Annotated in this window: 51 protein-coding genes and 4 pseudogenes (1 of these 55 running past the window's edge); 21 read left to right on the top strand and 34 right to left on the bottom strand. The window is 62.8% G+C overall.

The window, feature by feature from the left end:
- The 5 genes in view from ACS5NL_RS16460 to ACS5NL_RS16440 are tightly spaced (at most 33 nt apart) and all read left to right on the top strand, a layout consistent with a single transcriptional unit that may run on beyond the window.
- Positions 1-316: the 3' end of a long-chain fatty acid--CoA ligase gene (locus tag ACS5NL_RS16460; RefSeq protein ID WP_015014601.1), read on the top strand. The gene continues 1,352 nt to the left of window position 1, outside the view; the window shows 316 of its 1,668 coding nt (coding positions 1,353-1,668); its start codon lies off the left edge, out of view; it ends in the stop codon at positions 314-316.
- Positions 317-344: 28 nt separating this feature from the next.
- On the top strand, positions 345-1,526 hold the full coding sequence (locus ACS5NL_RS16455) for a thiolase family protein (RefSeq protein ID WP_015014602.1): 1,182 nt from the start codon (positions 345-347) through the stop codon (positions 1,524-1,526).
- 11 nt (positions 1,527-1,537) lie between these two features.
- Positions 1,538-2,323, top strand: coding sequence for an enoyl-CoA hydratase/isomerase family protein (locus tag ACS5NL_RS16450; protein ID WP_015014603.1), 786 nt, complete (start codon positions 1,538-1,540; stop codon positions 2,321-2,323).
- Positions 2,324-2,353: 30 nt separating this feature from the next.
- On the top strand, positions 2,354-3,136 hold the full coding sequence (locus ACS5NL_RS16445) for an SDR family NAD(P)-dependent oxidoreductase (protein ID WP_015014604.1): 783 nt from the start codon (positions 2,354-2,356) through the stop codon (positions 3,134-3,136).
- A 33-nt stretch (positions 3,137-3,169) separates the two neighbouring features.
- Entirely contained in the window at positions 3,170-3,958 is a 789-nt protein-coding gene (locus ACS5NL_RS16440; RefSeq protein WP_015014605.1) for an enoyl-CoA hydratase/isomerase family protein, read from the top strand.
- A gap of 47 nt (positions 3,959-4,005) precedes the next feature.
- On the opposite strand, the gene ACS5NL_RS16435 is transcribed toward ACS5NL_RS16440, so the two are convergent.
- The 9 genes from ACS5NL_RS16435 to ACS5NL_RS16395 form a co-directional block, all read right to left on the bottom strand.
- Entirely contained in the window at positions 4,006-5,988 is a 1,983-nt protein-coding gene (locus ACS5NL_RS16435; protein ID WP_108625259.1) for a relaxase/mobilization nuclease domain-containing protein, read from the bottom strand.
- A gap of 460 nt (positions 5,989-6,448) precedes the next feature.
- Positions 6,449-7,048 (bottom strand): S26 family signal peptidase, encoded by a 600-nt coding sequence (locus ACS5NL_RS16430; protein WP_015014607.1) that lies wholly within the window; start codon positions 7,046-7,048, stop codon positions 6,449-6,451.
- The gene (locus ACS5NL_RS16425; RefSeq protein WP_015014608.1) at positions 7,045-7,578 is read right to left on the bottom strand and encodes a DUF2840 domain-containing protein; all 534 of its coding nucleotides are present in this window, start codon (positions 7,576-7,578) and stop codon (positions 7,045-7,047) included. The genes ACS5NL_RS16430 and ACS5NL_RS16425 overlap by 4 nt, the downstream gene beginning before the upstream one ends.
- Positions 7,575-7,838, bottom strand: coding sequence for a hypothetical protein (locus ACS5NL_RS16420; RefSeq protein ID WP_003056186.1), 264 nt, complete (start codon positions 7,836-7,838; stop codon positions 7,575-7,577). Before ACS5NL_RS16420 ends, ACS5NL_RS16425 begins: the two co-directional genes overlap by 4 nt.
- Positions 7,835-8,473, bottom strand: coding sequence for a ParA family partition ATPase (parA, locus tag ACS5NL_RS16415; protein ID WP_015014610.1), 639 nt, complete (start codon positions 8,471-8,473; stop codon positions 7,835-7,837). The genes ACS5NL_RS16420 and parA overlap by 4 nt, the downstream gene beginning before the upstream one ends.
- 253 nt (positions 8,474-8,726) lie before the next feature.
- A complete protein-coding gene (locus ACS5NL_RS16410; RefSeq protein WP_015014611.1) occupies positions 8,727-9,578 on the bottom strand; it encodes a replication initiator protein A in 852 nt (283 codons plus the stop codon).
- 26 nt (positions 9,579-9,604) lie between these two features.
- Positions 9,605-9,895 (bottom strand): helix-turn-helix transcriptional regulator, encoded by a 291-nt coding sequence (locus ACS5NL_RS16405; protein ID WP_015014612.1) that lies wholly within the window; start codon positions 9,893-9,895, stop codon positions 9,605-9,607.
- A gap of 83 nt (positions 9,896-9,978) precedes the next feature.
- A complete protein-coding gene (locus tag ACS5NL_RS16400) occupies positions 9,979-10,728 on the bottom strand; it encodes a DUF2285 domain-containing protein (protein WP_015014613.1) in 750 nt (249 codons plus the stop codon).
- A 341-nt stretch (positions 10,729-11,069) separates the two neighbouring features.
- Positions 11,070-11,417 (bottom strand): DUF2958 domain-containing protein, encoded by a 348-nt coding sequence (locus tag ACS5NL_RS16395; RefSeq protein WP_015014614.1) that lies wholly within the window; start codon positions 11,415-11,417, stop codon positions 11,070-11,072.
- Positions 11,418-11,640: 223 nt separating this feature from the next.
- Here ACS5NL_RS16395 and ACS5NL_RS16390 point away from each other — a divergent pair, with 223 nt between their 5' ends.
- A complete protein-coding gene (locus tag ACS5NL_RS16390; protein WP_015014615.1) occupies positions 11,641-11,934 on the top strand; it encodes a helix-turn-helix domain-containing protein in 294 nt (97 codons plus the stop codon).
- 365 nt (positions 11,935-12,299) lie between these two features.
- On the opposite strand, the gene ACS5NL_RS16385 is transcribed toward ACS5NL_RS16390, so the two are convergent.
- The 5 genes from ACS5NL_RS16385 to ACS5NL_RS16365 form a co-directional block, all read right to left on the bottom strand.
- Positions 12,300-12,614 (bottom strand): DUF736 domain-containing protein, encoded by a 315-nt coding sequence (locus ACS5NL_RS16385; protein ID WP_015014616.1) that lies wholly within the window; start codon positions 12,612-12,614, stop codon positions 12,300-12,302.
- Between the two features lie 917 nt (positions 12,615-13,531).
- On the bottom strand, positions 13,532-14,887 hold the full coding sequence (locus tag ACS5NL_RS16380; RefSeq protein WP_015014617.1) for a hypothetical protein: 1,356 nt from the start codon (positions 14,885-14,887) through the stop codon (positions 13,532-13,534).
- 340 nt (positions 14,888-15,227) lie between these two features.
- On the bottom strand, positions 15,228-15,440 hold the full coding sequence (locus tag ACS5NL_RS16375; RefSeq protein WP_043566623.1) for a hypothetical protein: 213 nt from the start codon (positions 15,438-15,440) through the stop codon (positions 15,228-15,230).
- A gap of 56 nt (positions 15,441-15,496) precedes the next feature.
- Positions 15,497-17,560 carry a ParB/RepB/Spo0J family partition protein gene (locus ACS5NL_RS16370; protein WP_015014619.1) on the bottom strand — a complete coding sequence of 688 codons (2,064 nt, stop codon included), beginning with the start codon at positions 17,558-17,560 and terminating at the stop codon, positions 15,497-15,499.
- A gap of 65 nt (positions 17,561-17,625) precedes the next feature.
- The gene (locus ACS5NL_RS16365; RefSeq protein ID WP_015014620.1) at positions 17,626-18,450 is read right to left on the bottom strand and encodes a DUF932 domain-containing protein; all 825 of its coding nucleotides are present in this window, start codon (positions 18,448-18,450) and stop codon (positions 17,626-17,628) included.
- A gap of 563 nt (positions 18,451-19,013) precedes the next feature.
- Between ACS5NL_RS16365 and ACS5NL_RS16360 the strand changes: the two genes are divergently transcribed.
- On the top strand, positions 19,014-19,235 hold the full coding sequence (locus ACS5NL_RS16360; protein ID WP_015014621.1) for a hypothetical protein: 222 nt from the start codon (positions 19,014-19,016) through the stop codon (positions 19,233-19,235).
- 52 nt (positions 19,236-19,287) lie between these two features.
- On the opposite strand, the gene ACS5NL_RS16355 is transcribed toward ACS5NL_RS16360, so the two are convergent.
- Positions 19,288-19,638 (bottom strand): DUF2958 domain-containing protein, encoded by a 351-nt coding sequence (locus ACS5NL_RS16355; RefSeq protein ID WP_015014622.1) that lies wholly within the window; start codon positions 19,636-19,638, stop codon positions 19,288-19,290.
- Between the two features lie 500 nt (positions 19,639-20,138).
- On the opposite strand from ACS5NL_RS16355, the gene ACS5NL_RS16350 reads away from it, so the two are divergent.
- Both ACS5NL_RS16350 and ACS5NL_RS16345 read left to right on the top strand, forming a co-directional pair.
- Positions 20,139-21,644 carry a PDDEXK family nuclease gene (locus ACS5NL_RS16350; RefSeq protein WP_142145387.1) on the top strand — a complete coding sequence of 502 codons (1,506 nt, stop codon included), beginning with the start codon at positions 20,139-20,141 and terminating at the stop codon, positions 21,642-21,644.
- A 301-nt stretch (positions 21,645-21,945) separates the two neighbouring features.
- Positions 21,946-22,299 (top strand): helix-turn-helix transcriptional regulator, encoded by a 354-nt coding sequence (locus tag ACS5NL_RS16345; protein WP_015014624.1) that lies wholly within the window; start codon positions 21,946-21,948, stop codon positions 22,297-22,299.
- A gap of 37 nt (positions 22,300-22,336) precedes the next feature.
- Here the strand turns inward: ACS5NL_RS16345 and ACS5NL_RS16340 are convergent, their stop codons facing one another.
- The 5 genes from ACS5NL_RS16340 to ACS5NL_RS16320 all read right to left on the bottom strand — a co-directional run bounded on the left by ACS5NL_RS16340 (position 22,337) and on the right by ACS5NL_RS16320 (position 26,598).
- Positions 22,337-22,984: a hypothetical protein gene (locus tag ACS5NL_RS16340; protein WP_015014625.1), complete on the bottom strand. Its 648-nt coding sequence runs from the start codon at positions 22,982-22,984 to the stop codon at positions 22,337-22,339.
- A 96-nt stretch (positions 22,985-23,080) separates the two neighbouring features.
- The gene (locus ACS5NL_RS16335) at positions 23,081-23,932 is read right to left on the bottom strand and encodes an abortive infection family protein (RefSeq protein ID WP_015014626.1); all 852 of its coding nucleotides are present in this window, start codon (positions 23,930-23,932) and stop codon (positions 23,081-23,083) included.
- A 48-nt stretch (positions 23,933-23,980) separates the two neighbouring features.
- Positions 23,981-25,042, bottom strand: coding sequence for an HNH endonuclease (locus tag ACS5NL_RS16330; RefSeq protein WP_015014627.1), 1,062 nt, complete (start codon positions 25,040-25,042; stop codon positions 23,981-23,983).
- A complete protein-coding gene (locus tag ACS5NL_RS16325) occupies positions 25,042-25,434 on the bottom strand; it encodes an HIT family protein (RefSeq protein ID WP_015014628.1) in 393 nt (130 codons plus the stop codon). The genes ACS5NL_RS16330 and ACS5NL_RS16325 overlap by 1 nt, the downstream gene beginning before the upstream one ends.
- A 6-nt stretch (positions 25,435-25,440) precedes the next feature.
- Positions 25,441-26,598, bottom strand: a complete 1,158-nt coding sequence (locus tag ACS5NL_RS16320; protein WP_015014629.1) for a protein NO VEIN domain-containing protein — start codon at positions 26,596-26,598, stop codon at positions 25,441-25,443.
- 131 nt (positions 26,599-26,729) lie between these two features.
- Here ACS5NL_RS16320 and ACS5NL_RS16315 point away from each other — a divergent pair, with 131 nt between their 5' ends.
- From ACS5NL_RS16315 to ACS5NL_RS16305, 3 genes are read left to right on the top strand one after another with little or no spacing between them, the layout of a single operon-like run.
- The gene (locus ACS5NL_RS16315) at positions 26,730-31,928 is read left to right on the top strand and encodes a RecQ family ATP-dependent DNA helicase (RefSeq protein WP_216845952.1); all 5,199 of its coding nucleotides are present in this window, start codon (positions 26,730-26,732) and stop codon (positions 31,926-31,928) included.
- Between the two features lie 51 nt (positions 31,929-31,979).
- A complete protein-coding gene (locus ACS5NL_RS16310) occupies positions 31,980-33,629 on the top strand; it encodes a hypothetical protein (RefSeq protein ID WP_015014631.1) in 1,650 nt (549 codons plus the stop codon).
- Positions 33,622-36,213 carry a phospholipase D-like domain-containing protein gene (locus tag ACS5NL_RS16305; protein ID WP_015014632.1) on the top strand — a complete coding sequence of 864 codons (2,592 nt, stop codon included), beginning with the start codon at positions 33,622-33,624 and terminating at the stop codon, positions 36,211-36,213. The genes ACS5NL_RS16310 and ACS5NL_RS16305 overlap by 8 nt, the downstream gene beginning before the upstream one ends.
- 172 nt (positions 36,214-36,385) lie before the next feature.
- Here ACS5NL_RS16305 and ACS5NL_RS16300 read toward each other — a convergent pair whose 3' ends face one another.
- The 3 genes from ACS5NL_RS16300 to ACS5NL_RS16290 all read right to left on the bottom strand — a co-directional run bounded on the left by ACS5NL_RS16300 (position 36,386) and on the right by ACS5NL_RS16290 (position 39,551).
- Positions 36,386-37,333 carry a nucleotidyl transferase AbiEii/AbiGii toxin family protein gene (locus ACS5NL_RS16300; RefSeq protein ID WP_015014633.1) on the bottom strand — a complete coding sequence of 316 codons (948 nt, stop codon included), beginning with the start codon at positions 37,331-37,333 and terminating at the stop codon, positions 36,386-36,388.
- On the bottom strand, positions 37,317-38,138 hold the full coding sequence (locus ACS5NL_RS16295) for a type IV toxin-antitoxin system AbiEi family antitoxin domain-containing protein (RefSeq protein ID WP_015014634.1): 822 nt from the start codon (positions 38,136-38,138) through the stop codon (positions 37,317-37,319). The genes ACS5NL_RS16300 and ACS5NL_RS16295 overlap by 17 nt, the downstream gene beginning before the upstream one ends.
- Positions 38,139-38,294: 156 nt before the next feature.
- A complete protein-coding gene (locus tag ACS5NL_RS16290) occupies positions 38,295-39,551 on the bottom strand; it encodes a tyrosine-type recombinase/integrase (RefSeq protein ID WP_015014635.1) in 1,257 nt (418 codons plus the stop codon).
- A gap of 765 nt (positions 39,552-40,316) precedes the next feature.
- On the opposite strand from ACS5NL_RS16290, the gene ACS5NL_RS16285 reads away from it, so the two are divergent.
- From ACS5NL_RS16285 to ACS5NL_RS16275, 3 genes are all read left to right on the top strand, one after another.
- On the top strand, positions 40,317-40,481 hold the full coding sequence (locus ACS5NL_RS16285) for an AlpA family phage regulatory protein (RefSeq protein WP_439355112.1): 165 nt from the start codon (positions 40,317-40,319) through the stop codon (positions 40,479-40,481).
- A gap of 23 nt (positions 40,482-40,504) precedes the next feature.
- Positions 40,505-40,879: a hypothetical protein gene (locus tag ACS5NL_RS16280; RefSeq protein WP_439354977.1), complete on the top strand. Its 375-nt coding sequence runs from the start codon at positions 40,505-40,507 to the stop codon at positions 40,877-40,879.
- A 421-nt stretch (positions 40,880-41,300) separates the two neighbouring features.
- Positions 41,301-42,308 (top strand): HTH-type transcriptional regulator ArgP, encoded by a 1,008-nt coding sequence (locus ACS5NL_RS16275; RefSeq protein WP_439354976.1) that lies wholly within the window; start codon positions 41,301-41,303, stop codon positions 42,306-42,308.
- Here the strand turns inward: ACS5NL_RS16275 and ACS5NL_RS16270 are convergent.
- Both ACS5NL_RS16270 and ACS5NL_RS16265 read right to left on the bottom strand, forming a co-directional pair.
- Complete coding sequence (locus tag ACS5NL_RS16270; protein WP_439354975.1) at positions 42,240-43,496, bottom strand: hypothetical protein; 1,257 nt, start codon at positions 43,494-43,496, stop codon at positions 42,240-42,242. The two genes, ACS5NL_RS16275 and ACS5NL_RS16270, sit on opposite strands and share 69 nt — an antisense overlap.
- On the bottom strand, positions 43,496-44,440 hold the full coding sequence (locus ACS5NL_RS16265) for a fatty acid desaturase family protein (RefSeq protein ID WP_439354974.1): 945 nt from the start codon (positions 44,438-44,440) through the stop codon (positions 43,496-43,498). The genes ACS5NL_RS16270 and ACS5NL_RS16265 overlap by 1 nt, the downstream gene beginning before the upstream one ends.
- Positions 44,441-44,706: 266 nt before the next feature.
- On the opposite strand from ACS5NL_RS16265, the gene ACS5NL_RS16260 reads away from it, so the two are divergent.
- From ACS5NL_RS16260 to ACS5NL_RS16250, 3 genes are all read left to right on the top strand, one after another.
- A complete protein-coding gene (locus ACS5NL_RS16260; RefSeq protein WP_439354973.1) occupies positions 44,707-45,120 on the top strand; it encodes an ACT domain-containing protein in 414 nt (137 codons plus the stop codon).
- Between the two features lie 200 nt (positions 45,121-45,320).
- On the top strand, positions 45,321-45,758 hold the full coding sequence (locus ACS5NL_RS16255; RefSeq protein ID WP_439354972.1) for a hypothetical protein: 438 nt from the start codon (positions 45,321-45,323) through the stop codon (positions 45,756-45,758).
- Between the two features lie 34 nt (positions 45,759-45,792).
- Positions 45,793-46,515, top strand: coding sequence for a helix-turn-helix transcriptional regulator (locus ACS5NL_RS16250; RefSeq protein ID WP_439354971.1), 723 nt, complete (start codon positions 45,793-45,795; stop codon positions 46,513-46,515).
- Between the two features lie 110 nt (positions 46,516-46,625).
- Here ACS5NL_RS16250 and ACS5NL_RS16245 read toward each other — a convergent pair whose 3' ends face one another.
- The 7 genes and pseudogenes from ACS5NL_RS16245 to ACS5NL_RS16215 form a co-directional block, all read right to left on the bottom strand.
- Positions 46,626-47,927 carry a L,D-transpeptidase family protein gene (locus tag ACS5NL_RS16245; protein WP_439354970.1) on the bottom strand — a complete coding sequence of 434 codons (1,302 nt, stop codon included), beginning with the start codon at positions 47,925-47,927 and terminating at the stop codon, positions 46,626-46,628.
- The gene (locus ACS5NL_RS16240) at positions 47,924-49,252 is read right to left on the bottom strand and encodes a peptidoglycan DD-metalloendopeptidase family protein (RefSeq protein WP_439354968.1); all 1,329 of its coding nucleotides are present in this window, start codon (positions 49,250-49,252) and stop codon (positions 47,924-47,926) included. Before ACS5NL_RS16240 ends, ACS5NL_RS16245 begins: the two co-directional genes overlap by 4 nt.
- A 39-nt stretch (positions 49,253-49,291) precedes the next feature.
- Positions 49,292-49,930: an SCO family protein gene (locus tag ACS5NL_RS16235; RefSeq protein WP_439354967.1), complete on the bottom strand. Its 639-nt coding sequence runs from the start codon at positions 49,928-49,930 to the stop codon at positions 49,292-49,294.
- A gap of 1 nt (position 49,931) precedes the next feature.
- Complete coding sequence (locus ACS5NL_RS16230) at positions 49,932-50,624, bottom strand: DsbA family protein (protein ID WP_439354966.1); 693 nt, start codon at positions 50,622-50,624, stop codon at positions 49,932-49,934.
- Positions 50,621-51,037 carry a disulfide bond formation protein B gene (locus ACS5NL_RS16225; RefSeq protein ID WP_439354964.1) on the bottom strand — a complete coding sequence of 139 codons (417 nt, stop codon included), beginning with the start codon at positions 51,035-51,037 and terminating at the stop codon, positions 50,621-50,623. Before ACS5NL_RS16225 ends, ACS5NL_RS16230 begins: the two co-directional genes overlap by 4 nt.
- Positions 51,034-51,186 (bottom strand): annotated as a pseudogene (locus ACS5NL_RS16220) (signal peptidase II); the annotation flags it as partial. The gene ACS5NL_RS16225 and the pseudogene ACS5NL_RS16220, both read right to left, overlap by 4 nt.
- Positions 51,187-51,328: 142 nt before the next feature.
- Positions 51,329-52,087: pseudogene (locus tag ACS5NL_RS16215) on the bottom strand (Tn3 family transposase); the annotation flags it as partial.
- Between ACS5NL_RS16215 and ACS5NL_RS16210 the strand changes: the two are divergent.
- A pseudogene (locus tag ACS5NL_RS16210) lies at positions 52,088-52,348 on the top strand (SAM-dependent methyltransferase); the annotation flags it as partial. It abuts the pseudogene before it with no gap.
- Between the two features lie 4 nt (positions 52,349-52,352).
- On the opposite strand, the gene ACS5NL_RS16205 reads toward ACS5NL_RS16210, so the two are convergent.
- Complete coding sequence (locus ACS5NL_RS16205) at positions 52,353-52,943, bottom strand: hypothetical protein (RefSeq protein WP_008648775.1); 591 nt, start codon at positions 52,941-52,943, stop codon at positions 52,353-52,355.
- Positions 52,940-54,169: a sterol desaturase family protein gene (locus ACS5NL_RS16200; RefSeq protein WP_439354963.1), complete on the bottom strand. Its 1,230-nt coding sequence runs from the start codon at positions 54,167-54,169 to the stop codon at positions 52,940-52,942. Before ACS5NL_RS16200 ends, ACS5NL_RS16205 begins: the two co-directional genes overlap by 4 nt.
- A 72-nt stretch (positions 54,170-54,241) precedes the next feature.
- On the opposite strand from ACS5NL_RS16200, the gene ACS5NL_RS16195 reads away from it, so the two are divergent.
- On the top strand, positions 54,242-55,486 hold the full coding sequence (locus tag ACS5NL_RS16195; protein WP_008648772.1) for a BaiN/RdsA family NAD(P)/FAD-dependent oxidoreductase: 1,245 nt from the start codon (positions 54,242-54,244) through the stop codon (positions 55,484-55,486).
- 238 nt (positions 55,487-55,724) lie between these two features.
- Positions 55,725-55,805: pseudogene (rpsU, locus tag ACS5NL_RS16190) on the top strand (30S ribosomal protein S21); the annotation flags it as partial.
- Positions 55,806-56,000 lie beyond the last annotated feature (195 nt).

Here is a 56,000-nt window from a genome sequence, read left to right as displayed (position 1 = left end):
CGTGATCAAGAGCGGCGGCGAATGGATTTCTTCCATCGACATGGAAAACCTGCTCATGGGTCACCCCGCCGTGCGCGACGCCGCAGTTGTCGGCGTTCCGCATCCGAAGTGGCAGGAGAGGCCGCTGGCCCTGGTGGTGCTGAAGCCTGGCCAGCAGGCGACCCAGGAACAACTGCAGGAACACCTGACCAGCGCCTTCGCCAAGTGGCAGTTGCCGGATCAGGTCCTGTTCGTCGAGGCCATCCCCAAGACCAGCGTCGGCAAGCTCGACAAGAAGCGTATACGCGCCGAGCACGCGGATCGCTACGCCGAGTGACGCCGGCTTTTTTATCCAGGAGAACAACATGAAAGACCATGAACCCGTCATCGTCGGTGCGCTGCGCACCCCCGTGGGCAAGCGCGGCGGGCGCCTGCAGAAATGGCATCCCGTCGATTTGTTGGGCGAGACGCTGCGCCAACTGGTCGAGCACTCCGGCATCAACCCGGCCGATCTGGACGATGTGATCGTCGGCTGCGTGCTGCAGTGGGACCAGCAGCACGGCAACCTGGGCCGGCATGCCGTGCTGGCGGCGGGGCTGCCCGAATCCGTTCCGGCGGTGACGGTCGACCGGCAATGCGGCTCCGGCCAGCAGGCGGTGAGCTTTGCTGTGCACGGTATTCAAGCGGGTGCCTACCAGTTGGTCATCGGCGCCGGGGTGGAGTCGATGTCGCAGGCGCCCATGCCGCCGTCATTCAAGCCTGGTGCGCCGCTTGGCGCGCAATACAGCCCGAGCGAACTGGCGCGCTACCAGGACAACCCGCTGATACCGCAGGGCGCTTCCTCGGAGTTGATGAACAAGCGCTTTGGCCTCACGCGCGAGGCCCTGGATGCCTTCGCCGTGCGTAGCCATCGGCGGGCCACCGAGGCCTCGCAGGCTGGCCGCGTCAAGGATCAACTGGTGCGGCTGACCGAGGATCCGGCCGATCCGGACAGCCCGGTCGTCGCCGCCGACGAGGGCGTGCGCGCGGACCCCAACCCCGAGAAGATGGCCACGCTGAAAGCCGTGTTTGCCGCCGACGGCGCCACCACGGCCGCCAACTCATCGCAGATCAGCGACGGCGCCGCCGCGCTGCTGATCGCCAGCCGTGCCTACGCCAAGCAACACGGCCTGAAGCCGCGTGCGCGCTTCGTCAGCACCGCCGTGGCCGCCGCCGACCCGGTGATCCAGTTCACCGCTGTGCTCGACGCCACCCGCAAGGCACTGAAGGAATCGGGTCTGACCCTCGACGATATCGATCTGTTCGAAGTCAACGAGGCCTTCGGAGGCGTGCCGCTGATGTTTCAGCAGGAGTTCGGCATCCTGGACGACCGCCTCAACGTCAACGGCGGCTCGATAGCCATCGGCCATCCGCTGGGCTCTACCGGCGCGCGCATGCTCACTGACCTGCTGTGCGAGCTGGAGCGCCGGGGCGGCCGCTATGGCCTGCAGACGATTTGCGAGGCCTCGGGCACGGCCAACGCCACCATCATCGAGCGGCTTGGATGAGCGGGGCCACCATGAGCGAAGCCAGCGAAGTGCTCGTCAGCCGCGATGGCGCCATCGCCACCTTGACCATCAACCGCCCGCGCGCGAAGAACAGCTTGAACCGCGCGGTATTCGATGGCCTGCGTGCGCAGCTTGTGCAACTGCGCGACGACGATACCGTGCGCGCGGTCATCATCACCGGCGCCGAGGGCGTGTTCTGCGCCGGGGCCGACATCACGGCCTTCGATGCGCTGCGCGCCGAGCCGCTGCTGGGCGATCGTGCGGCGGCAGGCGGCCACTTTTGGTCGGAACTGGAGCGCTTCCCCAAGCCCGTCATCGCAGCGGTGGAAAAGCTCGCGCTGGGCGGCGGCACAGAATTAGCGCTGGCCTGCGACATCGCGATCGCTGGCGAGTCCGCCAATTTCGGTGTGCCGGAAGTCAAGCTGGGCGCCATTCCGGGTGCCGGGGGCACGCAGCGCCTGATCCACGCTATCGGCAAGTCCAAGGCCATGGCCCTGCTGCTGACCGGCGATTTCATCGACGCCCGCATGGCTTGCGATGCAGGCATGGTCGCCGAAGTGACGGCTGATGGCCAGGCCCTGCCGACGGCGTTGGCGATGGCCAACCGGATTGCAGCCAATTCGCCGCTGGCCGTGGCGCTGGCGAAAGATGCGGCACTGGCCAGCTTTGAAACTCCGCTCGCGCAAGGCCTGGAGCATGAGAAGCGCAATTTCCTCGTCGCTTTGCGTTCGGCCGACAACCTGGAAGGGCAAGCGGCATTCCTAGGCAAGCGCACACCCAACTTTACCGGCCAATAGCGCCTGTTTCTCACCCATCGAGGAAAAACCATGCAACTGAACTCCGACATCTCTGCCGTCATCACCGGGGGCGCTTCCGGCCTGGGAGCCGCCACGGCCCGGCGTTTGGCCAGCCATGGCGTCAAAGTCGCCATCTTCGACATGAACGAAACCGTCGGCCAGGCGTTGGCTAGCGAACTCGGCGGCGTTTACTGCAATGTGGACGTGATGTCCGAGGAGCAGGTGGACGCCGCCTTCGCCAAGGCCCGCGCGGCCATTGGGCAGGAACGCATTCTGGTCAACTGCGCCGGCACTGCCGATGCCGTCAAGACTGTCAGCCGCGACAAGAAAACCGGCGAAATCCGCCCATGCGCGGCAGATCGTTTCAATCGCATCATTCAGATCAACCTGGTGGGCACCTTCCGCTGCATCGCCAAGTCAGCTGCGGGCATGTTGACGCTCGCGCCGCTGGCCGATGGCGACCGCGGCGCCATCGTCAACACCGCTTCGGCCGCCGCGCAGGACGGCCAGGTCGGCCAGGCCAGCTATGCGGCCAGCAAGGCAGCCATCGTGGGCATGACCCTGCCAATCGCGCGCGACATGATGGACGAAGGGATCCGGATCAACACCATCATGCCGGGGATCTTCGGTACACCGTTGCTGCTGGGCCTGCCGGACAACGTCAAACAGGCGCTGGCGGCCAGCGTGCCCTTTCCCAAGCGTTTAGGCGACCCCGATGAATTCGCGCAGGCCGTCGAGTTTCTCGTTACTTGCGGCTACATGAATGCCGAGTCCATTCGTGTGGATGGTGCCATTCGCATGGCGCCGCGCTGACGCTGAAATTTTGATCAATCAGGGAACGTCAGCATGCCTGGAAATCCGGTAATTCTCGAAAAGAATGGTGCCGTCGCGACCATAACACTCAACTCGCCAAAAAAAATGAATGCGTTGAGCACGTCGGTCGTAAACGTGCTCGCTGGTGTCATTGCAGATGTCGAACGCGATGGCTCGATTCGAGCTTTACTGCTGCGCGGTGAGGGCCGGATGTTCAGTTGCGGAGGTGACATCGAAGAAATGGTGGCCGCGGGCGATGCGTTGTCTACTTTGGTCGATGACGAACTGAGAGTGGCCGAAAGCATGATTCCTCAATTCGCCAGCCTGCCGTTCCCGGTAGTCTGCGCTGTACAAGGCGCGGTAGCCGGAGGCGGTCTCGGGCTTGCCTTGGTCTCTGACTACCTGATTGCCGCAAGTGGGACGAAGTTTGTGGCGGCCCATACCGGCCTCGGATACGCGGGGGATTTCGGCATCAGCTGGCTACTTCCACGCGCAGTGGGTGGACGACGCGCACGAGACATGATCTTGACCAATCGCGTAGTCAGTTCGGACGAGGCCTTGGCCTGGGGATTGGTCGAGAAAGTGGTTCCTGGCGAGAGCCTGCTGGACGAAGCGCGGCGTATGGCGGTGCAATTTTCGGTCGGACCAACGCAAGGTTATGCGGGCGCCAAGCGCCTGCAACTCGCTGCCTTCGAGAGTGATCTGGCGACCTCATTGAGGCTGGAGGCGGCCGAAATGAATCGAGCCTCGAAAACCACAGATTCGCTGGAAGCGGTCCGCGCGTTCGTCGCAAAGCAAGTCCCGCAGTTTGCCGGACGCTGAACGGCTGTAGACGCATCCGGTCGGTGGGTGCTTAATTGCTGCTGGCGTCAGGTAACGGATAAACCCTGCTGCCGTCGGATTTGCCAGGATACGGTGCCACCATGTACCTGCGCAGAAATCAGCATGCCGAGTCGTTGTTCGATGACAGGCGTCCATGGCACCAAGCTGAACCCCATACCATCATCGAGCATGGCAAAGCGGCCACTGGCGAGCATGAGGCTGCGTCGGTAGATGCCGGTCACGCGCTGGCCATCGGCCGCCAGACGGTGTTTCAGCCCGGTTTCGGTGGCAATATCCTTGGCAGCCCGAATCACATCCCGATCGCGTAGTGTCGCCAATAGATTGCGCGCGAGGATTACGCGCTGCCCGCGCCGCTCTGCCAGCCCCTGTTCGGCCAGGAATTCGGCGCGCTGCTGCATCGCCTGGTTGACCTCGCTGCCAAAGCCCAGGTTGCCCAGGCCCGAGCCGCCGCCGATCAACTGCTGGTCGAGCCAGGTGGCTCCGATCACGCGGGCCTGCCGCTCGATGGGCAGGTGCGATTTCAGCTCCACCGCCACGCCGCCCAGGCGCTGCGCATCGTAGCGACGGCCCTGCTCGGGCAGGTCGCCCGGCACCTTCCATAGCCCCTCGGCCACCCGTTCCACGATACCGGCACGGCGCAAGGCTTCCAGCCGGCGGACGTGGGACGCGACCACTTCCTGCGGATCGCGGCCGGGCAGGGCCTGACCCTGCGCGATGGCAAGGTGGTGGTCGGTGCGGTACAGGCCATCGCTCGCCAACGCGGCGATGTTCTTGTCGGCCGCGCGCACGTCAGCCGATCTCCTTGCCTCCACCACAGCGCCGGTCGGATAGTTCGCCAGCTCGTCGCGGGCGTTGAGCGCAACGTAGTGGGCCATGCCGTCCACGCCGTCGATGACCAGATAGCCCCGGTCGTGCAGTTCGTCGGCCAGCCCCTTCGCGGCCACGCGGCCGAGGATGGTTCGGCCATCGTCCCCAGGCTCGAACACCGCCAGTTCGCGCGGCTCGCCGCGCATGGCCCGCTGCATGGTGCGGATGATGTCGCCGCGCTCGCCCAGGGCGCGCAGGGTCTTTTCCGCATCGTTGTGGACGGTCCACGTGCCGGGCTGGGCCTCGTCGGCCAGGCCCAGGCGCTGCAAACGCTGCAACCTGCCGATCAGCAGCAGACGCTGGCGTTGCAGTCGGGGTTCGTTGAGCCGTTCGACATGCACCATGCCATCGTCGCCGGCCTCGCGCTTCAAGGTGCGATCCAGGCTCGTCCACCGCTCCTGATCCACCTCGCGCCGCAAGGTCTGCTGGATCTCCAGCTCGGTGCGCGGGCCCAGCCATTCGGTCGCCAGTTCGGCGGCGCGATGGCGGAACCCATCGGCGATGTAGTCGCCCGCGATGATGAGGTCTTTGCCGGTGTCGTCGCGCCCGCGCACGACGATGTGCGTGTGCGGGTTGTCGGTGTTCCAGTGATTGACGGCCACCCAATCGAGGCCCGTGCCAAGGTCGGCCTCCATGCGACCCATGAGGTGCCGGGTATAGGTGCGCAGGTCTTCCAGCTCCGCGCCATCTTCGGGCGAAAGGATGAAGCGGAAGTGATGCCGGTCGTCGGCGCAGCGTTCCTTGAACGCATCGAGGTCGGCGGCATCGGTCTGCGGCCCGTAGGCTTGGCCCGACTCGCCATCGCGGCCCACACCATCGCGCTCGATATAGCGCAGGTGCTTGGCAAGCGACTGCGGGCTGGCTCGGTGCTGATTGAGCAGCAGCGTCTTGATGGTCACACGCCGCGACATGGACGTGAGCTTCGCCCCCGCGAAGCGCGCCGCCGTGTGGCCGCGTCCCAAGCGTGAGCCGGGCCGCTGGCCGGAGCCGGCACTCTTGCTACTGCCGCCAGGACGGCGCACCGCCGACTTGCCGCTGCTGGCCTTGCCCGCCTGCTTGAGTACCTTGGAGACGAAGCTCTGGCCCCGGTTCTTCGGGGCGCTGGGACGGATGCGGAAATCGTCGTCGCGGCGGTCGGTCATGGCTGTGCTCCTTGCAAGTTCTGGCGTGTCCGGGCGTGCGAAGCACGCGGACATGCCCGCATCGGCGCGGGCTTCGCGCCTCACGCGGCACGGCGGCGAAGCCGCTGCGTGTCGCGCCACCCCCATGTGCAGACTGGCTTTGCGGGCCGACAGGTGCCGCACCCTTTTGTCTTGCCTTCCGCATTTGCCTCCCCTAGCACTCCAGGTTTTCGCTCCCGGCAACTGCGGCCCGGTGGCAAGGCTGCACCAGCAGCCAGCGCACCGGCGAACGCGGCGATGGCCGCAGGCCAGCCGTGTTCGAGGCAAGACGCCTGCACGTGGGACGGCTGCGCCGGAGGCAGCGCGAAGTGCCGCGCGGATGCGCTCGCACTGCACGCGCGACGACATGGCAATAGCAGTCGGAATGACACGCCGGATAGCACGACAGGACGCACGGCGACGTGCAGCGAATCGGCGGCCATCATGGGCGCGACTCCAGCCAGACCGGGCGCGCGACGCCGATCACGGCGGATGCACTGACCGGTCCGAAATACCGGCTGTCGAATGACGCCGGATTGGTGACGCTGAGCAGGAACAGCTCGCCAGGCCGAAGGTGGCGGCACTGCTCCCAGGATGGCAGTGGTCGGCCCCAGCGATCGGCAGGCAGCACGGCGGCCGAAGGCACGCCGTTGATGCGGACGCTGCCGTCGGCGATGCACACCTCTTGCGGCGCCACCGCGCCCACGCGCTTGAGCAGCGGGATGCGCGTCGGCAGGTAGCCGCGCTGCGCAGCGAGCGCGGCAGCTTCGGCGGGTAGCGGAACCAGCACGATGCTGCCCACTTCCAGCCGACGTGGCGGCGAGCTGGTGCGATGGTCGAGCGGATCGACGCGATACCAGCCGACCGCCACGCTGTCGGACGGGTTGTAGGTCAGGCGCGGCAGCGGATGCACGAAGGACGCCCAGGCCAGGGCAGCGAGGCCGCAGGCGGATAGACCCGCCAGAACGATGCGAGCGCACAGGCGCGAACGAGGACGCGGCTGGATGCCGGTTGCACCGGCAACGGCGAATGGGAGCGTCATGGCAGCGCCCTCCCGGCCAGCCAGGTGGCGTGCCGCTCGGCGGTGTACTCGGGCAGCGGCAGACGCGCCGCGAGCCGATTGCCCAGCGTGCGCCAGTAGGCGGGCGAGGCGGAAGCGGGCGCGATGCCCAGCGCTTCGATTCCGTCGATGCGCTCCAGCGCGGCGCGCACCGATTGCTCACCCTCGGCGTGCAGCAACAGGCGCGCGCCCGGCTGCACACCGGGGATGCGCTGTGCGCCATCCATAGGCATGCACGCCTGCATCACCATGAGCTGCCAGCGAATCGTGCCGTAGTCGTTGGCCTGCCAGCGGATGCGGCAGAGAACCGCATTCGGCGTGAACACCGCGCAGCGGCGCCAGCGGTCGAACCGGATGATGCGGGCAGGATCACCGAAGCGCAGGTAGAGGTCGAAGCGTTGGTCGATGTATGCGAGCGCAACGCGCGTCAGCGGCACGCCGTCGGCCACGCCGACAGGCGGGATGGACGGCACCGCCGATGCAATCGAAGCCGTCGAGGCGGGTGTGTTCATGAGGACTTCTCCGGGAATTCCCGTTCCAGCAGCGCGCGCAACAGATCGGCCACCGTCACGCCTTGCGTGAAGGCCGATACCTTGATGCGCGCCCGCATGGCGGGCGTGATGTCGAGGGTCAGGCGGGCCGTGTAGAGGTCGCCTTTCTGGAGGTCATCGGCACTGCCCTGGCGAATCCACGCCTCGGCGTGCGGATTCGCGGGCGGGCGGGCGCCGATGCCGATGCGCTTGCCCGTGCGCTTGCTGGCAGGAGTGCTCATGACGGCCACCGCAGCAGTTCATCGACCAGCGCGGTGATTTCGCGCGCGGCGGAGCTGTCGGGCGCCGTCTCGCGTGCGAGCCGGCCAGCGGCCACGCTGTCGGCGAACACGATGCGCTGATGCACTTCCGCGTGCAGCGCAGGAAGCGGCTGCTCGGTCAGCGCGCTGCGTGCTTCGCGCCCGATCACGGTGGTGCTGACGCGCCGATTGATGACGAAGGCCGAGCGCAGCGCAGGCCGGAACACCTGTGCCTCGCGGATCAGCGCCACCATCTCGGCAGAAGCCCAGAGGTCGTAGGGGCTGGGCTGCACCGGAATCAGCACGCGCTCTGCCGCCAGCAGCGCGGAGCGCGCCAAGGCGGCGATGCGCGGCGGCCCGTCGATGACGACGTGATCGGCTCGCCTGGCGAGGTCTGGCGCCTCCTGGTGCAAGGTTTCGCGTGCCAGGCCCACGGCGCCGAACAGCCTTGGCAAGCCTTGCTGGCTTCTGCGCTGCGTCCAGTCCAGCGCGGAGCCTTGCGGGTCGGCATCCAGCAGGATGACCGACTGCCCGCGCATCGCCAGCTCGCCGGCGATGTGGGTGGCAAGCGTGGTCTTGCCCACGCCGCCTTTCTGGTTGAGCAGCGCGACGATCATGGCCTGGCCCTCCGCGTTGGAAAGTCCGGCTGTTGCTGCTGGTTTTCGTGCCGCGTGGTGGTTGTCCACCGAGGCGCGGCGCTTCTACTAAAAGTTAGAGAATTTAAGTTAGGGAAGTTAAGGGACGCCGAAACCCGCGCCAGCATTGGCTTTGCGGCCGATAGACACGCCTGATAGCACGACAGTCCCACGCCTGATAGCACGATACCTGGCACGCCTGATAGCACGAGCCCGTCCACAGGCTTTGTCCCGGTTATCCCCGTGCCGTTTGCGGCACGGGCCGGAAGGTCAGCAGCTCGGCGCCATCCAGTCGCTCGATGCCCAGCACGTAGCCCGGCAGCGACTGCCGCGCGACCAGCGCACGCAGGTCGCAGGCGAAGTCGTAAGGCTTCGCGGTGCTGCCCGACTTGCGGTGCAGGTGCCTGAAGTCGAACTGCCAGCCGCCCGGCTGGCGCCCACCGTGCTTGCGCACCAGCCGGTACAGCCATCGCTCGATCCCGCCCGTCAGCCGGAAATACGCCGGGTCGATGGTCAGCACCAGGGCGGCGTCCATGACGCCGGCAAAGAACCAGTCCGGCAGGATCAATTCGAGTCCCAAGGGCGTGCCCTTGGCATCGGCCAGCTCCTTCCACTCGTTGATCCACGAGAAGCGATGCAGCCGTCTTCCCGTGGTCTCGCGGATCGACGTGGCCACCGTCGTGGACTGAAGACGATCCAGCGCGGCCTTGAGGCGCTGGTAGTCGCGCAGCGACGTACCGCGCCCGATGAAGCGCAGAATCTCGTAGGGCGTGGCCTGCATCAGCCGCGATGGGCGCAAGCCCGCGTCGCGCGCCTCCACGATCTGCGAGGCCGCCCAGATCAGCACGTCCGCGTCCCAAATCGTCGCGATGCCATGCTCCTGCGTGCCCTCCACGCGGATCGTGATGCCGCTGGCGCGGAAGTCGATAGGCGCCACGCGCCGCGACTTCGCCAGCGAGAAGAACGGAAAGGCCATCAAGTCCTGGCTGTCGCGCGGCGCCATGTCGCCCGGCAGGGCGCGGAACAGGTCGAGCTGTTCGCGCTCCGGCACGGGCGGCTGCCGGAACGGCAGCGCAGAGCTGGACATGGCGAAGGCCACCCGCGCGCCAGCGGTCAGCGCGCACGGCCGTCCGCCGAGTGCTGCTCGGCGTATTCGGGATCGGACGTGGTTTCGTAGCTGCGCTCGGCGGCCCAAGCATCGAGGTCAGCCACGGCGTACATAACGCGGCGGCCGAACTTGCGGAACTTGGGGCCGCCACCTAGCACGCGCTGCTTCTCCAGCGTGCGCGGCGACAGCCGCAGATAGTCGGCGGCTTCGTCGTTGGTCAGATAACGCTGTGGCTGCGCGGCAGCGGCCGGGTTGGTTGCGAGTGCGGCAGCAGGCCGCAAGGGAGCAGGACGCATGGTGAGAACCTCCATCGGTTGCAGGGCTCCGGCCACACAGCGCAACCGGATGGAGGCAGTCTCAGAAAACGAAGCGCTCCTGCTCAGGGTCGTTTTGCGTCCCCTTCAAAACGACCCTTCTCAAGCGGTGGGAGGTGTGCTAAGGCGCGATAGCCGCCGCGCATCAGTGCATCGCCGCGCCGTACCAGGCGGCGCACTTTGGAGCGCAGGCCGCCGTCGCTGTACCAACCGGCCACGGCATCGGTACCGAACAAGCCCTCCGCCACCTCGCGCAAGGACGCGCCCGCCAGGGTCGCGTCGAGCGCCTGCAAGGTGTGCAGCTCCCGCAGCGCTGCAGGGGGCGGCCTGGGCCGTGCCATCGGCGCAGGCGTGTCAAGCACATGCGTGGCCCCACGGCCACGATAGGTATGGGCCACGGCCATCCCGTCCTCCACGCCAGGCGCCAGCGAGAAGCGCAGGCAATGGCCGGGGCTGCGCGCGGTCAGCGCCAGCCCCTTGCCGTCGTGGAGCAGTTGCTTGTGGCCGGGGATGCGCCAGAAGGCGAAGGTAGCGGCATCCTGCGGCGGATCGGCGTCGGGGTAGAGCTGCACCACGGCCTCATGGCCGGGGAGCCAGGCTGGATGCGCCTCACGCGCATCCAGGGCCGGGTCTTCCAGCAGACGCAAGCCCCAGTGGTGCGCAGCATCTGGGCGGCTTGCATGGCGCAGCCAGTCGAGCCGGTAGTCGGGATGGCGGCGCAGGTACTCCCAGGCCAGCGCGAGCGTGTCCAAGCACAGGACGTAGAGGTAGGCGGCGGTCGGATACCAGTGCGCGAGGTGGTGCGGCTCGGCCATGACGAAAACTCCCGTAGAGCAGGACTGCCGTCACAGGGTTCACATGCAAACGTCACCGCATCGAACTAGCATCCAATCGTGAATAAGCTGGTAGATTAGTAACTTGCGTGTCAAGACGAAAAGCATCCGATGGATTGCGTGGATCGTCTGAATGCGACGGTGGCGCGCGAGGAAATGCGGCCTCCTGCGATATCCACCGTGCCTCATGGCGCGGCCGGCGTCATGACCGTTTGCGTCAGGGCAGCACTGGTTTGGTGCAACAGTGCGGACTAAGACCTAACAGGTCTGGAGCAAGACCGAAATAGTCTCAATGCGCCCGGCTTGGCCGTGGCGCGAGCGGCTCAATCGAGGACGGAACCGTTCTCCTGGGCCAGCCGCAGGTATTCCGACAACGGGCGCACCGCCCGGAAATACCGGTCCCGCATCACGGGCTGCTGGCGCGGCCCGACGATGGAAGCGAGGTCGGACAGCTTGATCTCACCCAGCTCGGGCATCCCCAACCCCAGGTCGATCAGGCCATAGGCCGTGTCGCCATCGGCGGGGTCGAGCGACACCAGCAGCCAGGTGGCGTGCGCGTCCGGGGTGAACAACCGCACCACGGGCAGCGGGTCGATGACTTGGCCAGCGGCCCGGACCCGGCCGTATTCCAGCAGTTGCTTGTGCTCGTCCTCGGTGATGAGCCTGTTCATGGGCACCCCCTCATTCGCACAAAACCGCCGAAGCGCGAAACCGCAAAACCGTATCGGCGGGTTTAAGGAAAGCCACGGAAGCGGCTTTGCGCTTCCGTCCAAAACCGCAGCTACGGATTTCCGTAAAAGCACAGAAGCGGCAGGCCAGCATGAATGAACACTATAGATTGTAGCCCTATAGGGCGCAATCGACTGTCATCTTGGATTTTGGGGAGATCCAGGGTTGGCAGCAAAACATACATTGTCGGAGGCACTAAAGACCATCAGGAAAGCGCGTGGATTGAGCCAGGAAGCGTTCTCTGACGTGTCCAGCCGCACCTACATGAGCACGCTGGAGCGCGACCTGAAGAGCCCCACGTTGAGCAAGCTGGCCGAGCTGTGCGAAGTCATGGAAGTGCATCCGCTCACGCTGCTGACGCTGGCTTATGCGGGCGACAACCTGCAGCAGGCCGATCAGCTTCTGGCGCAGGTGCGCCAGGAGTTGGAGACTGTGGCGAAAAAGAGTGACAGGCCATAGCGCGCTGGCGCTGGCATGGCCGATCCGGCTCAGCCGGTTCGGGGTGTCGAGGGGCGCCAAGCTCTGCGCGGCGGGGATAGCCCGCAGGGCTTTCCCCCGGAGGCAAGCGAAGCGCGCAGCGCCGCAGGCGCGAAGGCGGGAGGGATTGAAGCCGAATGGCCGTGACGCCGCAGGTGGCACGGGGCGCAGCCCGCAAAGCCCCGTGGTGCGCAGCACCGACCCGCCCGCATCTACATCTGAAAACTCAAATCGCGAACCTGCCGCCAGGCGATTTATGGCGGGCCAGACATCTCCTGGCCTTGCCCCTGAGCAGCACTACATAAACAGCACTGCGCCCCGCCGCAAAGGGCGGGGCGCGGCGGCCGTCAGGCCGCCTGGGGCTTGCTGCGCGACCAGATCAGGTCGTGCGTGCCGTCCTCGCCTTCGATCAGGCGGGCATAGACCGTGGCCGGGAACGAAGGATCGTCGAGGGTCACCGATACGTAGCTCCGGCCGGCCTCGCTGGTCTTCTTCCATGCCGCGCCGATGTCGTGGCTGGCGGCCTGGACGCGGAAGTCCGGGGCTTTCTCGTTGTCCCCCTTGTCGTTGGGCACCAGCTTGAGCTTGACGTTGAGCATCAGGGTGCGAAGCGTGCCGGTGAAGCCGTCTTTGTCTGCGGTGAAGCTGCCGATGTTGGCCATGATGAAACTCCTTTTGGTTGAACAAGGTTCGCGCCCATCGCGTCCTTGTTGTGATCCGGTCGGCGGGGGACGGGCGGGCTGCACCGCTTGCGGTCGAAACGCAGTGGAGAGCCGGGAGGCGAAAAGAATTTGGCCCGCGAGGAATGCGCGCAGCGCAGGGGAAATTGTTTTCGCCGGACGGTTGCAGCCATGAAGCCCGAGGCGCAGCCGCGCCACCGCCAGGATTCACAACAACACAAGGACGCCTTGGGCCGAACCGCTCCAAAAGGAGATGGGGCCGACTCGGCATCCCCGCACGAAGGCTGCACCGGCTCGCTCCCAAACGCGGGCCAGGTCAAGACCCCAACGACAGGCGCGAAAGCCCCTGCCGAACTTTGCGGTGCCAGTCTTGAGGCGTGGCGTGGAAGCTCCATAGCGATGCCGGGCGGGATGTCCATGAACCGTCCTTCGTGACGTGATGGGCAAGAACCGCCAGCGTTGAGGACGGCGCGCATTCGCACAACCTGCCGCAGCAAGCCTCGGCGTACCCGTCACGCCCTGCCGGTTGCGGCGGGGGCGCTGGCCCGGCCGATCCGGCAACGCCGGTTCGGCGGTATTCGAGGGGCGCCAAGCTGCGCGCGGCGGGGATAGCCCGTAAGGCTTTCCCCTGGAGGCAAGCGGAGCGCGCAGCGCCGCAGGCGCGAAGATGTGAGTGGATTGAAGCCGGATGGCCGTGACGGCGAAGTCGGCACGGGGCGCAGCCCGAAAGCCCGGCGGTGCATCGCACCGACACGCTCAATCATCTTGGGCGCCGTATCAAAAGCCACAGGGAGCACGACGCCAGAGAACGGCCCATGCTGCCCCTCACAGCAGGTCAAACCTGTTGCTCGATGAGTTGACCTACGAGGGGCAACTCTCGGTCGCGATTCGCCTCGGTTCTATTCTTTGACTGAAATCAGAGTAACGGAGCCGAATGGTTGCCACTCGGGGACGCGCGACACAAGTTGTCCGTCGCCCCGCAGCCAGTGGTGCGCAGCCCCCGGAAGCATTTCAGGGCGCAGTGGGTACGCAGCATTTGGATTGTGATACACGTCCATTCCCTCCATCCAAGTCTCACTGTAGTCAGGAGAGTTCACATTGTGAATAAAGGTCGTCGGCAGCTCCGAGTTCGGATCACGGTTGGCGGCAGTCCCTTCGCGTACCAGTTGGACACGATTGGAACCAAAGCCCGCAAGGACTCCCATGCGGTTGAACTTGGAGATGGTGGCACTTGCGTTGGAAATCACAGCGCTGATGTTCTCTGCACCAGGCAACGCAAAGAAGCCGGATGCCACGGTCTTCGGCCCCCAGACATGGGTTGCGATCTTCGTTGGGGTGATGACGAGTTTGTCCTCGGCATCCTTATGCCAGTCCCACACCCTTCCGTACAGGTAGATAGGTAGCGCCGTCCTGCTCATGACCATGGAGTTAGGAGCGTGGAAGTCCTGGATGGCGAATACGAGCGGACGATCCTTGACGTTCTCCTTTTCCCAGTATTTCTTGCCGAGTTTGGCGGTCAGCGGTCCCGCATATCGGATAGGCATGTACTGCCTCTGAAATTCCTGTATCTGCTCATTCGTATCCAGAGGCGGAGGCGGCACAAGTTCGCCGGCGGGAGTGCGACTGGGATTCACGGTGGTGGCTTCAATACAAAACTCACCGAAGGCACTTCTTGCGCAAAAGTCCGGCATGGCGAACGTCTTGTCAAAGATGTAGCCGGACTCGACCAGCGCGGCGAACAGGTACAACTCCCACAGTCTGCTGTCGAAGCCAGTTGTCTGAAACTGCTCAACGAAATTGCCGTCCGCGTCCTCATACCAGCGCATCATGGGTTTCATCAACTCAACGGCGGGTGAGTAGCCCTCAAGCGATCTGATGGTCGCGAAATCGCGATTGAGCTTTGCTTCCGCCACGATGGGGGTGAAGAAATCAACGGGCTTGCCCTTCTCGTCGCCCTGCGCTCGCTGTCTTCCGAAGTCATTGTGAATCTTCTCGACAAGTGCAGGCGCCATAGCCAAAGCCTCGCCCATCGTCTCGAAGAACTTCGTCATCTCGACCCAGCGATAGCGCTCCTTGAGATCTCGCGCAAGGAGCATCGCCGAGTAGTCGCCATCCGTGATGTCCCGAATCACAACGACCAGCACCTCCTCGTCGTATGCCTCAAGCCATCGCACCTCCTCTGCCGCAATGAGTGCGCCTGGCTGCCGGCAGTACGCAGCAAGCGCCTCGAAGCGAACCTGCTTGATATCTTTCATTCCTCTCTCCCAAATGACGGCGGTGTGCTCCGATCAGATATCGAATTTCAGTCCATTCAGAACTGCAAGCACATATCCGATAGAAGGCTCGATAGGCCCAGAATTTCCCCTGGCCAGTTGCACATGCATGCACTATGCCGCATGAGTGAGCGGCAGAAGCAAGGTGCTGTCGCTGTCTGGAATATCGGCCGCGCATGTCAACGTCGCTGGAATTCCAGCGAAGGCGGCCGTGGGGTGACTGTGGGTCGTGGTTTGACACCGGGCGCGGCCACCGCCGCGCCCGGATTTTTAAGTTCACTGCGCCCAGGGCGGAACGGCCTGGGCGCAGTGCCGACGGTGGTTATTCCTTCGTCTCGATGATCCACCACACGGCGCGCTGCAAGGCGCGGCCCGCGATGGGGTGAATGTCGGTGAGGTCGGCGCGGGCCGTCCAGCCCGAGGGCGGGCGGTAGCCGCGCACGTCGCCATCGCCGTGCCAGCGGCGGGCGCGCACGGTGCCGGGGGCGTAGATCGCCGCCATGCGCGGGCGGTTGGTGGTGTTGATGGTGGGCATGGTTCGGCTCCCTGCGGCAAAGCGCCCCGGCCGGGGGCGCTTGCCTTCGGCATGGGTCAAACGGCCAATGCCTCGGCGGGTTCATCCGCCATTGCCTCGGTATTCTCCGGGGCGTCCTGCGCCTGCGATTCTTCCGGCGCGGCTTCCTGGCCTTCGGCCTTGAAGATCGCAGGCATCCAGCCCGTGCCGCTCACCAACCGCTCGGCCTCGCTGGCAATGTCGGCCTTCTTGAGCTTTGCCAGCCGGTGGACGCTGTCGGGCGCGAACTCGCCCACGGCTTGCAAAACCGCCGGCTTCGGAACGTGCTTGAAATAGCCTTCCGCCGTAGGTTGCCACCATGCGCCCATGTCGAGGCCCACGGCCTGCGCCAGTTCCGCGCCGGGCTGCTGCGCCGTGGCGCGCGGCGTCACCACGTCCACCGTCGAAGCCACGCAAACGGCCAGCAGTATGACCAGTTCGCCTTGCTCCATCGCCAGCAGCGTGGCGAACAGTTCGGCGCTGTCCTCGGGCAGCTTGCCGCCCCACGCCTCTTGCAGTTCGCGCAAGGCCACGGCGGCGGGCGACTCGGGCCAGTCCGGGGCCATGCCGTCCAGCCGATCTTGCACTTTCAGGCCCACGCCCAGCGGCATATCGTGGCCGTAATAGCGGCCCTGCAAGACGGTCTGCACCATGCCATGCACCAGCGCGGCCAGCGCCACCTGCGGATGCTGGGCCACCTCGATTTGCAGCGCGGCGGTGCGGTGGGCGCTCAGGCGCTGGGTCAGTCGGTCGGAAATCGTTGCGGCCTTGGGCTGCTCGTCTTCCTCGCCTTCGTCATCGTTCGCGGCGTCCGGGTCGGTGAAACCTTGGCGCAGCTTTTCCAGCGTGCGCAATGCTTTGGCCTCGGCCTCGCGCAGCAGCCCGCGATGAATCACGGCCTCGCCGTTGCGGTCGATGGTGACGATGGCACCGGCTGCGGCCTTCACGTTCGCGTCGTACCCCTGCAAGCCTTCTTCCAGCGCCTGCAACTGCTCGCCCAGGGCTTCGCCTTCCTCCTGCAAGGCATCGGCCTTGTCCTCGTCTTCGGCATCCGTCGCGGCATCAATGGCTTCGGCCACCTCCTGCATCTTGGCTTGCAGCTTCTCGATGCGCTGCGCTTCGCGCTTGTTGGGTTCGCGCCGCTCCCTCGGCGCACGCTGGAAGGCGTGCAGGTCGGCATGGGTCACGCTCGGCGTGGCATCGGCCCAGGCCCAGCCCTCGGCCTTTACCTCGGCGGCGATGCCCGCCAGCTTGTCCTGCGCCAGCCGCTCCAGCAGCGCGGCATCGGTCAGATACACGCCCGCATCACCTTCCGCGAACAGGTCACGGCGGATGCCGCCGCCTGCCTGCTCGTAGGCGTCGAGTCCGACGAAGCGCACCAGCGGATGCCGGTAGGCGTCAATCTCGCGCTCCGTCAGACGTTCGCGCAAGTGCGAGGGGTGGCGCTGCCATTGCGGGGCGTCGTAGTAGGCGGCTTCCTGCGCCGCATGGTCATCCGTCCCGGCCAGGGCCATCAACTGGTCAAGGCTCACGGCATCGGCGCGATAGTCGGCCATCAGGCGCGGCGAGACATTTGCCAGCTTCAAGCGGCGCTGCACCACCAGCGGCGTAACGGAAAAATCCGCCGCAATGTCCTCGATGGGTCGGCCTTCGGCCACCAAGGCCGCAAAGGCTTCAAACTGGTCTGCCGGGTGCATGGCTTCGCGCTGCACGTTTTCCGTGAGGCTGGCGGTGCGGGCCGTGCCATCGGCCACCTGCAGGCAAGGCACGTTCCAATCCTTGGCGATGCGGTGCTTCTTTGCCAGCAGCTTCAACGCGGCCAGCCTGCGGCCCCCAGCCACCACCTCGTAATGCTGGTCATCGCTGGAGGGAATCACGATCAGGTTTTGCAGTAGGCCCACGCGCTGGATGCTCGCGGCCAGCTCGGGGATGGACATGCGCGGGACGGTCTTGCGCACGTTGCGGCCCGTGGGGCGCAGCACCAGCCGCGACAGCGGCACCAGGATCATGTGCTTGCTCGGGTCGGCGGCTTGCAGCACATTGGCGGCGCTGCTGGCTGCGGTGTTGACGGCGCGGGCTTCGGTTTGAGTGATGGCGTTCATGGTGTATCTCTAATCGAGTGAAACAAGGGGATGGAGGGGAAACCGCCCCTCCGACGGGGGAACGGTCAGGCCTTGAGCTGGCGCATGCCATCGGCCAGCAGCCACAGGGCGCGGTTCAGGCGAATGTCGGAATCAATGCCCTGCACGGGGCGGGTCTGCTGCCTGCGGCCATTGGCGGCGCGGCCATGCAATCCGCCTTTGGTCAGGTTTTCCTGCGTGCGGTTGAACACGCTCCACAGGTCGGGGCGTCGATCCTCAAACCGGCGCGGCATCAGAATTTGGCTTTCCGTGACAGGCGCGGGCTTGTCCGGGTCGTCGTACTTGAGGGCCAGCGCGGCACGGGCGAACACTTCCGATTCGCCATCGTCCAAGGTGATGCCGCGCATCAGGTCACGCGACTCTTTCACGCGCTCAAAGCCGCTCAATACCTGATAGGCCCCCTCGATGACTTGGCCCGCCACGTCGCCTTTGTGGGGCACGCGCACATCGGCAAAGGTGTCGCCGCACACCAGCCCATTGGCACAGATAAATCTGAACTGACCAGCCAGCATCTGATAACTGCTCGTGCCATCGTGCGAGTTCAGCAGCACAATTTCATTGGCCTCCGCGCCGTTGATCTGGCTGGCATGACGCAGGCGCAGTAGGTGTTTCGTGTGCTCGCGCCGCCCCTCGTTGCGCACGCGGGTCTGGCACACCATGAAGGGCTGGAAGCCTTCCTTGCGAAGCTCGGTCAAGACCGTGGCGGTGGGGATGTAGGCGTACCGCTCGGAACGGCTCTCATGCGGTGCGTCCGCGAAGATGGACGGGGCCACGCGCCGGATCTGGTCATCCGTTAGGGGATAGTCGGAACGCAGCGCGGAGGAATGGTTTGCAAAACGGGATGCGAGCATGTCTTTCTCCTGACTTGGCTGTTGAAGAAAACCGCACACCGGATTCCTAGATTCGGAGCCCAGCCTTGTGGCTGTTCGGTGCGGCCGGCACGAGGAACCCGGTTGGCCCTGTTGCCACCGTCTTTCCTGAGTTCATCGCCCGCGACGAAATGGAGCCCGTGGACGGGGGCCGTCAAGGAGACAAGCGCAGGATTGGTGCGGCCCGCAGGCGCAGCCGAGGACACGGCCCTGCGCGCCTTGACGGCCCCCGTCCGCGGGCTACAGTCGCGGACAAGGTGATGAAGTCAGGGGAGACGGCTGGACAAGGCAACGGCCCTTCCACACGCCGACCGCACGGCAAGCGAAGCGCGCAGGCCCGAAGCTGGAAGCCGGGCCGGAGGCGTCAGCCGAACGGAGTGAGGGGACGATCGAAGCCCGAAGGGGGCGAGACGCCGCAGGCGGCTCGATGCGCCAGCACGAGAGCGCGACCGGCCATTTCCCAGGGGGCCGGGGACGCCCGAATCCCCGCAGCACAATCCCCCACGATCACAGCAGGTCCCGGCATCGGCACAATGACACTTGCCATGGACTTACGCGAACTAACGGACGATGAACTGATGGCCCAGGCCAGGGAATGGCGGCAACGGGCACTGCGCGGTGAGAAAGACGCGCGCGGCTTCGCGCACGAACTGGAATGCGAAGTCCGCCGGCGCTTCCCCAGGAACGACGTATCCCAGACCTTGCCGCAGGTGCGCCTGCTGGGCGTTCTGCCGCAGACGGCCCACCGGCGCTGGAAGCCCTGGTGAACGCACCAGGGCCGAGAGAAGGCGTAGGGCGCCCCACGACACCGCGGCAGAATCAGACCATGACCCGCCCCGCCAGCCGCGCATCGCGCGCATAGGCGCTCAAGCGCCTGTCTGCGCGGAAGTACAGATCCCGCTCGACCGGCAGGCCGATCCGACCGCGAAGGCCCACCAGCTCTTCCAGGCTGAGATAGCCCAATTCAGGCAGCCCCAGACCCAGATCGCACAACCCATAGGCACGGTCATGGTCGTCGGGATCAATGGCCCCCAACAGCCAGGTCGCGCTCGCATCGGGCGTGAACAGTTTGACCACGGGCACGGGATCGAAGTCTGGGTCCCGCAGCGATGCGCAGCCGTTGGACAGCAGCAGCGCGCGCTGCTCGTGGGTGATGAGTGCGTTGTTCATGGTGAACTCCTGAAGGATGCCGGGCGGAATTGCCCACCCCCTCCGGGTCACGGTGCAGCGCAAGCCGTCAAGGGTCCACGACGGCCGCCAGGACGCAAGCGCCAACGGCGCGCAGCCCTTGCACGGCGAGCACGCCGTGGCACGATGAAGGGAACAGCAAGCCGCCACGCCCCACCATTCACCTTGCCCTTTCGCCAAGTGCGCAGCATGCGCAGCCCGTGAGTGCCAAAGCTGCGCCATCCAGCGCTGCACATGTCGGGCACATGGAACCACGCCACTCGGCCGGCGCTGATCGCGCGCTTCGGAACTTCGTGATCCCCTGGTTCGGGTTCGTAAGCGCCAGGCCCGTGAGCCAGGGGCGTGAGGTTGAGTGCAACGCAATGGCTGGCAAAGCGCGGGCGACCAGACCTTAGCCCTGCTTCCCGGCCATAAGGCGTCACTTGCCCCTGTCGTACGACCGTGAGTTAGATTCGCTAAACAACAATGGAAGGCAAAGGCCCATGGGGAAACCACACGTCACGCGAACCGTCGGACCGATCCATTTCGAGGACCTCGATCCTCACCGCTTTGAGGACTTGGTTCGCCAGCTCGCCTACGACTTCCGGTCATGGAAGTCGATCGAGTCCACGGGTCGTGGCGGCGCTGACGATGGATTCGATGTCCGAGCATTCGAGGAGGTGAGAACGCCAACGGCCTTTACCGAAGACGAGGTAGACGCGGAGGATGCACCCCATCCGATGGAGGGCAACCTCTGGATGATTCAGTGCAAGCGCGAAAAGGAAGTGGGACCCAAGAAGGTTGCCACGATCATTTCGGATGCGGTGACGGCACAGATGTCGCCCTATGGCTACATCCTGGCAGCGCCCGTGCACTTCTCCAAGGCTGCGCATGATCGCTTCCGCGAGGAGCTTCGATCCCGCGGAGTTATGGAGTTCTATCTGTGGGGCGCTGGCGAGCTTGAGGACATGCTCTTCCAGCCAAAGAACGATCACATCCTGTTCGCGTTCTTCGGCATCTCACTGGTGACCAAGCGGCGATCCAAAGCCGCTTCCGTTCGCTCTACGGTATTGGCCAAGAACAAGCTAATGCGGGTATTGGGTGAACAACCAACCGGGCACATCCTTGTCCGCGACCTGAGCGATGAAAACTATCCATTCGAGGATGACTACCCGGACTTCGACAGGAATCCCCGATGGAAGGAATACAAGGTGCACTCGTTCGACCCACGCGGCTTGGTCGTGACGGTAGCCAGGCATTTCGCTTACTTTGATCGCGACAGCAGGGAGTGGGACTACACAAAGGTTGTAGACGAAGACCCATTCCCCATGGACCACCAAGAGGCCCTGGAGCAACAGCTACAAGCGCAGCGCCTCGCAGTCAAGGGCTTCTGGGAGTTGTTGCCACGGGCCAGCCGTGCGATATGGGTCCACCGCGAGCTGATCCGTTTCGACAATATCGAGTACATCGACGACAAGGGTGACGGCGACTTCAAGATGCCGCACATCTATGTGTTGTACGACCCGAAGCGCGGCCCTTTCTCCGGCTACTACGAATGTCTGGAAATCAATCAGCACACGCACGCTTCGCTGGAGGGGCTGACCCGTAAGACTATCTTTCCCGACAAGTTCTCCGTACCCGGATTCGGCACAATCCACACCGGCCAATCCCTGGCGATTGATGAGGCGACGCGTTCGATGTTGCAGCACGGACGCCAGGAGGTCACTCTTTACGGTCTCGGCACTCAATACGGCCATCTGAAGCCGACCGACGTCGCCCTGGTCGATGGGCAAACCTCGCGCTCTGCCGAAAAGCTGTACATCAAGGTGACAAACATCAGGACGATGAAAGCTGAGCTTCTGTTGAAGCAGTCTAAAGACAACCCGACCATGCTGCACGACATGGAGCGCCAGATCGGGCGCGCGTTGAAGGCTTCAGAAAAGGTTCGAGTGGTCGAAGCCGTCGCCATCTATGAATGGCAGATTGATCAGAACCGCCCTTTGATCTAAAACCACCGCCGCTGGAGAGAAACGGCCGCCACCGTTCCTGGCACGCTTCACTGGCTCTCGCGCACAGCTCAGCAGCGGAGTCCGCTGTGGGTCGAGGCTGCGTGAAAACTCCGGCACGTCAATGCGCCGCGAAGCCTGGATTCGGCAAAGACTCGCTGCTCAGTGAATATCGCCATCAAAGCGACTATGCGCATGGGAATCCGATCAACTGCGCCCTACTCCGGGCTGCGCTCCAACAGGTTGTGCTGATCGCTTTCGGTAGCCACCATGAGCGACAACAGATCCGCTCACGGTCAATGCCATGCCGACACCCTCACCGCCCCCTCTGGGCAGACATTCGCCCTTGCCGACCCCTGGCACGACGGACTATGACGAAACACCCCAATTTCTCTCGAAGCCGCCCTTGCCCTTTCGCCGCACCATTCGTCGACGCGAACTGCACCAGATCGTTCCCCTGGCCGAGACCACGATCTATGAGATGGAGCAGCGCGGCGAATTTCCGCAGCGCTTCCGGCTCACCGCACGCTGTGTCGTCTGGGATTTGGAAGAGGTCGAGGCCTGGATCGAGGCGAGAAAGGACGCCTCGCGCTCAGCGAAGACCGGTGCACCTCCGGGTCCGGACGTCAGGCTACGCCAATACCGCCCCGTACGATAACCACCGCTCAACCACTGACCCGTTTGACAGGCGGTCGTCAGCCCCTTTGCCGTGAATCCATGGTCCCGAGATTCAGGCGCATCTGCGGCTCAAGGGCATGCACTTCGATGATGAGATGCCGACAGATCGCATTGAGCGAGTCCAATGTCCGGTCCGCCATCTGGGCGAACACAAAGATGTTCGTCATGAACAGCCCCTGCAGCGCAGACCCACCCGTGGAAGCCACGGGGTAGCGAAATGAGTACGAGCCAGGATCGACTCGATCCAGATCGGACAGGAACTGCAGTTCGTCCTCGTCGATAGCTCGCAGAGCAAGGGGAAGCCTGTCTCTCATAGCGGCAAGGACGGGCTGAGCCATGCCCAGCAGCTTCATAAGCGAATGCTCTCTCCACAGTCTTGGCAATACCTGGCGAAGCTCCTGATCGTCGACACTGAGCCTGGCCAAGCGGTACACCATCCCCTTGAGGTAGAGCTCGATCGCATGGCGAAAGAGAAAGATGACGGGGCAGGCACCGTAGTCAATATCACCAACATCCCTGCGTTCGTAACCGGCGATCAGGCCGTGAGCTGCATTCCGATAACTCACCGCATAGGAGACCACATCGCTGGCGGCATGGTTGCTCCAGTTCAGCAAAGCATTCCCGTAAGTCCCGCGAGGCGCGGAGTAAAACTCTTCAATCGTCATGTTGCAGTGCAAGAGGTGAATTGGGTCGCGACAGGAGTGGTGTTTCAGTCATCTGCCATGCCCCCCGTTTTATGCCTCGCAGACTGCGCTGATTGTTCAGGACTGCGGAACGCGGCGCTCGCGCTTTGCGAGCTTCGATAACAAGTAGGCGGAAACTGTTCCCACAACTTCAATGGCGGCCTTGGCCTCCTCATCAGCGAGTGTCGGCAACCATGGCCGGCCATGGCCAGAGCCCTGCTTGTTGCGAACTCGATTGACGCCCAAGGCCGAGAGGAACAGCCCCCGCTCCATCGACTTGACCGCCGGCTCGCCGGGCTGCTCAAGCATCTCCGGGACGGCGAGGTCCAGGGCTATGAAGGCCATGCCGAGCAGTGACTGGAAGTTGGCACCGCTCGGATATCTTCCTTGCAGCGTTTCGAGGACATGGGCGGCCGTGGCTTCCATCAAGTCCTTTCCGGCTCCCGCGATCAGGGCAGCATCCTCGGCGCCTTTTTGGGCACGTCGGGCATAGGCGGCCAACGCATCGGTGAGCGCAACACCGCGCAAAGAGGAGAGCACCTTGGGCGACAGCGTGCCGTCGTCGGCCAATACAAAACCTTCCGCGTCGAAGGCTGCCTTCGCATTGTCAATCGCCTCGCGACCCACATAGTTGGTAGACGCCTCTCGGAATCCGCCGCACGCGCGCACCTTCGCGAGCAAACCGGAAGTGAACCGGCTTGCCGCAACCGGGTTTGAGTCCATAACCGCGTAGAGAACGGCGCGCACGCGCTTCGCCTTTCCAATCATCTGCCCCTGCTGCTTGGGGTCATGCTCCGCAAGGCCCGCCTGGTTGACGTGAAACTCGATGTCGGCGTGCGAAGGCTCTCGGTAGACGCCGTTGTTGTTCGAATCGTCCACAAGCTGCATAAGCGCGTGGGCGATCGTGTCTGTCACCGGGATGTGAGACATTCTTTCTTTCCTCTTGCCAAACGGGCTAATCCGAACAAACCAGAGAGATCATCTGGGAGTCAACTGCGCTAGATAGTCGGAACCAACCATTTCGTAGTCCGAGGCCTTGATCCAAGCCCTTCCCTGCGCCGCGTGCGCATTGGCATATCCCCAGGCCGCGACGCGATGTGCGGTTTTGTCGTCTGTCGCTACACCTGCGGCCATCCCAATCTCACCGAGCGGTGCCGACTTCGTCGTCAACCGCTCCAGCCATCGCTCCAGATGACCTTTGCTCGCCAAAGAGTCGGACTTGCTCCGATTGCACTGGGGATGCGCCAACACAAAGTTGTGGGCGAGGTCACGCGGATACAAAGCGAACGGAACGAAGTGATCAACATCGGCCTCCTGCAGCCCTTGCCCGCAGTAGAAGCACCGCGAGCCATCCAACTTCCGCAGGCCGGCACCGATAATGGCGAGTGACTGCCGAGAGATACCAAAGAGGAAATCCTCCAAGTCCCCGGCGTCGCCCAAGATGGCATGGTTCCGGCGATTGGCTTTGATGTGCCCCACCCAGTGATTGCGGGCCAGTTGCTGGACAAGGGGATGAAACCGGCGCAAGCAGTACGCGATACCCGGCCTGAGGACCACGATGCCTCGACCTGGCCTCTCATAAAGGAACGGGTCGGTCATACCGCCGAAGTTCTGCAGGTAAGTTAGAGGCTGCGCGGAAACAACTGCGGCCACCTTCGACAGCAAGGGCCCATAGCCGACTTCACCCCGCGCTTGCTGTAACGTCGTCGAACTCGAGGTCGATCGAAACTCCTCGATAGCCGTGAGCACGGCCGCCTGCGCTCCCAGATTCTGAGCCAGCACTCCCGGTGTCGCATGGATCTGGTCGGCGCAATAAGGCAGTGCTTGCCGCCAATACTGCTGAACGAATCGCTCGGCGATCTGCCGAGTCGCCAATGGCAACTCGCCCCCATCGTCTGCTCCCAGCTCCACGGCAAGGTCTGAAAGCGCGATCAGCAGCGCAAACTTGTAGGTCGCCGTGAAATCGCCCTCAGCGAAGAGGCGCTGCAGCTTGGTCAAAAATGCCAGTTGCTGCTCTGCAGAAGGGGGCGCGTTCGCCATCAATTGCGTGAACTCCAGTAGTCGGCTTTGTCTGGGATCACCCAGCGCACTCCACCTCGGGGGTCCGGCTGATCGCCCCGGAAGCGGGGGATGAGATGGATGTGAAGGTGCGGCACTGTCTGGCCCGCGGCGGCACCGTCGTTGATCCCGATGTTGAATCCATCCGGATGAAATTCAGCACCTGCTGCCGCCTGGGCTTGATCCAGCAACTCCAACAACCCTGCGCGCTCCTGCGGGCTAGTCTCGAAGAACGACCCGATGTGCCGTTTGGGGATAACCAAGCTGTGCCCCGGCGACACGGGAAAGCCGTCGCGGATCCAGAGCGCATGGGCGTTCTGCCCCAAGACCCGCTCCGCCGGCAGCGAACAGAATGGACAAGACTTGGTCGTCATTTCACGTCACCCCATCAAGCGCCGAAACGACGCCCGATAGTCGATGGGCTCCAGGTGAAGCTGGTCTGCCAGTCGCCCCTTGAGAATGTAGAGCTTCGGCTCCTCGCGGAACTGGAAGACACGGTAGAGATGGAAGGCATCCTCTGCCTCGTCCGCAAAATCCAGCTCGTTCCGACTGATGATGAAAGCGGAGGCATGGCCACCGTTCGTGGTCTTGACCTCAATGAAACGGTGCTCGCCGGGCCGCTCGTGCGAGAGGATGTCGTAGCCGATCCCGTCGCCAAGCCGATCTGAGACCCAGTCCAACTGCTGGAAAAGCTCCGGATACCCCGCGTCGATGAGTCGCCGCTGCTCGAACCCGATGACCCACTGCTCACCGGCGCGACCAAGATTTCGGTTGGCTTCATCACGCTGGGCCCAGTTCGTTTTGCGGGGAAGTCTGACCTTAGACCCCTCTTTCGCTAGCTGCACCACCGTTTCGACGGCAGGCGGTTCGACCAAGGAGGCATGAAAGGCCTGCTGGTCAGGCGTCTTGACATCCTCCATCGCGTCCACAACCTGGGATACCAGGCTCGGCCGATCCAGGACGAACTGCTGGACCGCCTGCCGCAACAGAAGTTGAGCGTTGCTACGAGGCTTATAGCCACGGATGAAAGGCAGCTCCAGGTCGTGCAAAACGGCGCTGATATTTTGATACTTCAGCTCAACCGAACCTTTGCTGCGCCCGCGCAGCTGCTGGCGAAGCTGCGCATTGAACTCCGTCTTGATGTAGCGCTGCTGCGCAGCCTCCATTTGGAGCATCTCGAAGTACGAAGCGACCGTGGCCTGCACCTCGTCCGAGGTCCAGTCCTCACCGATACGCACGACATCGAAGCCGAGATGCTGCAACTTGGGAACGACGGTGGCCTCCCCACCGGAAAAATCAGCCGGCTTGAGCGGCCCCTCGTCAGGAAATTGATAACCAAACGCGGCCCCGACGATGGCTTTGGAGTCGCACAGCTGCCCTGTTTTTCCATCGCGCACCAGAAAGTCACGGGACTTTCCAAACCCGTATCGCGCCAGAAATGTCGTCCGGCCCAGCCGAGAAAACTCATCCAATGCGGCCTGAATGGCCGCTGGACTTTGGAGGCGCGAGAGTTCAACAGCCATCAGGGTTTTAGACATCCGTTTCAGCGGAACAAACATCGGTGCAGAGGCAATGGATCACAGTAAAAGAGATGACCGAATCGCGCACATGAAACACTTTATGTTACAACGGCCTTCTGTCACACTTGCTGCGGTTCGCTTGGCCTTCATTGGAAACGCCTGTACTCGACTCCTTTCGCGCACGTGCTCGGCGCATCGCCGCCGAGGGTCGAATTGTTTCCGTCGACGTCGAAGCCCACCCTGAAAAGGACGACCAGATCTTCGCCGTCGGCGCCGTCAGGTCCGACGGACAGGACACCTTCCGCAGCACCTGTTCCCCAGCCAAAGCAGCGTCAGTAGCGACAGCCCTCAACAGCTTTGCCCGTGACGGTCAAGTACTGCTGGGCCATAACCTCAAGCGCCACGACATTCCTCTGATGCGCGCCCAGCTGCCGCAGTTGGAGTGCCTGCAATGGCCCGTGCTGGACACGCTCGAGTTGTCCGCCCTCGCCTTCCCTAGCAACCCCTATCACCGACTGGTGAAAGGCTACAAGCTGCTCTCGGACGAGCGCAACAACCCCACCAAAGACGCCCGGGTCGCACTCAACGTGTTCGAAGAGGCCGTCGAAGCCCTACTGGAGACGAACGATCAAGAGCCCTGGTGGCTCACCGTGCTGCACTTCCTGCTGCGCAACGACGAAAGCATGGCGACATTGCTGGCCCAGGTGCGCGAGGAGACCACACCCGCTCGCGAGGCGATCGGCCCCATCGTTGCCAGCCGGTTTGCGGATCGTTGCTGCGCCACCCGTCTGGAGGCACTGGTTGCCGAAATCGTGACGTCCTTCGACGGCCACGACCCTTGGTCGGTCGCGTTTGCCCTGGGCTGGATCCGCGTTGCGGGAGGCAACTCCACCCTCCCCCACTGGGTGTTCCACGAACTTCCCGCCGTGAGGCAATTGATCGCAGAGCTACGAGAGATCGACTGCGGTCAGACCAACTGTCCCTACTGCCGCGAGAACCACAACCCCGAAGCGCTGCTGTCCTCCTTGTTCGGCAAGCCAAGCTTCCGGGCACAGCCGACGACCACCGACGGCTCATCGCTGCAACGCGCAATCGTCAGTGCTGGGCTAACGCGCGAGAGCCTGTTGGCCGTCCTGCCAACCGGCGGCGGCAAATCCATTTGCTACCAACTCCCTGCCCTCGTCCACTACCGCCGCTCAGGCCGGCTGACCATCGTCATCTCGCCGCTGCAGTCGCTGATGCGCGACCAGGTGGACAATCTGATGAAGGCCGACATCCAGTGCGCGGCGACCGTCAACGGAATGCTGACCCCACTGGAACGGCGTGATGTGCTGGACCGCATTCGCCTCGGTGACGTCGGCATCGTGCTCGTCTCACCCGAGCAGTTCCGAAGCAAAACCTTTGTTGAAGCCATCCGTGTTCGGGAGATCGCGGCCTGGGTCTTCGACGAAGCCCACTGTCTCTCCAAGTGGGGCCACGACTTTCGCACGGACTATCTGTACGTCTCGCGCTTCATCCGGGAACAATTTCCCGGACAGGCACCGATCGCCTGCTTCACCGCCACCGCCAAGCCGGACGTCATCGAGGACCTGTGCGACCACTTTCAGGAAGGCCTTCAGGTCGAACTGAAGACATTCCTCGGCGGCCACGAGCGCACGAACCTGTCCTATGCCGTTGTACCCACCTCGGGAGGCGAGAAGCCACAGCGCATCGTGGAACTGCTGCGAGATGGCTTACGGCGCGAAGATGCCGCCGTGGTCTTCTGCGCCACACGCAGGAGCGCGGAGACCATCGCACAGATCGTCACGCAACAAGGCGTGGCGTGCGCCTGTTATCACGGTGGTCTTTCCGCCGATCTGCGCAAGGAGACGCAGCGTCGCTTTCTCGACGGCGAACTGCAGGTGATCGCCGCCACCAATGCCTTCGGCATGGGGGTGGACAAGCCCAATGTCCGGCTGGTGATCCACGCCGAAATCCCCGGCTCGCTGGAGAACTACCTTCAAGAGGCCGGCAGAGCTGGGCGCGATGGGAACGAAGCCAAATGCGTCCTGTTGTTCGACCCGAAGGACGTGGAGACCCAATTCCGCCTCTCCTCCACGTCTCAGTTGTCCCAGCGAGACTTCATCGGACTGCTCCGCGCCTTGCGATTCCAGGCCAAGAAGCTGGGCAAAGGTGAGATCGTCATCTCTGCAAAAGAACTGCTTGCGCAAAGCGTCGGTACCAGCATCGAGCTCGATGCCCCTGACGCATCGACCAAGGTCACCACCGCTTTGTCGTGGCTGGAGCGCCACGGCTTCTTGACGCGCAATGAGAACGCCACCAAAGTCTTCCCTGCAAGTCTTCGGGTGACCTCACTGCAGGAGGCCAAGGAACGCATCGCCAAGGCGGATTTCTCTGCCAATGTGCGGCAGAAATTCCTCGCCGTCGCCACAGCCTTGTTCCGCTCCGAGACCCCTGAGGGGCTGAGCACCGACGAGCTCATGCTCGATGCGGGCATCCGACCTGAGGAATGCTTCCGCATCGTGCACCAGTTGGCCAAGCTGGGCATCCTGGTCAACGATCTCGGACTGACGGTGCGCTTGATGCGTGGCGTCAGGGGCGCGTCCGTCTCCCGTCTGGAATATCTGAGTGCCATGGAGAAGGAGCTGGTCGAACTCATGGCGGAGAACGCCCCAGACGCCGACCAGGACGATGCGCAACAACATCTGAATCTTCGAGCGGTCTGCACCGAACTGCGCAGCCGTCTGAACCTCGACGACGAGAAGGGGCATCTCGATCCTACGCAGGTCCGAGCCTGCTTGCGATCCATGGCCGACGGATTCGGCTCTGGTAACGACAAACGCAGCATGATCCAGCTGCAGTCACTGGGTGATGACACCCTGCGCGTTACCTTGCGTCGCCCTTGGTCTCAGATTCGCAGAATCTGCGAGCTGCGCCGTGCCGTTGCCCAAGTCACCCTCACGCGGCTACTTGCAGAGGTCCCAGACGGAGTCAAAGGCGCATGCCTGGTGGAGTGCAAGGCCCAGGCACTGATCGATGCACTGTCCGACGACCTCGTTCTCAAGACCCAGCTGCGCGAGCCCGACGTAGCGCTGGAGAATGCGCTGCTCTACCTTCACCAGACCCGTGTGCTCGAGCTGGACAAAGGGCGATCCGTTTTCCGCTCGGCGATGACCATCCAGATGGAAGAGGACACGTCCCGGCGATTCAGTCAAGCCTCGTTCGCGCCCCTGGAAGAGTTCTACAAGGAGCGGACGCTGCAGACGCACGTCATGCACGAGTACGCCAAGCTGGGCGCGGAAGATCCGGCGAAAGCGCTCGACCTGGTCAAAGCGTACTTCACACTGCCGCACAAGCAATTCATCAAGGAATTCTTCCGGGGACGCACTGACCTTCTGGAGCGAAAGACCACCGACGAGTCCTACCAGCGCATCGTTGATGACCTGCAGCATCCCGTACAGGAGGCCCTGGTCACACAACCGCGGACGGGGAATCACTTGGTCTTGGCGGGACCGGGATCCGGCAAAACGCGGGTGATAGTGCACCGCATCGCCTACTTGCTGCGAGTGCAGCGCGTGAACCCGGGGCGCATCATCGCGCTGGCCTACAACCGAGGCGCGGCCGTCCAGCTGCGCCGCCGACTTTTAACGCTCGCCGGAGACGACGCACGGGGCGTATTGGTCATGACCTATCACGCCATGGCGCTGCGCTTGACGGGGACCAGCTTGGCGGGCGCCGAACGCACCTCCAGCAACGTCGACTTCAAGAAGATGCTGCAGGACGCCATCGACCTGCTCGAAGGCAAGAGCTCGGCGCTGATCGACGCGGACGAAGTCCGCGATCGCCTACTGCAAGGCTACGAATACATCTTTGTTGACGAGTACCAGGACATCGACGCGCAGCAGTACGCCCTGGTCAGCGCCCTTGCCGGTCGCCGGCGAGCGGACGCCGACACCAAGCTGAGCATCATGGCCGTGGGAGACGATGACCAGAACATCTACTCCTTCAAAGGCGCGAACATCGAGTTCATTCGGCGTTTTCGGGCCGACTATGAGGGCGACCTCACCTACCTGGTGGAGAACTTCCGCTCCACCCAGAACATCATCTCGGCCGCCAACCACGTGATCCAGCGCGGCGCCGACCGCATGAAGGTCGATCACCCGATCCGGATCGACGAGAGACGCAAGGATGATCTGCCGGGCGGCCGCTGGGCAGCGCTCGACAAGGAAGGCCGCGGCGCCGTACGGTTGATCACCAGCCCAGCTGCCCCAAACCTTCAGGCCCAACTGGTCCACGCAGAGATCGAGCGCATCCGGTGCATCGATCCGACGGTCAAGCTCTCAGAGATCGCTGTGCTCTGCCGCACGCACGCCCCTTTAGAAAAGATGAGGGCCATCTGCGATGTCGAAGGACTGCCCTGCGAAGTCACCGGTCCAGAAGCGGCCAAAGGACAGATCGCGCTGATGCGGACCCGCGAAGGCTGGGCGTTGGCCCAGGCACTGCGGCGGCGCCAGTTGCGTATGGTGCGCCTCAGCGCCCTTCGCAGATCCCTGACCTATCTGCAGCGCGCTCAGCCCAGAAACGCCGCGCTACTGGATCTCCTAGACATCGTCGATGACGTCGCCTCCTCGCTGCAAGCAGACATCGTTCCCGCAGCCGAAGCGCTGGACCTTTTCTACGAAGCTGCTGGCGAAATGCGGCGGGATGGCCGCGACAGCGCCATCAAGCTGATGACTGCACATGCTGCCAAGGGTCTGGAGTTTGACCACGTCATCGTGATGGACTGCGCCGACTGGCGCTGGGATGAAGAAGATGAACGACGACTTCTCTACGTGACCATGACGCGCGCTCGACAGTCGCTGAGCTTGATGCGCGCAGAGGGTGGACGCAACCCCTATCTCGTTGATCTTGGGACCATAGATGGAGTACAGGATCAGCTGCCGCGCGCCCGGCCAAAGCACCGCGCGGATCTTGAGCGCCAATACGTCATGCTGGGGCCGGCAAGCATGGACATTGGATTTGCTGGACGCGCGTCGTTGGCGCAGCCAATTCATCGCGCAATCGCCGCTTTGCGGATCGGAGATGTAGTCGAGGTGAAAGGACGATTCGTCCATTCGACCTCTGGACAAATCGTTGGCCGGCTGGCCGCAAGCATAGATGCGACGCATCTCCAACGAGGGGTCGCATCCGTGGTCGCGGTCATGGTGCGAACGCGATCTCAGACGCCCGAGGAGTACTGGCCAGCCCTACAGGCAGATCACTGGGAAACGCCGCTTGCGGAAGTCCGGCTAGCTGATCCAAGCGCGACGTCGGCTGTTGACGAGTTGCAGGCACTTGGTCGCCAGTAGCGAAGGCGACTTCTCTTTAGACCATCAGTGTTGAATTTGAACCGAGAATCCATGGCAATCAAAACCAGCTGGGTATTGCCTCCGCACACCATAGGTGGTCTAGACCACATCGGTACGCAAGGCCCCTGCATCCTGATCTACTCGCAACTGCTCCCCGGCATAACAAACGTCACCGACAGAGCCCGGTACTACAGTTTTTATCCATGGCTGATCCGATCCTACGCGGAGCGTGACAGCCACCGCGAGAACTTCAACGCATTCCTGGAGGCCTACCGAAAGGCCGATTGCCTATTCACGATGATTGCCGAGCGTCATGCGCAAGTCATGGGTGACGACGCAGCACGCCACGGGCCCGCGATGGTCGGGCGAGACACGCTCAACGATGCAGTCAGGTTGATCGGCGAAGGAAAGTCGGTCCGTCTCTCGACCTACGCGACCCGAGAGGATTCCGACAAGCGCTACTTTGCCAACAAGCTTGGCGGCCTCGGCCAGTACTATGCGGGAACACTGACGCAACTCGACATTTTGGCCGTAGTCGACAAGCCATGGCTGAGCTACACGCATGAGCGCGGCGGGCCGATCGCACAGGCGTTCGACATGGGCGTCGACGGCCGTTCCTTCTGGCAAGCCGTGGACGCCGATACCGTTTCGGCGCGGACGCTGGATGCGCTCCAAGACTTCTGCCCTTGTTGCCTGCCCAACCGGCAAGGCGAACGCGATGCCTTGCTCGACATCCTCTTCGACCGGAAGTCAGAGTTCGAGGCAGAAGGGGTCCAGCGGCGCAAGAGCCTGGCGCTCTTGCTGCATCTGGCCGGCGCCTTGCAGGCGGTAGAACTCTCCGCTGTCGACGAACCGACCTTCCGCGCCGCTGTCTACACGGAAACCCTAGCGGACGGCACGACATGGTGCCCGCCAGCCTCCTTGGCCCACACTCGGTCGGCCTGGGCCTACTACGTCCGGAATGACCTGATGTCGATAGCGATGCAGAAGGCCTTCGCCATCTCGCTCACCGCACTGGCAACACAACCAGCTCCGCCGGCCTCCATCGAAGAGTTCAGCCAGTCTCTGGCGAGCCGCCCTGAACTCGTCAAGGCACTGGACAAGTTGAAGGCGAAGACCTTTGGCGCGCTGTGCAGTTCTCTGGAAACGGGCGCGCCGGCGCTCGGCGACTTCATGGCCGACGGGCACGAACTGGCCTGGGCTGCTGCCCGCGTTTCGAGGGAGCGTCAGCAACTGGACCGGGAGCCTGCCTTTCTGGCGTCCGTCGTGAACGTGCTGGCGCTTCTTCGGGTGCGCGAGAACCACGGTGCGCCCGCCTATGGCCATCTGGCCATGGACCCGACGCAGCTCCAAGACTCCCCGATCAACCTGAGATCGTTTCGGGAGCGCTGCGTGAAATGGAACAACATGGCGCTTTCAGCCGTCGTCGCGGACCTGGTTGGCTGGATCCTGGAGACCCATCTGCGAGTCGCACTGCGCAAGCTACGACAGAGTTCGACCGCCACCTTCCGAATCCACCCCACCGAGCGGGGAATCGAGGCTCACGGTGACGTGCCCGTGCCCGCCAAGACCAATCCTCGCATCCGGCAAGCGATCAAGATGCTGTGGGATGTCGGCGCCCTGACCCGTGAGCCTGATGGCAGCGGAGATCTGCGGGCTACCGAGCTTGGCATCCAGCTCTTCGAAGCCGCCCATGCGTGAGACCAACGACGACATCTCGCTGCTGGCCGCCCTCAAAGGTGCGAAATTCGAGGCGTCTCTGGTGACGACCTTCAATGCCACGCTCCCGTTTTATGAGGAGGTCGTACTGAGGCGCCTGCAGGCGGCCGATTCGCGGCACAACGTGGTGCTCATGGACGCCGTCCAATGCGCGCGTTCGTGGGCCACGCCATCCTTGAGGCCGCGCCTGGCCGGTTCGGCGTATGCGCTCATCCCCATGGCCGCGCCTGGAGCCTTTCACCCGAAGATCTGCCTACTTGCCAGCAAGAAGCGCTGTGTCCTGTTCATTGGCAGCCACAACCTCACGCTTTCCGGCTTCGGTTTCAACCGGGAAGTCACCACGCACATCGACGTGCGCCCTGACAGCGCCCCTGCTCACAAGCTGGTTCTGAGCCACGTCTGGAGCCTGGTCCGCGAATGGCTTCGAACCCAGGAGGGGGCGCTGGCGCCCTCCGTGCTGGAGGCCGTGCACAGGATCGGTGAGCTTGTTCCGGGAGCCGATGGCGCCCAATCGAAGCTTTCCGACATCCGACTGCTCGGACAATCCAGCAGCGGTCCGTCATTGCTCGAACAACTCGGCCACGCGATCCCGTCGACGCCCCGGCGCGTGGTGATCACAGGAGCGTTCTTCGACACCCAACACACCTTCCTGAAAGCGCTGGAGACCCGTTGGCCCGGCGCCTCGATCAAGGTGATCATCGACCCCAAGACCGTCAAGATCGGTGGCCGCCCCAAGGGGATTCGTTCGCAGTTCGTCGATGCGCGAAAGCTCTGGATGGAGAAGGCAGAGCACTACCTTCACGCGAAGGCGCTCCTTCTCGACTTCGGCGACTCGCACATGCTTGTTGCAGGCAGCGCGAACCCGAGCCGGCCAGCGTGGCTTGGAGGCACGCGCGCCAACTTCGAGGCCATGCTTGTTCGGCCAAACGTTGAAGTGGCAACCTCCAGCTTCGCCAGCGATCTTGCTCAGGGCTTTGCAGCCCGCGCAATGGATGACGCCGACCTGCGCTCGATTCCGATCACACATCAGGATGACGAGAACGACGCTGAAGCACCGAGCGCTCCGATGCGGATCGCCGTTCTTGCTGCGGGTACTTCTGCAGTCCCGATCCCCGCGTCGGACTCTGCGGGATTCGCGGATTTCGTCATGCACCTGCAGGATGGTTCCCACACCGCACCTGTGAGTCTTGGACGTTCAGAGGATGGGGGCGCGATCGTTGAGCTGGGTGAGAGGGCGTCTGAAGTGCGCTGGCTGGAGCTGAGTGGCCGCGGTAGCAAGCTCCTTCGCGTAATCATCCACCACGATTCGGCTCTGGGCCGTGGAGTGGTGCGCTCGCACAGAGCCGCGCTTCAGGATGCATTGGCCGGCTTGGACTTCAGCGGTGCCAACATCGAATCGCTCATTCAGCAAATCGAGAAGGCCATCTTCGACGATCCGGAGCAAGTGGTGTCGCCACCGCCAGGCACCGTGCGGACTGGTGCGGATGAACAAACCCCAATTGCGGCACGCCCGGCATCGCTCGCTGTCCACATCGGCGAAAGTGCCAGCACAAGGAAGAGTAAAAAGAAGCGCCTTCTGCAAGCGGGCAGCCTGCTTGACGTCCTCGACGCCCTCCTCTACCGCTTGGGCCAGGGACTGCCAAGATCGGCCACATCGGCCACATCGGTCACTGAGACCTCGCCCCTCTCGGAAGAGGAGCTTGTAGGAACTGAAAATGAAGAGGCCAGCCAAGAGCTTCCCGCTGCGCTGACCCAGCAAGCCGTTGAAGCAGTGAGAAAGCGCCTCAAACAAGTTGTTCGTCGCATGGTCAGGCAGCTCAAAGCGGCCCAAAGTGAGACCAAGCCTGACGTGCGTGCGGCCAAGGCACGAACCGGCGTGGTCCAGCTCGTTGCCGTGCTGTCACTGGTGAGGGAGTTCAGGCGCCTTCGGCACCTGCCTCAATGGCGCCGTATGGGGGGCTTCATCGACTCGGAAACCCGTCAGGATCTCTTGTCGCAGTCGATGGTCATCCTTTTCGGGCATGCGCAGGGCATCGCGCGCGATATCCGCGTCCACGACGGCGAGGCCGACGAAGTCGCGGAACTCGGCCAAGCGCGGGCACTGCTGGCGTGGCTCGCCTGGGACATTGGTCACAGTCTCCTGAAGCGCATTGAGCCCATGGCGCCAAAAGCAACAAAGGACTATTTGGTTGCGACGTACGCATATCTCTACGACCTGCTCCCGGCCATCGCCGTCGATGACGAGGACACATCGCAACTTGCCTCCAGCGTGCGATTGACCAATACGCCAACGGCTGACGAAAGCGCTCATGGCGAAAGCTGGCTCGCGCATCACATCACGACCGGCTTGGAAGTCGCCACAGCCCCTGCCGCGGCCTACCTGGACCGAGAAGGCATCAAGGCCGGCGATCTGATGCATGTTCCCCATTCCAGCCCACCCCAGTTCAGGGTCGTTGTTGATGCGACCGCACAGGACATTTGCTTGAGTGAACTGGACGCAGAGCGCAGGTTTACGCGCTTCGCCTGGCGTCCAGCGAGCCGGGCTCGCGCGGCGCAAGCCAGTTGATAAACAGATCCATCACTGTCGGCGATGGACACTTTTCGGTTGGGATCCCGGCCGCGCATTCCACACAGTGCGCCGCTCTGCGAGGACTTCGAAGGCTCCTCCGGCGCCCCCATGCCCGAGTCCAGTTCATCGACCACTGTGAAATCGTGAACCATCGCGTCGGCCTGCTCGGTCATCTGGCACCGGCGATCCGCGTCAGCGCTTCTTCTAGCTGCCGGCGATCTTCCGCACGCTTGGCGGCCGTGCGCTGTGCGAGGTTGTGCAGCTTGCGCCGCACACCCGGCAGTTCCTCCGCATGCGCGAGCCCGATCAAGCCGAAGTCCGGTTGCTCGCCCTCCACGGACCGCAGGAACGCGCACGACGGTTCGTCCAGCCACTGCGCCACCCGCGCCAACAAGCGCTCGCGGCTCTCCAGCAAGGCCGCCACGTCAATGGGCTCGGACGTCATCCCCTTGAAATGGGTCTCAAAGATGGCCTCGAAACCTGCAGGCGCGCGTGGCGCCAGCATCTCCCAGGCCGGCTTGGGGCTGCACGTCAGGTACACGAGAAAGGTGCGCCAGAGCATCTCATCCGCCCGCTCGTCCTCCAGCAGCAAGCCCACATCGAAGAGGTCGCGCGGATGCTGCCGTGACAGCGCCGCCGCGAGCTTGCCGGCATACAGGTCGGCGAAATCCAGTACCTGCACCTCGGCGAAGCCGAACGCCTCCTCCACCCTCGGACGCACGACCATGCTACGCACCGGATGCACCGCGCCGCGCATGACCGGCGTCGTCTCGATCTGCACACGCGCACGACCTCGGCTGGCCACCAAGCGGGTGACTGCCCCGCCCTCGCCCGCCGAGGCCTGCACCTGCAATTGCAGAGGCGGGGCGCGCAGTACATCAGCCAATCGCCCCAGCGCTTCGGCGATCAGCCTCGCATCCTCGGCGTAGCCATGCACCGGCAGCCAAGCCAGATCGATGTCCACCGACAGACGCGGCAGGTCATGCTCAAACAGATTGATGGCCGTGCCGCCCTTGAGCGCGAAGCGCGGCTCCTTCGCGAGCACCGGCAGGATCTCGACCAGCAGCCGCACCCGGTCGGTATAGCGCCCATCCCAGGACTCAAGCCAGGTGCTCATCAAGGTCTCGCGGCAAGGTGATCTGGTAGGTCGGATGCAGGCGCCCGCCGGGCACCAGCGCGCGCTTGCCCCGGCCCAGGTCGACTCCCTCTAGCGGCACGTGAGACAGCCACGCATGCCGATGGCGCTCGGCCAGGGCCAGGAACAGCCGCTTGGCCTTGATGCTGCGGCAGTGGCGCAGCAGCAGACCGACGCGCTGCGGCCGCAGCGTGGTCATGGCCTGCATCAGCGCATCAGCCTCATAGACCCGCGCCGCGTCCGACACGCCATCGCACAGTTCCAGCATGGCGCGCTCGGGCGTCGAGCACACCAGCGCCTCGGCACCCGAGCCGGCTCGATGCCAAACCAATCCCTGCCCGGCCAGTACGGACTCAGACACCTCGGCTGCGAATGGCACGGCAGGCAGATCGAACGGCCCCTTGCCCAGGAACGCGAAGCGCTCCTTCAACGGCAGCATGCCCACCCAGCCTGGCGGCCGCTCCGGCCCATAGAGGGTGATCGTCCCGGCATCGCCCAGACGTAGGTAGTGCTCGTGCCCCTGCAGCGTCAGTGCGAAGCGCCCCCCGAGATGCAGCGGCATTTCCTCCCAGGCCTGCAGGCTGCGCACCACCCCCTCCCATTGCAGACGCCCGCCTTGGCGCATGTATGCGCCGCGGGCCGGCGACACGAGCCAGCCGCTGCCGACATAGCGTGCGACGAGGCTGTTCGAGTAGCCGTGCGCCCGCAGCCAGCGGCTGGAAACCAGGCTCGTGTCGCCCAGCTCGGCCAGTAGGCGGTTCAGTTTTCCTGCATTTTGCTCACCCATAGTGCTCAAAATACAGATTTCTCGAACTCCTGCCAAGACTCTTTGGTTCGACAAATGAGAAATTCGATCACCGACAGTGATCTTTTTACGACAACGGCAAACCGCCCGCCGCCCATCGGCAGCATGTACCAGGAGGATCTTCATGCCATCCCCCTCTCACGTGGTCGCGCTCAGCACCGGCACCACCACGTTCTCGGGCATCAGCTTCGGCATGTAAGTCTGCCCATCGATCCAGGCATCGACCATGCTGGCCCACTCCTGCAGCATGTGGCGTCGCTGCTCGGCGTACTCAGCCTTGTTGTAGACCGAGCGCGAGGAACGCCCTTCCTCGTGCGCCAGGCACTTCTCGATCCAGTCGCGGTTGAACCCCACCTCGTTCAGCAGCGTGGAACCGGTACGGCGCAGGTCGTGGACGGTGAAAGGCTCCAGCGGGAGGCCAGCGGCCTTGGCCCGCTCGGCGACGAGCTGCGTCACGCGATTCAAGGTCGCCTTCGACATGCAACGGTTGGCGTCGTAGCGCGAAGGCAGGACGAACTTGGAACCCGCCGCACAGGCATGCAGGGCCACGAAGATGTCGAGCGCCTGGGTCGACAGATAGACCACGTGCGGATTGCGCCCCTTCATCCGCTGCTTCGGGATCGTCCAGGTTGCCTTCTCAAAATCCACCTCGTCCCAGGTCGCCTCGATCAGCTCGCTCTTGCGCACCAGCGTCAGCAGGATCATGCGCAGCGCCAGCCGGATGGTCGGATAGGTGGCCACCGACTCCATCTGCCGCGCCACCAGCCGGATTTCCAGCGGCGACAGGGCGCGATCCTTCGGCACAAACGTTGCGATCGAGGCCGCGCCCACACCCTCGGCCGGGTTGTCCACCCTCTCCCCGTGCAGGATGGCGAAGGCATAGACCTGCTTCACGATGTCGCGGACATGCACTGCCGTGGCAGGCGCACCGCGCGCCTTCACCTTGTTGCAGAGGGCGCGCAGATCATCGGCGGTGATTTCGTTGAGCAGCCGGTTCTGAAAGGCCGGCAGGATGTCGCGATCGACGACATGCTTGCGCATCGCCCGCGTGCTGTCGGCCATCTTGGCGTCCGCCAGCCACTTGACGGCCATGTCGCCGAAGTTCTTGGCCGCGGTCAGCCGACGCTTCTCACGCTGCTTCTCCAGCGCCGGGGAGCGGCCCTGGGCGAGGGTCTTCTTGGCATCGAGCAGCTTTTCTCGGGCCAGCGCCAGCGAGATGCCACCAGCGCCATAACGGCCGATGGTCAGGGTCTCGCGGCGCCCATTGAGACGGTAATCGTAGCGGAAGGTGACGGTACCGGCGGTCGATACCGTCACGTACATCCCATCCCGGTCAGAAGCCTTATAAGTCAAGGACTTAGGCTTCAAGTTGCGCAGTGCTGTGTCGGTAAGCATCGAGGTTTTTCCTCCTGTTGGTGACGGCTTTTACCGTCAAGGGTCAGGAGACCTGCTGATACCCGGAAAGCCGCATGAAATAAGCTTTCCAGAGGAGACTTTTACCGTCAAAGACCGATTTGGTCTCAATAGTAAACGGGAGGGTCTTAATCCAGTCCCCGGTTCTTACCGCCAGTTTTACCGTCAACCAGTTTCGCTGGTCGGCGATAGCCACCGATAGCCGCCGAAACAAAAATTCCTATGAATCAACGACTTACGGCGATTTTTCGATTACTGGCGATAGTCCCCGAAGGACTCGATTTCACTCCCACTCTATTGTCAATAGCCGATCGCGCCTCAGAGGGAAAGCGCATTGCATGATGGCCGAGAAAACGCTCGATACCGACAAATCTACCGTCGTCTTCGAGAGCCCTTCACAAGGCCCATTGCTGTCGATCTCAGTCATTGACGGTTCGCCGCAGCGATTTGAATACGAAAGTGGCATTTTCTGTAGCGCGATGACGGTATCGGGTGCTCTTTCCAGAGGGAGAAGACGGTACTCCAGAGTGGATTGACGGTATCACAACCTTCCTTGCCCAGGAATCGCTCGGCTCGCACTGACAGGTGGATACCGATGCACGATTTAGGACTGAATCCAGCAAGGCGACTGAAGCCTATTGGTCTCACAGTGAAGGCGTTACTTCAACCGGGAGACACGTCGTGCAGCTCCTCCACGTCCATCACTCTGCGGATCATATCGACCCACCAGCAGCCGTGCTCCTGCGCATGCGCACGGTGATGAAGATCACGGGTCTTGGTCGCTCAACGATCTATCGCTTGATGGCGAGCCATGAGTTTCCCAGTCCGGTGCGGCTTGCTGCGCGCGCCATTGCGTGGCGAAGCACTGATATTGATTCTTGGAGTCAGACTCGGCCCACCGTGCCCCATTGACCAATTCGAAATGGGATCAAGACATGGGCCTGATTCACGAGCCGAACACTACACAGTGGAGCCCAGGTGATCTGGTCATCCACGATTCCGACGCCAAGCGCGCCGACATGCTCATGATCATTCTGGAGCGCGATGCCACTGGCATCTTTCGCACCCGATACGCATTCCCTTGGGCACAGCCCAGACCTTGGCGCCGGAAGATCTGGCGCAACACATTGGAGTGGCTTCACGATCCTGCGCGTTTTGGGATCATCGTTCCACGTCTGGCTATGTCTTCAAGCGAGCATTTTCAATACCGCCCCCAACATCATCAGTCCGAGAACTACCCCACCCCATCGCCAGGTGCTGAAGCGGTAACGGTGGTTCAGCCAGATGGCTCGACGAAGCCGGAAAACTGACAGCAAAAGAACTGCCGCTATCAACACTGGGCCGACGATCCCAAGTTGCAGGTTCGAAAGGGAAATCAGGAGAACGGCGGCCACGGGCCAGGCCAGAGCGTCCAAAGCAGCAAGACTCCTCCTGCCCGACCATTGGGGGGCATCTTGTCTAGGTTCGTGAGCAACCAGCAGCCACATAGGTCATCTCCGTTTTTGCCATTTCGAGGGTGCCACATTCCTCCAAGCGATTCAGTCCGCACGGCAACCATGTGTAATTTCTGTCTTGCAGAAATCTGTCTCACCTCCTTGAATTGCAAATTATCGATACCGCCTGTAACTCCTCGGAAGCGATTGACACCCGAAAACTATCGACACATTTCTCGATTGACCAATTAAATAGCGCAGGTTGGCAACCGCGTCAGCCAGACATCGGGAGATACCCATGCTGGATCGTGATCAGTTGGAAACTTTTGCGGTGGTGATTGAGCAGCAGAGCTTTGAAAAGGCAGCAACTGCATTGAGCATCACGCGGGGTGCCGTATCTCAGCGCATCAAGGCATTGGAAGAATCGTTGTCCACGGTACTCGTGCTTCGTGAACGGCCCGTATCACCGACTCCTGCGGGTGAAGTTCTGCTGCGGCACGTGAAGGCACTAAGAGTCATGGAAGGGTCTGCCCTGCAGGCTCTGGCGCCTCAGCCAAAACTCCACGCCCCTGTTCCGCTGTCCATTGCAGTGAATGCAGACTCCTTGGCCACTTGGTTTCCGGAGGTCTTAAAAGAACTGCTGTTGAGCCAGTTGGTTGCGTTGGAGGTGGTTGCTGATGACCAGGATCACACATCACAGCTGCTATCCCGTGGCGAAGTCATCGGGTGCATCTCCACAAGTGCGAAAGCGGCAGACGGTTTCGCTGCCGAATGTCTGGGTGCCATGGAGTACCGCTGCTACGCGACGCCTGAATTCGCGGCACGAGCCTTCCCAGACGGATTGACCGTGCCTGCGGTTCTCGCCGCACCCGCAGTCCTCTTCAATCGAAAAGACTCCCTGCATGACGACTTCCTGAAAAGCCGGTTCGGGTTTTCGATTGATCGGTACGCAAAACACTTTTTGCCTTCCCCTGTGGCCTTGCTCGAGGGTGTGGCGATGGGGGCAGGTTATGGACTGATCCCAAGCACTCAGGCCCAACCTCTGGTCGAAAGCGGACGGCTCCTGGATCTGTGTCCCAACCACAGCGTCATGGTCGATCTGTACTGGCACCACTGGGAACTCGAACCGCCATTGGCCCACGACGTCACTGCGTTGATCGTCAAGGTGGCTCACCGAGAACTGGTTACAAGCGAAGTCGAGACGCCGGTGGTGATAGCTGGGCCGGGCGACTCAGCATCAAGACTTCGTCACGTCAACCCTGTGGTGACCGACCACAATGCCAAAGCCGACTGCAACACTCAGTGATGCAGCAAGACCGGCAACCAGCGAGAGGGCGTCAGCCTGCGGTGCAAAAAGGCCAAACCAACTGGCCACATAAACGCATCCAGACACGACAAGCCCCGTGACCATGGTGGCCCTGGCACGTTGAGGGGTCAGACTGATGTCTGACAGCAGGGCAATGAAGCAGACGCCGACGCTGGCCAGGTAAATGATGTTGACCGACACCATGGTCTCGACGATGCCCTGGTCCCGTGAGGCAAGCGCAGCCCCGATGATGAGGGCTGCGGACGAGACAAGCCTTGGCCGACTGACACCTGACTGAGTCGTGCTCATCGCAGAGGTCATCGCCCGCAGAATCGCCGCCCCCGAACCCAACGCTGCAAGGGACAGGGCCACCAACATGGCAGCCCCCAGTCCCCACGCAAGATTGCCCACAGCTTGAGACAACACCCACGGAATGACCTGTTTGCGGTCTGGCATGTTCACCAGCGCACCGCTTGATTGCATTGCTGTCACAACAGCTGCCGGCAAAAGCCCAATGAGAATCAGCGCGAGTCCAGCCATGGTGCATCCGACCATAGCGCTCCGGGCCGTTCGACCGGACATCACAAACTGGTGGTAGTCGGCTCCTGTGACGACCAGAAGGCCAACAGCGAGCGACATGGAGCCCAGTTGGGTCGGACTGAAGGTATCCAGATCCTGCACAAACCTAGGCACTGCCTCCCGGTAGAGTGCCACTCCGTCTGCCGCAACAAGGGTGTACACAAGAACCACTCCGCTCAACAGGAGGCATCCGGCGAACACACTCGACGCGATGCGAAGACTCATTTGAGCCGCGGCGTAGATCAGGCTCAGTACGATGAACAGTCCATACGGATCGGGCACTCCCAGCAAGCGAGCAACAGCCACACCGCCATGAATCTGTGCGGCGAGCACACCCGCCATCCACACCACAGACAGCGCCGCAACCAAACCGCGCAGTTGCAGGCCGTAAGCCCGCCCAAACAAGTCCCACACGGTCAAACCAGACCTCCACAAAGGCTGTGCCACCAGCGCGAGTGCGAGCATGCCGAACCCAGTGGCCATGCCGTAGATGCTTCCTGCCATCCCGTGTGTCAGGGCCAGTTCTCCAGAGCCGAACAAAAAGCCGATGCCGTAGCTGGCCGACACCAGCAACGCCGCGATCTGGAAGCTGTTCAGGACGCGATTCATCACGTTGCTGCCCTGCTCTGCCACTCGGTCGTCACTGCATCCGCTGAGCCGAAGTAGGCGCGGCAGATGTGTGATCGATTTTCGAAAAGAGTCAACTGACTCAGCAGTGTGTGAGCTTCCGGAAGTCGGTAGTACGGAACTGCTGGCAACAGATGATGGGTGAGGTGGTAGCCGTTGTTGCGCGGATGAATGGTCCAGCGCCAGGGTCCGTGACAGACCATGTCACGGGTGAAGCCAAACACCCCACCTGGCTGCAGCCCAAAGTGATCGCACATCTCGCGAAAGGTGGTGATGCAGTGAAAAAGCGTGGCCCGCGAGAGCAACCACAGCGCTACAAAAGCCAACGCAAAATCGCCACCACCCAACATGACCAGCCCTCCGACGAAGCTCGCCCACCATCCCATGATGAAGGCCCTGCTCCGCAAAGTAACCTCCTTCGCGAGCAAATGACCGCCCAGTGAGCCTAGCCAGGTGGGCCACGACAGCAAGCACCTAGCGTAGCTAACTACCCAGAAAGATGGCAGATGATCCTGCCCTGGTATCAGGTCAGGGTCACCTTGCTTGCGGCCCAACTCCAGGTGGTGCTGGAAATGTGTTTCCCGATATCGGGAGATGCTGGCGAACAGCAGTGGCGCCACCAGTGCACGAGCGACAAGATCGTTCCGATCCTTCTCTCGCCAGATGTTCCGATGACCCGCGTCGTGCAGGATGTTACCCAGTGCCCTTTGCCGATTGGAGATCACCAGCACGGACAACGGCACAAGCACTGCATCGAGCCACACGACAGCAGCAACGGCGCCCAGGATCAGCGCCCAATCGAATGCAATATCGAGCAGCACTTGCCCAGGTCGCAGCTTGAACAACTCGCTGTACGCACTACCCTGCTGCCTCAGCTGGCTGCGAAGATCGGCCATGTCCGCGAGGACTTCGGAAGTCGGTGCCATAAGGACACTCCTTCTCACTGTGCTTTGCCGTGTGGTGCCCGGCGGTCAAAGCAGTGGATGGCGGGGTTTTGTTCCGGGCTGCGCCAGACGGTAGCAGCAGATCCCGGTTGAGCGCCGATGTTTAGGAACTTTGGCGTCGCGTCAATTCAGCTAAACCGACTCATTCAGCGACGTACATGCGCACTTGTGCACGCACCGAACGAACACCAGCCGCCCATAATCAATGCCGAAGACCAACACCATTGCCCTGTGCAGGAGGACATCGGATGAGCGGAGAAAAAGACCAAGTTCGGCTGCAGCAAATGATGGCTCCTGACCTTCGGCCAGAGACCTACGTCTACTGCACTTTCCAGGATCATCGACTCCCTGATGACTTCTCTCCCATCTGCACCTTCAGGGAGTCAGAAGGCTTGACGGCCATCGTGGAACGCTCTCAGGCCATTCGGGCCAAGGTGCCCCACATCTTCGAAGCCAAACTTATCACGCTCACCGTGCACTCGTCGCTGGAGGCCATCGGCTTCCTGGCCATGATCTCCTCTGCCTTGGCCAAAGCGGGCATCCCCTGCAACGCGGTCGCAGCCTTCCACCACGATCACCTGTTCATCCCAGTGGACCGAGCCGACGATGCGTTTTTGTTGCTTGAGTCTTTGAGCCAAAGCAGCGCACCAGCAGTGATTTGACGATCAGCGTGCGACAGGTCTTTCGTCGTTTAGCGCGACTGACCCTGCTGAAGATTTGGTCGCCCTGACCGGATTTCTTTTGACATCGCGCGTTGCGCTTGTCTACCCTCCCCCTATCCAGTCAGTTGAGACTTGATACGTGGGTCACGCAGTGCCAGCACTGCGTGACCTGTCGGTCAACCCGATCTGTAGGAGTGGGGATGAGCAACCTTCAGACTCCCGTGGTGATGCAGTCAGCACGCGCCGTGTTGGCTCGACCCTCGGTCAAACGCCGCATAGACCCTATCGACGAGCCTGCTCGCCCTTTGGGCTCAAAGCGTTCGGCGCTTGTCGTCAAACGCGCTGACTCGGCTGCGTTGACTGCAGCGCAGAAAACTGCACTTGCTGCGACGGGCGACTCGTTTCTGGTCTCAGCCGATGGCGCTGTGACCTTCCTGCTGCGCACTACAAACTTCGGTCTGCTGATGGAGCGCACCCAACGTCAGGGTGCGGGTATCCGACTGGTACAGACGATGGTGTTTCGTGACGTGAAGAGCTTCGAGTTCTGGTGTGCGGTTGAGCCCCTGCGGTTTGGAGATGGGCTGCTGTTCAGCAAGCTGGTGCGCGAAGGTCATGAAGCATTCACTGCCAGGTGCTGAATCCAACAGGCACGCTTTGCACGGGTGCGACAGCATGGACGATGTGCGCGTTTTACAGCTGCTACCTCTCATCGCAGACGTCAGCTCTTCTGGCGAAGTGCTATGGCTCTTTCACGAGGTTGTTGCCGGCCTGGGTGCCGACGAGGGCGTCTTCCTGAGCTGCCTCCGGGATGATGCAACCCGAACCTCCTTTCGGTCTATGTGGGCGTGCGACCCGGCATGGGCGGCGGAATACGCGTCGCACCGTTGGTTCGAACACGACCCCTGGTTGCGGTATGCATCGAGCAATGCGGAACCCATCCGTTCCAGCGAATTGGCCTGCTCATCAAATGAAGAAGTCGACTTCACCCACGCAGCGGCACAGCATGGCTTCACCTCCGCCCTGATTGCACCTGCTCCCAGCCCCGTTGGCCTCTCCCGGGTGGGAGTCCTGTGCCTCGGATCAGTGGACCCCAGTAGGTTTGACCGCGAAAATTTCCCCATGGTGCGCGTGCTGGCACGCGCGCTCGCCATGGAGTTGCATCATTGGATCGCGATATCCATGCGCGAAGAGCTGCTTCAAGGGGTGCGCCTCACAGACGCCGACCTGCAACTCCTGCACCACGAGGCCGCCGGTCACAGCAGCAAGGTCATCGGCGCGGCCATGAATCTGGAAGCCAAAACCATCGACTGCCGGTTCCAGCGGCTCAATGCCAAATTGGGAGCGCCTGATCGGCGCACTGCAGTGCGTATCGCGCGCCTCTATGGAATCCTGTAGTGCAGCGCATGTCCTTGGTCATCGCACTTCGCGCGTGGACCGAGGTCCTTTGCAACAAAGTAGGGCGCATAGTGCTTTTAATAGGGGTTGAATGATACTTAAAGGGCCACTCAGACCACTCCATCGAAAAACAGGCGCCAGCGCCCTTGCTCCCGTGCCCAGTATTGGCGACGGTCAGCGCTGCGTGATGGCTTCGTGCTCACCGCTGTGTAGTTGACGATGGCCACCTCGGCCCCTCGCTTCCAGCGAAAGACGGAAACTTGGCGCCACTCGGAATGCGGATCTGGTTCGCCGTTGGCACGCAGGGGCTCGGCGGCCAGGGACACCTTGCGCAGCGGATTGCCGGCGCGCGCATTGAAGTCCGCCGTTTGCAGGGCCAGCAAGGCACGCGCATCGCCGCGGGCACGAGCCTCTTGCCATTGGGTGAGCAGAGCGTCGAAGCTGCGACGTTCGGCCGCCTGGTCAATGGGACGCACCCAGTTCACCTCGTCCGCAATGATCACCGGCGTGCGCCGCGTTTGCAGCACTTCCATGAGGTAGGCCATGTCGTCGTTGGCCAGGGCGACGCAACCCTCTGTGGCGTAGGGGCTGCGCGAGTAGGTGGCGCGCGGCACGCCGTGCAACCAGATGCCGCTGCCGGTGCGCCCCAGGCGGCGGTCGTGCTCATTGGGGTAGTTCAGCGGCAGCGCGCCAATGCCGTACAGCTCTTCAACCTGCTGATCGTCCAGACGGCTGGTGATGAAGTACACGCCCAGCGGGGTGCGCAGGTCGCCCTCGACCCGCTTGTCAAAACCGGCCCGCCCGACAGAGGCGTAGAAGCTGCGAATCAGCTGCAGACCGCTGGCCTGTTGTTCAAAGACATAGACCCTGGAATGGCTGGCGTCCACCACCACCACATGCCGGACATTGGGTGCCAACTGCAGCAACTGTTCGGGCACGGTGCCGGGCGGGGGCATTTCGCTGAGCGAGTTCAGGCGCCGGTTGGCCTCGGCGCGCAGTTTCTGCAGTTGCTCCCGGACCGCCGGGGGACCATCGGTCGCCGTGGAGAGGCCTGGGAATGAACCGCTGCGGGCGAGCAGCAGGTCTGCGTAGACAAGCTGGCCCAGCTGGAAACCCGGCACATCCCGCACCAGCGACGCTGCCAGCGGCAGGGCCTGCCGATCCCCCTCCGCAATGGCGCGGTAGACCGCAATTAGGCGCGCCTCGGGTGAAGAGCGCAGAGACCCGGTCAGCACAGCTTCGCCATTCAACGGGCTGCGAGCAGGTTGGCCGCTGGCCTGGGCGAACGGAAACAGCAGCGAGGTGGTCGCCAATGCAGAACCTGCAAGCAGCGCTCGACGGGTGGGGGACGAATCGGAAGTCAGCGTCACGTATCGGGCGATCAGGGAAGAGGAATCGCGTTTTCGAATCATTGCGCGCTGGCCAAGGCGACCGAGGCGGCCACACCGAGTTGATCTCGCATGGCCTTGGCCGCCTGTTTGAAGGCAGGCAAGCTGGCCACCACGGCCGTCGAAGATGCGGGCGCACTGGTGATGGTGGCCGGGTTGGTGTGAATGCCTCTGAGCAGGTATTCAAAGTGCAGATTCGGACCCGTCGCCGTTCCGGTGGAGCCGACCGTGCCGATGATCTGACCTTGCTGCACGCGTTGGCCCACCCGGACATCGATGCGACCCAGGTGCGCGTAGGCGGTGGCGGCCTTGTCGGGGTGCTGGATCACGACGTAATTGCCATACCCGCCCTGGCGCCCTGCGAAGCTCACCACGCCGTCGGCCACGGTTCGAATCGGGGTTCCGGCTGGAGCGCCGTAGTCTGTGCCCTTGTGGGCTTTCTGCCCCCCAAACACCGGGTGGATGCGAGGCCCGTAGGAGCTGGTGACCCTTGAAAACGCCAGGGGTGAGGCCAGGTAGGCACGACGCTGGCTCGCTCCATCGAGGCTGACGAACTCGCCGTTCTGGCCAGCCTGCTGGAACCACATGGCCTGGTGCGTGTCCTTGCCGTTCTGAATCTCGGCGCCCAGCAACTGGCCCGTGAACAGGATTTCACCATCCAGCTCGAACGCCTCATACACAAGGCTGACACGCGCACCGCGCTTCAAGTCGCGCTGGAAATCGATGTCCCCGGAAAAGGCCTCGACCGTCTGCGCAGCGACGGCATCCGGAATGCCGGCCTGGTCGGTGGACGCATAGAACGATGAGCGGATGGTCAGCGAACCGAATTGCTCCAGGCGCCGTGGCGTCGGCTGTTCGAGCCGGGATCCGTAGCCACTTTCTTGTTGCTCCACCACCAGCCGGCTGACGCGCTGGCTGCTCGTGTCCACCCAGCGCACAGACAGGGTCTTCAAGCGCCCTTGCGGCGTTCGGGTGACCGACGCCAGTTTGCCGGACGCACCGGTCAACAACAGGCGCGATGTGGCGTCGTGCGCGAGAAAGGTCTGTGCCTCGCGGTCATCGACACCCAGCCGCTTGAGCAGGGCCTGAAGGGAGTCGTCGCGGCGGGTGAGCTGCGATTGGTGGATCAGAAACTCGGGGTTCGATGCCGACAGTTCAGACACCGCCAGTGGCGCATCCATGGTCTCCACCACTTGCCGGACAGGCCACTGCGCCGCATCTGGCAAGGCTGGGGAGACACCAAAGGCCACCACGCCCGTGCCCAGCATCAAGGTGCCCAAGACCGCCAGCACGGGCCGCCGGTGGTGTCGGATCAGTGTCGTCAAACGGAGCATGTTGGTGGGGTGCATGTCAGGTCATTCGATGTCTTGACCAGGGCTTGAAACGCCTCAGGCCTTGGTCAAAAGAATCTGGATGTCCGACGCGATCGTGGCGGCGTCGGTTCCATAGGCGGAGAACAAGCGCACCCGGCCCTCGGTGTCGAAGATGTACTTTCCGGCCGAGTGGTCCATGGTGTAGGACGTTGGCGTCGATCCGGGGACCTTCTTGTAGTAGATCTTGAAGGCCGCTGCGACGTCTTTGAGTTCGTCGGGCTCGGGCCGCAGCGCGATGAAGCCCGGGTCGAAGCTCGCCATGTATTCCTTGAGCAGTGCCTGGGTGTCACGCTCGGGGTCCACCGTGATAAAGAGCACCTGAAGCCGCTCACCCTGGTCACCCAGCAGGCGCTTGACCTCGGCCATGGTTGTCATGGAGGTCGGGCAGACATCCGGACACTGCGTGAAACCGAAGAAGGTGACCACGATCTTGCCCTTGAAGTCCGCCAGCGTCCTCAGCTTGCCGTGGTGGTCCTTGAGCTGGAAATCCTGGGCAAAGGTGGCGCCAGTCACATCGGTGCTTTTGAACGGCGTGACCTCGGGCGAGCAGGCCATCAGCAAAGGCACGCCCGCCACACTGGCGAGCGCCACCTGCACAAAGCGTCGACGGCCCATGGACGGGTGGCCTGGGATGGAAGAAATACGCGGGTTCATGTCACTTCCTGGCTTTGGTCACTTCTTCGGCCACGAGTGACAGCAGTTGCTGGTCACCGAAGGATGGCAGACCGCGACCATTGACAAAGAACGTGGGCGTCTTGGTCACTTCCAGTGCGGTCAGGTCTTCGATGTCTTGTTTCAGCACTGCAGCGATGTCCGAGCCCTGGGCGTCGGCCTGCGCCTTGGCAATGTCCAGGCCGGCTTCCTGTGCCGCCCGGAATGCCAGCTCGATGTTGGGTTTGCCGTGGTCGGCCCACTGCGGCTGGGTGGCCAGAATCATCTCCAGCACGGGCTGGTACTTGCTCTGGCGCTTGGCCGCTTCGAGCAGTTTGACCACCTGATCAGAGCCGGCATGGAACGGGGCGTAGCGGATCACCAAGCGCACATCGTTCGGATACTGCTTGAGGATGTCCTTGACGATGGGATAGAACGCCCGGCAGGTCTCGCACGCGGGGTCAAAGAACTCGACGATGGTGACCGGCGCATTGCTGGGGCCAAAGACCGGTGAATGGAAGCGAACCAGCCGGTTGTCCGTCTGGCTGGCGGGTTCGCTGCCGGCCTGCTGGACCACCTGGCTGACTTTTTCGGCCTGCGAGTTCTGCACCCGCTTTTGGTAGGCGTTCATGCCGAGGAAGAAGAACACCAGGACGATGGCGACCAGGGCGACGACGGTGATTTTTTTGGAATTCATCGGGAGGACTTTCTGAGGTGGACGATGAGAAGGAATGCCAGCGCCATGAACGCGGCCAGCGACAGCCAGGGGATCTGGACGCCGTTGAGGATTTCGAGCTTTTGGTCAGCGCAGGACACCCCGGCGCTGCAAGGTACCCAGGCCTTGGGAATCAGGCCAGCCACCAGCAGGGTGTGGTACCCGGCCATGGCCAGCCCGCCCAGTGCCAGCGCAAGGCCGTAGACGGCGCCCCGACGGTCATCGGCGAAGCAGGCGATCCCGAGAATGATGGCGAGGGGAAACATGAAGATGCGCTGGTACCAGCAAAGGACGCAGGGCGTCATGCCCATCACCTCACCGAGAAACAGCGCACCTAGGGTGGCTGTAGTGGCCACCAGCCAGGCCAGCAGCAGCAAGGTCCAGGGCCGGGTCATGACGGGCTCTCCGAGGAGGCGACGGGCGGGCGAAAGGACATCAGAATCCAGGCGCCCGCCGCCAGCACGATGAACACATCGGCCAGGTTGAAGGCCGGCCAGTGCAGACCGCGCCAGTGCAGATCAAGAAAGTCGGTGACCGCGCCGCGGGGTCTCCTCGTTTTCAGTGCAATAAGTGACGGTACGAAAAGCTAGCACTGGCGCGGAGGTGGTGTTGGTAGATCGTTGATTTCATTGACTTTCCTGTTCACTTTCAAATCTGCGATTCGTGGCGTCAAACCGTGGTCGGTTTCATCCATTGGTGCCAGTTATCGATGCATTTGGCCGCGAAGGCAGGATTTGGTCAGCATAGCGGTCAACCGGGAAGCGAAACACACCCCGCAAGTTGATGCTCTCCAGCCTGGTGGGCGCAATCTTCCCGATCAGTTCCGGTGGAATGACCTGGCGGCGGTTCGACCAGCGATCCAGGACCGCCTGCATCTGTGAGGTATTCCACGCCATCACGATGTTGGCCATCAGGCTCAACGCATCGGCCACAGCCTGCATTTCATCGACACGTTTGGCCTGCGCCGGGCTGATCCGGCCGGTATAAATGGCGCGCTTGAGGGCGTTAACAGCCTCGCCCCGATTGAGCACCCGGCGCAACTCGTTCCTGAAAGCGTCCTTGACAAAGTAGTCAGCCAAAAACGCCGTACGCAGCAACCGCCCCAATTGCACGCCAGCCTCATAGATTGGATCGCCCTGGGCGGCAGAACCGAACCGCGCAAGAGCTGCCACCGCACTGGCATGTCCGCTCATGACCGAGGCTGCCAGGTGCACCAGACTATCCCAATGCTTTTCGATCAAAGCGACGTCGACATTGGCTTCGCACACCGCAGCGATTTCTGCGGGCACTTTGGTGCCGCGTGGCACAAAGAGGTGGCGCTGTTTGAGTTCCTTCAACCGCGGGCAAAGATCAAAACCAAGCAAACGGGCATGTGACATGGCAAAGTCGGTGTAGCCATGGGTATCCACAGCAAGCTGGCTGGTCTCCAGCTTTTCTTGGCGGACATGGGTGTGAGCGGTGCCGCCCACATCCAGGACGAACTGCTGTACGGCCTGCCCGACACCACCCCCGTGGCCATCGTGCACAACGCCAGCCTGCCCACGCAGCGCCATGCAGTCTGCACACTGGGCGAGCTGCAGACCACCATCGCCCGGGAAGGCCTGGCCAGCCCCAGCGTCATCGTGGTCGGTGATGTGATGCAGGGCCTGCTGGCCGCAGCCCAGGTCCCCGAACGGGAACCCCTGGGCCAGACGCGCACCGCCTGAGCGTTCAGGCAGCCGCGAGCTGCTGGTTTTGTGGTGTGCGCGTGGCCCCCACCGCCAGCAGCGCCAAGGCCAGCGCCAGGGTGTAGTGCATCAACTGCACGTTGTTAAAGAGTCCCAGGTAGTTGCTGTCGGCCTTGCCAGTAGCCGCCACCACAAAGCTGCCCAACAACGCCAGCGTGCCCGCCAAGCCCCAGGTATTGCGCTGCTGCACCGCCGTCCAGGCAATCACCAGCGCACACACGCCCGGCACCACCTGCGACCAGAGCGCCAGACCGGCCAGCGTCAGCACGATGCCGACGCCCCCCACGACCAGCACAAAACGCCCGACCGCCGCGCCACGTGTGGCCAGCGGCGCATCCGGCCAGCGCAGGCCTGATGCAAGCAACGGAAACGCAGCACAGGCGGCCAGCAGGCTGGTGAAACGGTGCGGCCCCAGCATCTCGGCCCAGCCCGAATAGCGCAGCACACCCAGGCAGGCCGCCAAACCGATCAGGCCGGCAGCCACTGCCACAGCAGGCCGCTGGCGCAGGTGAAACCACAGGATGGCAGCACACACCAGCAGCAGCACCAGATCCGACAAGGCGTCCGGGTTCATGCTGCCACTCCCACCGCGTTGGCAGGGGCAACGGCTTGGCGATTCAGCCAGACCACACTGCCCACACACAACACCAGCAATGCACCCTTGAGCGGCAGCGGCGCCTCAAAGCCAAACCACTGCGGCACGGCGGCGAACGACACACCCAGCGCCAGCAGACGCACCTGCTCCAGCCACTTGCCCCAGACAAAACGCTCAAGCAGCGCCCCCAGCGCCACCGCCGTGACCAGAATGCCCAGCGCGTACACCGCGGCCGTGCCTCTGTCCAGACCCTTGGCCACACCGATGAAATGCGAAACAAAAGGCACCAGCACCGCGTACTGCAGCGCCACGTACCAACGCAGCGGCGCGGGGGTTTGCACATCAAAGCGGGTAAAGGTGCGGGGTTCGAAATGTTCGATGGGTTCGTCGGTCCAGCCGCCCGGTGGCGCCACCCAGACACCCAGCTTGGCGCGCCAGCCTTTTGCCGCACGGGACATCTGCCACAGGTCGGCGTAGTAGTGCAGGTTGCCCTTGATCGGGCTGAAGCTGTGCAGCGGCTTGCGGATGCCGTAGCAAATTTTCTCGTCATCGCGTTCGTCGGCAAAGGTGCCGAACAGACGGTCCCACAGGACCAGGATACCGCCGTAGTTCTTGTCGATGCAGTAGTCGTTCTGGCCGTGGTGCACGCGGTGGTTGCTGGGCGTGACCAGAATGCGGTCCAGCACGCCCATGCGGCCTATCAGTTCGGTATGCACCCAGTACTGGTACAGCAGGTCGATCAGGCCCACGATCACCAGCATCTGCCATGGGATACCGAGCACCGCCAGGGGCAGGTAGAACACCCAGCCGAATAACGCACCGGTAGAGGTCTGCCGCAGTGCGGTAGACAGGTTGTAGTACTCCGAGGAGTGGTGCACCACCTGCGAGGCCCACATGACATTGACCTCATGGCCCATGCGGTGTGCCCAGTAGTAACACAGGTCGTACAGCACCAGGGCCAGAATCCACAGCGGAATACTGCTCATGGACCATTCGGTAAAGCGGTAGGCCTCATACACCGCGATGTAGATGCCCAGCGTGGCGATCTTGGTGAAGGCGTTGGTCACCTGGCTCAACACGCCATGGTGCAGGCTGGTGATGGCGTCGGGAATGTCGTAGACCGCCACACCGCGCCGCCGGGCCACCCAGGCCTCGAGCAGGATGGTGAGCATGAATACGGGTATGGCGTAAACAATGGGATTCATGGTTTTGTCTCTCTCGTTATGCAGCGCCTCTGTATCGGGTACCGTCATCGTTGAAATTCTACACTGCAGCCCATGCAAAGTTTTGATGTTGTGATCGTGGGTGCCGGTGCGGCCGGCCTGTTTTGTGCCGGGGTAGCCGGCCAATTGGGTTTGAAGGTTTTGGTGCTGGACCACAGCGAAAAGGTGGCCGAAAAAATCCGCATCTCGGGCGGTGGCCGTGCCAACTTCACCAACGTGGACGTCACGGCGGCCAACTTCCTGAGCGAGAACCCGCGCTTTGCCAAATCGGCCCTGTCTCGCTTCACCCCGGCCGATTTCGTGGCTTTGGTCAAAAAACACGGCATTGCCTTCCACGAAAAACACAAAGGCCAGCTTTTCTGCGACCGCTCGGCCGAAGACCTGATCGCCATGCTGCTGGCCGAATGCGCGGCCGGCGGCGTGGAACGCTGGCAACCCTGTGGCGTGAAAAATATACGATTTTTAGCCTCCAGCCCTTATGGATCGTGCGCAAGCAGCTATGAAATAGATAGCGACCGTGGCACCATTCAGTGCGGCGCGGTGGTCATCGCCAGCGGCGGCCTGTCCATTCCCAAGATCGGTGCGACGGATTTTGGCTACCGCGTGGCCAAACAGTTCGATCTGCCCGTCGTCACGCCCCGCCCGGCGCTGGTGCCGCTGACCTTTGACGAAGCCGCCTGGGCGCCGTTTTCCCAGCTCTCGGGCCTGTCGCTGCCGGTCAGTATCGAAACCGGTGGCAAGAAGGACAAAACGGCTTTCCTCGAAGACCTGCTGTTCACCCACCGCGGCCTCTCCGGCCCCGGCGTACTGCAAATTTCCAGCTACTGGCAGGAAGGCACGCCTATCCGCCTGAACCTGGCGCCCGGCACCGACATCGCCGCCCACCTGAACCAGGCCAAAGCCACCTCGCGCAAGCTGATTGCCAACGAACTGGCGGGCCTGGTGCCCTCCCGCTTGGCCGACACCTGGGTCGCCCAGGGCGCGGCGCTGGGCCACAACTGGCAGCGCCCCATCAACGAGGCCTCCGACAAGGCGCTGACCGCGCTGGCCGAGCGCCTGACGCGCTGGGAACTCACCCCCACCGGCACCGAGGGCTACCGCAAGGCCGAAGTCACCGCAGGTGGTGTGGACACCAAGGCCTTGTCCAGCCAGACCCTGGAATCGCGCCAGCCGGGCCTGTATTTCATTGGTGAGGTGGTCGATGTGACCGGATGGCTGGGCGGCTATAACTTCCAGTGGGCCTGGGCGAGCGCATTTGCTTGCGCAAAGGCGCTCGCCCAGGCCCTGCGGGCTGCATAGGGTTCCGCCCCGACGCCCTCACTGCCCTATTGATGGGTATGGGCGTCTGCCCCCTCCCGGGGGCTAACTCGCCTTGAGGCGAGTTGCCATTCGCAGAGTTCAGGATATAATCGCGGGCTATTCTGGCAGTCCCCCGTCGGCCAATACTAGTTAAGACGGGGAATACCGCTGAACGTGGCATGTGGGGCTCGATCTCCCCACGTGACTGGCGACAGCACATTTTGGACAACATTACGTAATGACAACCATCCGTGTAAAAGAAAACGAGCCGTTTGACGTCGCTCTGCGTCGCTTCAAGCGCACTATCGAAAAACTGGGTACGGATAGGAAATTCAACCGCATGAGGCCAAGTATGGCACGAGTTTTGGGCCTCGAAACACGTTCGGCCAATGAAGGTTGAGCGCTCGCTTGCCGCTCAATGGCAAGAGCTTGGGAGGCAGTATGCATTTGGGCCTGGCGCGCGCGCAGCTGCTTCCCCGCAGCGATGGATACCGCCGCTTCACTGGGTCACCAA

Origin of the sequence: Hydrogenophaga sedimenti (assembly GCF_051857515.1) — a bacterium.
GTDB lineage: Bacteria > Pseudomonadota > Gammaproteobacteria > Burkholderiales > Burkholderiaceae_C > Hydrogenophaga.
This window is presented reverse-complemented; position numbering and strand designations above follow the sequence as displayed.

Bases quoted from the DNA above. Each gene is read 5' to 3' on its own strand.
- ACS5NL_RS16295 (WP_015014634.1), bottom strand. From the start codon at position 38,138: ATGGGTGAGCAAAATGCAGGAAAACTGAACCGCCTACTGGCCGAGCTG.
- ACS5NL_RS16360 (WP_015014621.1), top strand. From the start codon at position 19,014: ATGGACTTACGCGAACTAACGGACGATGAACTGATGGCCCAGGCCAGG.
- ACS5NL_RS16420 (WP_003056186.1), bottom strand. From the start codon at position 7,838: ATGAGCACTCCTGCCAGCAAGCGCACGGGCAAGCGCATCGGCATCGGC.
- ACS5NL_RS16375 (WP_043566623.1), bottom strand. From the start codon at position 15,440: ATGCCCACCATCAACACCACCAACCGCCCGCGCATGGCGGCGATCTAC.
- ACS5NL_RS16195 (WP_008648772.1), top strand. From the start codon at position 54,242: ATGCAAAGTTTTGATGTTGTGATCGTGGGTGCCGGTGCGGCCGGCCTG.
- ACS5NL_RS16355 (WP_015014622.1), bottom strand. From the start codon at position 19,638: ATGAACAACGCACTCATCACCCACGAGCAGCGCGCGCTGCTGCTGTCC.
- ACS5NL_RS16310 (WP_015014631.1), top strand. From the start codon at position 31,980: ATGGCAATCAAAACCAGCTGGGTATTGCCTCCGCACACCATAGGTGGT.
- ACS5NL_RS16455 (WP_015014602.1), top strand. From the start codon at position 345: ATGAAAGACCATGAACCCGTCATCGTCGGTGCGCTGCGCACCCCCGTG.
- ACS5NL_RS16370 (WP_015014619.1), bottom strand. From the start codon at position 17,560: ATGAACGCCATCACTCAAACCGAAGCCCGCGCCGTCAACACCGCAGCC.
- ACS5NL_RS16250 (WP_439354971.1), top strand. From the start codon at position 45,793: ATGGACGATGTGCGCGTTTTACAGCTGCTACCTCTCATCGCAGACGTC.
- ACS5NL_RS16385 (WP_015014616.1), bottom strand. From the start codon at position 12,614: ATGGCCAACATCGGCAGCTTCACCGCAGACAAAGACGGCTTCACCGGC.
- ACS5NL_RS16280 (WP_439354977.1), top strand. From the start codon at position 40,505: ATGGGCCTGATTCACGAGCCGAACACTACACAGTGGAGCCCAGGTGAT.
- ACS5NL_RS16325 (WP_015014628.1), bottom strand. From the start codon at position 25,434: ATGACGACCAAGTCTTGTCCATTCTGTTCGCTGCCGGCGGAGCGGGTC.
- ACS5NL_RS16305 (WP_015014632.1), top strand. From the start codon at position 33,622: ATGCGTGAGACCAACGACGACATCTCGCTGCTGGCCGCCCTCAAAGGT.
- ACS5NL_RS16230 (WP_439354966.1), bottom strand. From the start codon at position 50,624: ATGAATTCCAAAAAAATCACCGTCGTCGCCCTGGTCGCCATCGTCCTG.
- ACS5NL_RS16265 (WP_439354974.1), bottom strand. From the start codon at position 44,440: ATGGCACCGACTTCCGAAGTCCTCGCGGACATGGCCGATCTTCGCAGC.
- ACS5NL_RS16350 (WP_142145387.1), top strand. From the start codon at position 20,139: ATGGGGAAACCACACGTCACGCGAACCGTCGGACCGATCCATTTCGAG.
- ACS5NL_RS16290 (WP_015014635.1), bottom strand. From the start codon at position 39,551: ATGCTTACCGACACAGCACTGCGCAACTTGAAGCCTAAGTCCTTGACT.
- ACS5NL_RS16395 (WP_015014614.1), bottom strand. From the start codon at position 11,417: ATGAACAGGCTCATCACCGAGGACGAGCACAAGCAACTGCTGGAATAC.
- ACS5NL_RS16345 (WP_015014624.1), top strand. From the start codon at position 21,946: ATGCCGACACCCTCACCGCCCCCTCTGGGCAGACATTCGCCCTTGCCG.
- ACS5NL_RS16245 (WP_439354970.1), bottom strand. From the start codon at position 47,927: ATGATTCGAAAACGCGATTCCTCTTCCCTGATCGCCCGATACGTGACG.
- ACS5NL_RS16400 (WP_015014613.1), bottom strand. From the start codon at position 10,728: ATGGCCGAGCCGCACCACCTCGCGCACTGGTATCCGACCGCCGCCTAC.
- ACS5NL_RS16240 (WP_439354968.1), bottom strand. From the start codon at position 49,252: ATGCACCCCACCAACATGCTCCGTTTGACGACACTGATCCGACACCAC.
- ACS5NL_RS16225 (WP_439354964.1), bottom strand. From the start codon at position 51,037: ATGACCCGGCCCTGGACCTTGCTGCTGCTGGCCTGGCTGGTGGCCACT.
- ACS5NL_RS16330 (WP_015014627.1), bottom strand. From the start codon at position 25,042: ATGGCGAACGCGCCCCCTTCTGCAGAGCAGCAACTGGCATTTTTGACC.
- ACS5NL_RS16255 (WP_439354972.1), top strand. From the start codon at position 45,321: ATGAGCAACCTTCAGACTCCCGTGGTGATGCAGTCAGCACGCGCCGTG.
- ACS5NL_RS16285 (WP_439355112.1), top strand. From the start codon at position 40,317: ATGCGCACGGTGATGAAGATCACGGGTCTTGGTCGCTCAACGATCTAT.
- ACS5NL_RS16335 (WP_015014626.1), bottom strand. From the start codon at position 23,932: ATGTCTCACATCCCGGTGACAGACACGATCGCCCACGCGCTTATGCAG.
- ACS5NL_RS16435 (WP_108625259.1), bottom strand. From the start codon at position 5,988: ATGACCGACCGCCGCGACGACGATTTCCGCATCCGTCCCAGCGCCCCG.
- ACS5NL_RS16260 (WP_439354973.1), top strand. From the start codon at position 44,707: ATGAGCGGAGAAAAAGACCAAGTTCGGCTGCAGCAAATGATGGCTCCT.
- ACS5NL_RS16405 (WP_015014612.1), bottom strand. From the start codon at position 9,895: ATGCGTCCTGCTCCCTTGCGGCCTGCTGCCGCACTCGCAACCAACCCG.
- ACS5NL_RS16235 (WP_439354967.1), bottom strand. From the start codon at position 49,930: ATGAACCCGCGTATTTCTTCCATCCCAGGCCACCCGTCCATGGGCCGT.
- ACS5NL_RS16450 (WP_015014603.1), top strand. From the start codon at position 1,538: ATGAGCGAAGCCAGCGAAGTGCTCGTCAGCCGCGATGGCGCCATCGCC.
- ACS5NL_RS16365 (WP_015014620.1), bottom strand. From the start codon at position 18,450: ATGCTCGCATCCCGTTTTGCAAACCATTCCTCCGCGCTGCGTTCCGAC.
- ACS5NL_RS16320 (WP_015014629.1), bottom strand. From the start codon at position 26,598: ATGTCTAAAACCCTGATGGCTGTTGAACTCTCGCGCCTCCAAAGTCCA.
- ACS5NL_RS16200 (WP_439354963.1), bottom strand. From the start codon at position 54,169: ATGAATCCCATTGTTTACGCCATACCCGTATTCATGCTCACCATCCTG.
- parA (WP_015014610.1), bottom strand. From the start codon at position 8,473: ATGATCGTCGCGCTGCTCAACCAGAAAGGCGGCGTGGGCAAGACCACG.
- ACS5NL_RS16440 (WP_015014605.1), top strand. From the start codon at position 3,170: ATGCCTGGAAATCCGGTAATTCTCGAAAAGAATGGTGCCGTCGCGACC.
- ACS5NL_RS16205 (WP_008648775.1), bottom strand. From the start codon at position 52,943: ATGAACCCGGACGCCTTGTCGGATCTGGTGCTGCTGCTGGTGTGTGCT.
- ACS5NL_RS16445 (WP_015014604.1), top strand. From the start codon at position 2,354: ATGCAACTGAACTCCGACATCTCTGCCGTCATCACCGGGGGCGCTTCC.
- ACS5NL_RS16300 (WP_015014633.1), bottom strand. From the start codon at position 37,333: ATGAGCACCTGGCTTGAGTCCTGGGATGGGCGCTATACCGACCGGGTG.
- ACS5NL_RS16340 (WP_015014625.1), bottom strand. From the start codon at position 22,984: ATGACGATTGAAGAGTTTTACTCCGCGCCTCGCGGGACTTACGGGAAT.
- ACS5NL_RS16275 (WP_439354976.1), top strand. From the start codon at position 41,301: ATGCTGGATCGTGATCAGTTGGAAACTTTTGCGGTGGTGATTGAGCAG.
- ACS5NL_RS16425 (WP_015014608.1), bottom strand. From the start codon at position 7,578: ATGAACACACCCGCCTCGACGGCTTCGATTGCATCGGCGGTGCCGTCC.
- ACS5NL_RS16270 (WP_439354975.1), bottom strand. From the start codon at position 43,496: ATGAATCGCGTCCTGAACAGCTTCCAGATCGCGGCGTTGCTGGTGTCG.
- ACS5NL_RS16430 (WP_015014607.1), bottom strand. From the start codon at position 7,048: ATGACGCTCCCATTCGCCGTTGCCGGTGCAACCGGCATCCAGCCGCGT.
- ACS5NL_RS16380 (WP_015014617.1), bottom strand. From the start codon at position 14,887: ATGAAAGATATCAAGCAGGTTCGCTTCGAGGCGCTTGCTGCGTACTGC.
- ACS5NL_RS16410 (WP_015014611.1), bottom strand. From the start codon at position 9,578: ATGTCCAGCTCTGCGCTGCCGTTCCGGCAGCCGCCCGTGCCGGAGCGC.